Below are 41,360 nucleotides of genomic sequence, written 5' to 3'. Positions count from 1 at the left end.
CGGCACTGGGGTCACTCCTCGAGGTCTCGTGAGGTGTCGAGCCGACCGCGAGCTCTCAGTTCCCGCACGGAGGTACGTATGCACCACGCAGCGATGTCCAAGATCGTCCAACTTCTGGGCAGCTGCTGCTAACCCCCGCCTCACAGTCGTAAGAAAAGGTTTCGGAGTGGAACGAGTTGTTTGACACTGCGTGCATCGCCCCTACTGGCTCATGGTAACGGACAACTTCGGAGAGATCAACAAGAACTTGAATACTCATAGGCGCTCGCCGCCAGATGCTAAGGTTCATATGTCATGACATCCTAGTTCAAGATAGTTTATCTCTTATTCGGGTAGTGATACAGATGGCGCGACTAGTCTGTCCTAAGTGTGGTAAGTCAGTTCCTGTGCCAGTGCACTGTGGGAAGGAAATGCATAAGGAAGGCAGCGAGCTTGTCTGCTGGATGGGACCGGTGTGTGGTCATCAACCAATCCCGAGTCACTGCGGCACAGTGATGGAAGTGAAGTGAGTAGTCGCGGCATCAGCCCATGAGCTGAGCGGGCTTGGGTCTGTCGGGCATCCGAGCGTTTCGCGTCTCCTGTCTTCCCTTAAGTGTGACAAGACTCCTGCGTCCGACTCAGCCGAACCAACAACAACCTTAGGGGTAGATAAGATGGACCGCGTGATGAGAGAGATCAGGGAACGAAGAAGTGGTAGAGCATACTCAGACAGGCCGGTAGGCGATGCTGAACTCGAGTCAATACTTGAGGCCGGTCGGTTGGCACCGTCATGCAGCAACACTCAGGCTTGGAACTTTGTGGTACTGAGGACACCGGAGGCCCTTGCAGCAGGGCACGAGGCTCTCAGTCGTGGTAATGCCTATGGGAAGAAGGCACCGGTGATGATACTGGTTGCTGCGAAAGAAGACGGCGGTTGTCCAGCACATGGCCTTCCGTACTTCATGATGGACGTGGGGCTTGCTGTCGAGAACATGTTGCTTCAAGCAGTGCATCTTGGTCTGATGGGCCACCCGATAGCTGGTTGGGACGAAGCCATGCTCAAGAAGAGCTTTGGGATACCAGATGAATACCGGATTGTCACAGTTGTCTTCTTCGGATATGCCGCAGACCTGTCCACTCTTGATGATGCGACTCGTGAGAAGGAACTGCAGCGGTCGACAAGAAGGCCTCTCTCGGAGGTCGTGCACTGGAACAAGTGGTAAAGCACCTAATGCACCAACCTGCAGATGACCGATGGAGAGCATGTCCGAGTGTCCGTCTGCTGTCACTGCGCAAATTGAACTACTAAAGAACAAGAATCAAAAGGCAGAGCACTCGGGTAAGTCTGACTTCACATGACCGAGACAACAGAGCGAAAGTCCCCGGCCATATCCGCACTAGCGTCAGTGTCACACGATAAGGATGTGGACGGGCTGGCCTCCGCAGCCATAGCCTGCCGCTATGCGAAGAAGAATGGTCTGCCCTATGCTGTCTCGCTGACCGACTATGGGTCCTTTGGGAATGCCTTCTCCACGGTCGCTGGACTGAGAAACACTCTGATAGTCGTCACAGACCTCGGCATCGATATTGAATCTGTCGGCCTGGTAAGTGAGGCTCTAAGACGTGCAGTGGCGCAGGGCTGCAGAGTCGTCTGGCTTGACCATCATCGATGGCCTGAGAAGTGTCTCAAGGTCGTACTGTCATTGGGCAACAAGCCCGTATTGAAGATGCGTCATGACCTCTGTGCAGCTGAGATTGCATTCAGGGTACTGATGCCTGACGACCCGGTCTCAGAGTCACTCGCACGGATAGCACACGACACAGACTTCAACCTCAGACAGATCGATGCCGCGACAGCTCTGACGGATGCTCTCTCTGTGATTCGTTTTTCAGCTATAGAGCGCAAGGAGGACGTGACCCAGGCCCTCCGGTCTCTGCTGGACAAGCTGATTGACGAAGGCATCGCAGGGCTGTGGAATGAACAGGCGGGACGATTCAAGGATGACCTGCTTGAACGGAGAGTGTCGAACTACCGGAAGGAGAAGTTGAAGAAGATGAGGAAGGCACTTGAAGGTCATCGTGATATGGATATACACGGGCGTCTCGTCAGAGTGGTCGAGATACCGCTTGGGGTCACCACTACGGACTTGGGTACTTTTGCCTCCGATGAGAACAATCTCAGGTCTATCTATCAAGGTCTAAGGGCGGCCGACCTATTGGTCACGCTCAGTCCGGGCGGGATGCTGGGATTCCGTAGGACACGGGAGAATGTTAGTTGCAACGAGGCCGCAAAGCTGTTCAAGGGCGGCGGACATCCTTACGCTGCAGGAGGCGAGTACGGCCTCTACGAGGATTTCGAAGCCGCTTCTGCCGACATATTCCATGTCCTGTCCAGTAGTACTGACTGGGTTGTGAAGGAGTCCACGCCGACCGCGGTCGAGGTCACACCATCGCACGAACAGTGACGCAATCCCGCTGTTGCTCGATCAGAGCGCTTGGATTCCTGACGGCGCACCATCCATCAGACGAGACTCCACTATGCCTCCCCGGCGCACATACTGTCGGCATTGTACCAAAGAAGAGGCGAGTCCGGTGCAGCTCTCCTCTCAATCTTGTCCTGTGAGCTGACTCTATTCCCGTGTGGGGCTCGCAGAATTCAGAGTCCACTCACCGCGACACTCTTGAGATAGCCACGTCCAATTCGCGCGACCATCGGCAGAAAGTCTGTGAGCAGTGAGATCAGTGTCGCTGGAGACGCATGCCCTTGAATCATCTCGTTGAGCGTCCTGGCGTCCAGTTGGCCAAGGACTATCTCCGCTGCTTCAATCGGGTCATTGAGCCGGCTATACTTTGACACTGCCCACATGCCCTTGCCTGTGTTCTGAATGTTGTGTGCAAGTCTGGTGCGCCTGTATTCCTTCTCGTACATTCCAACACTCTTCGCTGAGTAGTCCCCGGTATCAACGATTCTCTTTGCGTGTCTTGCTAGGAGCCTGCCTGCGTGCAGACATGTGGTAACTCCTCCTCCCACAATCGATGAGACCTGACCTGCAGCGTTTCCGCATAGCGCCACACCTGCACCGGTGAAACGGGGAATGATTCCCGCGCAGGGCACGACGCCTCCATTTACCGATACTATCTTGGCATTCTGTGTCTCCGGATGAGTCTTCATGTATTTCTTGAGCACGTCCATCATTGGGGGCAGTCTCTGCCAGTTGTCCCTTGATGATGGAACCCGACCAATGCCAAGATTGGTCTCAGTCTCTGAGCGGGGATAGAGCCAGAGATAGCCGAGTCCCACGTCGCGACCAACGAAGAAGTAAGCCGTCCCGGGGTCCAGTCCCCTGCAGCCAGCAAGTTTGTATCTGTAGCCGTAGCTCAGGAGCCACTTCGGATGGGTGAACCCTGCGGTTGCTGAGACCCTGCTGTAGGAACCATCAGCTCCCACTGTGAGGCCTGACATCATCTGCTCGCCATTCGCACAGCTCACACCAATGACAGCATTGTCCTTCTTGATAACCGATGACACTCTCGTGTTGTATCTGAACTCGGCTCCGTTGGATAACGCCCTGTCGCGCATGAGCTCTTGGCATCTGTCCTCGTCCAACAGATACGAGTTGCCCAGCAGACTCCGGTCTACGACGATATTGGCTCCCGTGTCGAGGCTCTCCCCCACTATTGCCGTGAACTTGTTCCCCACGTACTCGCTGTCCGGCCTCACCCCCAGCAGCCGAAGTGCCTTCTCTGTGACAAGCTCGCCCATGAGCGAGTCGGTCACTCTGGCTCGCTTCTCCAATACTAGTGGCTTGAGCCCCAGTGCAGCTGCGTGTTCTGCAGTCTTCAGTCCGGCCGGACCCGTTCCGACAACTATGAGGTCATGCGTCATGGTGTCTTCGCCTTCTCAGGACCCGTGAGATGGCTCTTTATCTGTTTCCATGACATCTCAGACACGACGAGGTTACGGTATTCATTGCTCGTGGCCACTATCCTCTGCTCTGCAGCCCGCATCGGATGACTAATGACAAGGTCAACATCAATCATGGGCGCATATACGTGGCTCAAATCGCTGCAGACTGGTTTGGTGCAATTGCACTACATTAAAAGGGAACTCCTCAAAGAGAGGACTAGACCTTATTGAAGATGAGCAACCAATGAAGCCCAAGGTTGTGTTCTACGCGGTATACATGATCCTCTCCATCCTAGTCAGTATAACCGTGGCAGCAATTCCGGCCGTCATACTCCTGCTCATTGCCTACCAGAGCATCGATGCTGTGTTCACAGCACATGGTGGACCTCTGACAGCCATCCCGGGCTATGTGAGGGGCTTGCTCGGCTCATTGGTTCCCGAGATCTTCTATGACCGCTTCTGGTTCCTGTTGCTTCTCGTGCCTATCTTGTTCTTCTGCTACGCGATATTCCTTGGTCTTCTGCTTGGTATGTTCAAGTTGTCCCGAAGGGGCATTCCTGAACTCAAGGACGGATACTACCCCATGGAGACCGGCGAGTGGCTGATATACGAGTTCAAACAGGTCTACTACGTCATATTCCCATATTTCGCATGGTTCTTCAGTGTCTTCATGGACACGAAGCCACGTCACATGGCATTCGGAGCGCAAATTGGTCCAAACACGGTCGTTGGTAATGGTCGTCTGTTCAACCCTGAACGAACCGTGATAGGCAGCAACTGCTTCTTTGGCTACGACGCCATTCTTAGCGGGCATGTGTACGAGGGTGATCGGCTGTATCTGAAGACCGTGCGCCTAGGCAATGGTGTGACTGTGGGCGCAAACGCGGTAGTGTTGCCCGGTGTCACAGTCGGAGACAATGTCATCATCGGGGCTAACAGCACAGTGCCAAAGGACTGTGTCATCCCGTCAAATAGCATCTGGATACACGGTAAGGTGATTCCCCGTGTGACCGTTGCCCCTCAGATGCCACCAAGCGCGACTCATGACGCGGGGGTGACCGACACCCCTGCGAACGGTGAGCACATCTGAATCACTCATGCAGCAACTCTCCTGCACAATGAAGCGCCTCCGGACGCTGGAGACAGAGCGACGTGTATGTGCGGAGAGCGTCTTGAGTATCGATGCCATCCGTAGGCTTCATAGCGTATGGTGCAACGCACGAGTCTGTGCTTCAAAGGCCTTCACTCACCGAGGTACTCAGGCCTTGAGATGAGTTGAAAACGCATACTTTACTACACATGATGGAGATGTCTGGCACGAGCAAGAGGTACACGCCAAGGGGCTACCAGGAGTACATTCTTCAGAAGACAGTAGAGAATCGGAATTCAAACCTATTGCTTGAGCTGGACTGCGGTCTGGGAAAGCGATTCATCACACATCAGATTGTTGCACAGAGGTTTCCTAATCTCCGCTTCCTGATAGTCGTTCACTCTTCGTCATCACTGGTTGAGACCGTTCAGTATCTGCGTGGCGAGTATGGTGGTCTGGACGATGAGCTGGGCGAGCTCTCATCACGCACTCCGACAGGGCTTCGTGTCAGGTGGCTCAACGAAAAGCGTGTGATTGTAGCCACTCCACAGGTACTCGCTGGAGTACTGGAACGTCATCCCGAGGCTGCGAGCGGTATCGATGCTGTCCTGATAAACGAGGTCGACACTCTTGTCAGACGCTCTGGGGGCCTCACCGCTTTAGTATACCCGTGGCCTACGCTTCTGTCCCAACTGAAGGACAAGTGGATCATTGGGATGTCGGGTACGCTCCGTGACGACCACGCTGTATTCAGTAAAGATCAGGTTGAGATCCGTCAAGAACTCGCAACCCTTCGAGAATACATACCCAACGCAGTGCTCATCTCAATGGAGGACCTCTATGGCACCGATGTGAGTGACTACATAGAACCCACACTGTTGCAGATGGAGCGGGTTACAGACATCAAGGTACGCTCGGTCTCAATTGTTCTTGATGAGCTCATTCGAGACTGCCGTCAGCAGATAGTCAATGAGCTCGAAGAGAGTGACAATCTCGGGCTAATAGAAGGTGACTCTCGGAGAATCTATCTGCTACTGGACACTCTTCCAGTCAGCGACGAACTGAAGTCGCAGTATGGAGGTCTCCTCATGCTCAGGAAGTATGTCTATGGGATGCCTCCACGCAGATTCATACGGATGTTCTACGAGGAGCCAGTCAAGCATCATTTCAATCTCTCACAGCTCAGAAGGTCTCTTCCGGAGGTCTCATCAAAGGCCGTCAGAGTTCTGGCCATTGCGAAGAGATTCGAGAAGGTGCTTGTCCTGACCTCCTATCTTGAGATGGTAAAGGACATCCAGACTCTGCTCGAGCGCTCTGGTCTAAACTCCCTTGCTCTCACAGGGCAGACCACTAACAAGGGTGAGGTGCTCAGGGCCTTCAGAGAGGATGAGGCAGTGCGAGTGCTGGTGATGTCTCCGGTGGGTGAACGCGACCTTGACATTCCTCATGCCCAGGTGATGGTCGTGTGCGACGTTATCAACACAACCAAGACCATGTATCAGAAGGTCAAACGTACTCGGGGGGGTCTGGTCATCCTGCTCACCTATTCTGGCACATCAGAGGAGCGCAAAGTGACTCGTCTCATGAGTTCCATTGTGGAGAAGTACCCGTGGTCATCGGCAATCATGCAGACGGAGTCGGAATCGCTTCGCTGACACACACACTGCATTACGATTATAAGACCTCACGGAGTCAGCTAGGCCAGAGCCCGTTGTCAATGAGAGTGCTGGAATTGGAGTCCATAGCTGGATTCTCGATTGGTACTGACATAGTGAACGTCCAGAGGATTCGCGAGATTGCCCCCGACTCGCGTTTCTTTCGACGTGTGTTCTGTGATGAAGAGCGCTCTTACTGCAGTCAATATGGCGACCCAGCACCTCATCTTGCGGGGCTCTTCGCAGCCAAAGAGGCTGTTCTAAAGGCACTCGGGTCTCCCAAGGGTCTCTCACTACACAACATCGAGATCACACATGAGATGGATGGGGCTCCGGAAGTGCGTCCAAGGCTGCTGGCGGGACGCGAAGTGACAGTCAGCATATCCCACACATGCGATTGGGCTGTTGCTGTCGCCCTTGCCGTGAGACCCGGATATGTCCCGGACCCGTTAGAGTTACGACATGAGCGTGATGTTGCTGCCCACGGTCTCTTGATAGGAGGAGATTGACATTGACGACTTCAGCCAGGACCATCAATGAGATACTTGAGACAGTACGTGCGAGTCCAACATATCTGAATCTCTGGAGCGCATTCAAGAGAATTCAGGGTATGGCTCTTCCTCCTCCCGATGACCCGCAGAGAACAGTCCGAATTGCTGTGATAGGCTCCTCCACGCTTGAACCTCTGGCAGCCTGTCTGGACACACTGCTCCGACTGGAAGGTTTCCACCCAGTCACTCTGGTTGGAGGCTTCAATACGTACCGGCAGGAGGCACTGAGTTCTAACTCGGTGCTGACTGAGCACCGCCCTGATGTGGTCATTCTGAATGTGGACCTGTGGTCAATGCTCGACAGGGCCTTCATATCCGAGTGCGTCAAGATGAGCCCAGATATGCGTCTGGAACTCGTACGAAAGTGTGTTGATGAGCTCACTGTCATAGCAAAGGCTCTTGTGCAGAACTTGTCGGCGACTGTCCTCCTGAGCAACTTCATCGTGCCCGTCTTCACACCCTTTGGGATTGCAGACAACAAACTGCGCAGTGGACTTCGTGAACTCTTCACTGAGGCTAATCGAGCTCTAGCCGAGGCCTTTCTTAACGAGGGCCGAGTGCTTGTCGTCGATCTCGACAGCATAGCCAGTGACTTTGGCAAGTCTCGGGTGGTCAACTGGAATACGTGGTACCGCGGGACAATCCCGTACGGCGAGGACTTCACAGTGCATCTCGCTCGCGAGTACACGCGTTATTTCCGGGCGCTCAAGGGCCGGTCAAAGAAGTGCATTGTGCTGGACCTGGACAACACACTCTGGGGTGGCATAATTGGCGAGGATGGATTCGAGGGGATAAAGCTAGGGAACACCTCCCCCGGTCTGGAGTATGTCGATTTTCAGCGCGCACTGCTGAGTCTGTACAACCGAGGAGTCATACTCGCAGTCGACAGCAAAAACAACCCTGAGGATGCCATGAAGGTCATTCGTGAACATCCATATCAGGTGTTGCGAGAGGAGCACTTTGCAGCACTGAGAATCAACTGGCAGAGCAAGGTACAGAATATTGTGGAGCTCGCCGAAGAGATAGGCATAGGGCTGGACAGCATGGTGTTCATTGATGACAACCCTCACGAACGTGAGCTTGTCCGACAGGGCTGTCCGGATGTTATGGTGGTGGACCTTCCAAAGAACCCTCACCTCTACCGTGCTACGATTGAGCAGCTGAGTGTATTTGACGTGCTGGCCATCACCAAAGAGGACCTTGAACGTGGTTCGATGTATGCAGGTCGGCGCAAGAGGACCGAGTTGGAAAGCCAGTCCGCCTCACTTGAGGAGTTCCTTCGCACGCTGGAACTCAAGGTACACATCAAGAGGGCCGATGCGTTCACGACTCCGCGAATAGTCCAGCTGATTAACAAGACGAACCAGTTCAACGTGACTACAAGGCGCTACACCGAAGTGGAAGTGCGTTCCATGAGCAGTTCAGCTGACAGCATAGTATATGGCATGTCGGTGACTGACCGGTTCGGCGACGAAGGGCTTGTCGGAGTTGGAATTCTCAAGAAGAGGGACAATCGCTGGTGGATAGACTCGTTTCTCATGAGCTGCAGGGTCATCGGTCGGTCTGTGGAGACCGCCCTCCTTGTGAAGATGGTGTCCGATGCTCAGGCACAGGGTGCAACAGAGGTGTATGGCGAGTTCATTCCCACCAAGAAGAACGCTCCGGCCAAGGACTTCTTTGAGCAGCACGGCTTCGAACTGGTGTCAGCAGACGACAAGGGCACTAGAGTATTCGTGCTGCGTCTGACCGAGAAGAAGCTCGCAGTCCCAGAATGGATTCAGTTGATTGAGGAATGAGTATGAGCAGTAATTTGGACCGCCTCGATGAGATAATCTCAAAGGTCCTTCTTGTCAGGAAGGATGAGATCTCCGACAACCTGAGGCGAAAGGAACACGAGGCGTGGGACTCCATGGCCCATGTTGTGCTCGTGAGCGAGATTGAGAGTGAGTTTGGGGTGTTCTTTCAAGACGAAGAGGTTGTCGAGATACTTACGGTCGGCGACCTCAGGAAGACCCTTGCGAAGAAGCTTGATGGCCAGAACGTCTGACCTCAAGCTTTTGAACCGCCCGTGCAGGATTACCTGCCACAAGTGTCATCGGAGGGACATCTCTGCTGACAACGGCCCCTGCGGCCACTATTGCACCTCTTCCGATTCTCACTCCCGGGAGGATGATGGCCCCTGTCGCTATCCATGCTCCATCCTCCACTATGACCTTGGCAGGGGGTTCGCTATAGGACCCTGTCCTCTGGTGAAACGGACTTGCTCCAGAGTGCGCCATTATCTTCACGCCCGGCCCTATTGAGACCCAGTCTCCAATCTCTACGAGTTCGGGATGCTCACTGTCTATGTGCACCATGTACCCCATGAAGACGCCCTTTCCAATCTTGACCCCGCACTTCCTGTGTGCCGACGCCCTGAACTGATAGACAGGGGCCAGCCACGCCAGTATCCTCAACAGTCTTCCGAGTGTCTTTCCCATTTCGGTCTTCTCCTCACGTCTGATTCTGAGATAGGGCCCTCTGCCAAAGGGTCCTCCGTACGTAGTCTGCGAAGGTCCAGTTGTCAATGTCGCCTGTCAACAGCAGACAGAAACTGCTGTCACTCTTCCATCGACGATGCTTGTTCCAGTATTCCACAGCCTCTGCAGGTGTTGGACACCATGCACCAAGATGCATTGCCAGTTCAAGTGTCGCGTCGAGACAACCCACGTACTCTCTCTGCCCAATCCTTATCGGGTGCAGGTCGAACATCAGGACGCCCCCGTGCTCGGCCGCTCTCTGCACCTCTCTGCCCAGCTGCTTGGTCACCTGTCCGGGCCGCCAGCCCAATGTGTCTATCATAAGGTCGTCACTCCAGACACTCAACGGGATGAACGTTGTTCCAGTCTGCCCGCCAGTGATACTCACCTTGAACGGTTCACTCTTGTCCCGGTGTTCTGGCCGATAGCCGAATCCTCCGTCCCATGCTAGTCCACTGACACTGAGCATCTCCGGCATGTCATCGGTGTAGTTGTCATATGGTGCGCGAAACCCCTTCACGGTCGCACCCAGTCTTCTCAACGACTGGAGGCTCAGTGCCAAATCTCTCTTTCTCTTCTCGGGTGACATCTGGGGGTACCTGACATGATTGTAGCCATGACTCGCGACCTCATGACCTGCCTCCAGTATCTCCCTGATCAGCTCAGGTCTCATTCTTGCAACTGCAGCAACCACTGGAAACGCGAACCGTGCATGGTGAGCTTCTAGCACCTCGAACATGTTCCTCAGTATCGTGGTGAATGGTGTCCGGTGAAGACGGACCATCCGATAGACTTGGACGGGGACCTTGGAACCCCACCTGTGGAGGAGCTGGCCTGCGTAATGAGAGCACAACGGACATGCAACTCCGCGGCCCGTGCCAGTGTGGCTCTCCCGATAAGAGTTTTGGGCGGGCGAGGAGAAACCTACCCGCTGTTGACGACGAACACCTTGGCGAGGAATCCCAAGATGGCATCCACAAAGCTGCGGTCCACTCTTGAGTAGACGTACTTGCACATCTCTATGAACTCCTCGGTGCGTGTGTCTGCATCCGCCGTGCTTGCAACTATCTTTCGTGCGGATGCCACTATCGCCTTCACCACATCCTTGCCGGTCTTGTGGTCCGCAACTATCTTGGTGACATCCTGTTCGATCCTCTGAATGTAGCTCTTGACTCTGATGTCTGCGACGTCATCAGACCCAGTTGACTTGACAAGGTCCATGAGCACTTCGAGCACCGAATTGTGTAGCCCTGCGACAAGTGCCTCTATCTCATAAGCAGTGAAGTTGATCTGGTTGCCGTCTATTGACAGACTCCACTTGAGGTCACTAGTCCTGTTGATGCTTATTCTCCTGCCGTCGATGTCCATGTGTTCCTGGAAGAAGCGGCTCTCCATGCTGCTGAGTATCTCTGTCTTTAGAAGAGCAGCCTCTGTCACCTTGACAAGTGCAGACTTGCCTCCGTTCTTCACAACTATGCACAGGTTGCCTTGAGGTTGTGTCTTCTGCACATAGTCTGATGACGGTGCAATCTCGACAGGTGGGAGATTCTTGAGGCTCTCTGCCAGTTGCCTGACCTCTTGTTCTGTCAGGTGGTACTTCTGCTTATCACCTGCGATGGTGATTGTTCCATCTTCGGCGCGCTCGAAATCTATCCTGTTGCCTCCACCCACATCCGTGGTCTTGTGGTAGGTCTGCTTGTAGTTCCTGGCAGTCTGAGCCAGCTTCTCTAGAGCGGCCGCAATCATGTGCGCCTCACCATATCCTATGGTGATCTCTGCAGAGCCCTCCGTGGCGCGTCCTATACCAAGGGCTCCATCATTGCGGATCTTGACGTATATCGCGAATCACCGGTTCCCTCGTACCAGCTCCGGCTCAAAACTGTTGTGCCTCAATGGAGTACAGGAGCACCGAACCGTTGACAAAATCAACAGCGTACTGCATTCCTGTGGTCTAATCGCCTCATCACAAGGAGCACTCGCCAGACGTCTTCCGTCCATGGCCACATTTTCAGTTGTTACACACGGCCACCCCGTTTCACAAACGTGCAGAGTGGCCGCGAGTATCGGTCGCGAGTTCCGGTCCTATACTATCTCATCCTGTACATCGAAGGCAAGCCTGCCTGCTTCCTTTGTCACAAGAGAGATGTCAATCTTGTGGGTTCCCTTGGCAAGAGGAGCTCCACTGACGCTAAGGGTTATCTCCACACCGACCTTGATGGGAAACGCGTTTCCCGCGGATATCTCTTTTGCCTTCACCTCTCCATCTGCAGAGCTGATGGTGAGAGTGTCGATTGGGTACTCGATACCATCGACCTTTATTGGGTCGACACCGACCGCCGTGCCCGGTGAGAGGGAGTTCTTGATCTTGAAGGCGAACCCATCGCCGGTGTTCTGTAGACTTCCCTTTACGAAGAGCTTGCGCAGAAGAAATGCGGGTATCTGCATTGTGATATCTCCTCAACTGAGGTCTTTCTGTTTCTCGCAAGTCCCAGTGGCATTTATAGGTTCCGAACCAACTCGCTGAGTCATAGAGTGGGGCAATATGCAGAGGATGCAACAGCATGATGCAGTCGGGATCAAGTCTAGTCTCATGATGCAAGACAATGGCAACCAGTGGTGCGACTGTTCAGGGTCTCTTCCTGCAGATCATGCTCGAGAACAAAGCAGTCTTCGTTCTTTGCAGTTGACTGCTCTGTGTGGGTCTCAGGTGCAAGGCGAGCTGCAATGGATGGAGCTGCAATGGATGAAGTGGGCAGATTGCCCGCGGTCTGTCCGGAGTGGAACGCAGCTCTGTCAAGTGTGTCTTTTGAGTGGATTAGTCCCATGCGAGCGTGGTGCAGGTACTGCGGCGCTACGGTTAAGGCATTCGTCGAGAGTGTATAGGAGCATATTACGTATGGATTATAACTCTTCATAGCATGAAAGACTCGAACTATGGACTAGGTCGGTGAAGGCAGTTGACGAACGCGCTCGAGGTGTTTGATGACGGGACCACGGAGAAGGTCGATGTTACGAAGGCCAGTCTTGACTCCACCAAGGTCTTCTGCATTGTTGACTCTACTAACAAGTCCATCTATATCTGGCAGGGCCGGAATGCCGATGTGCGCAGGAGATTCGTGGGTGCGCAAGTTGCCACTAACCTCCGGAGTGAGCATGGGCTACACTACCGAGTTCGAGCCGAGATCGAGGGCGAAGAGACCTCAGGATTCCTCAACTCACTATGATGATTCGCGTCCCATCCGCAAGCTTCTATAAGCTCACACCCCGCCGCGCTCTGGAGGATACGGTCACTTGAGAGGTCTAGTCAAAACTGCTCCCGGCAATGGCAATCTGGAGCTGAAGGAGTTCGGCAATCCTCGACCCGGAAGCAGAGAAGTCCTTGTTGAGGTGGCTGCTGCAGGCATCTGCGGCACTGACGTACACATAAAGCATGGCACAACCTTCTGCAGCCCTCCTGTTGTCATGGGCCACGAATATGCTGGCAGAGTCGTCAAAATTGACCCCAGTGTCGATTCTGTTCAGGTCGGCGATGCAGTGACGTCACCTGCAACGGCCTACTGCGGGAAGTGCTATCAGTGTAAGACTGGACATATGAACCGCTGTACCAGTCCTCGCAAACGCATTCTGGGTGCATCAACAGACGGTGCATTTGCAAGACATGTGGTGGTACCCGAGTACATCATCCACAAGGTGCCAAAAGGCCTGTCGCTCGAAGAGGCGGCTCTGGCCGAACCAACCGCGTGTGTAGTGCATACTATCGCGGAGCTCACTCCCATACTGCCCGGTGACACAGTGGTTGTGCTGGGTCCCGGTACTACTGGCCTTGTGGCTCTACAGGTGGCAAAGGCCATGGGCGCCGCAAAGGTGATAGTGACCGGCATGAGCGTTGACAGATGGAAGCTTGACATTGCTGAGCGTCTGGGCGCTGACATCACCATTGACGTTCAGGCCCAAAACACTGCCGACATAGTGAAGAGCGAGACGGACGGTGTTGGAGCGGACGTGGTCATAGAAGCCTCCGGTTCGGGAGCTGCAAGGAAGCAGGCCTTCGATCTGGTAAAGACCACCGGTCACATATCTCTCATAGGCATTCAGGGTCGCTCAACCGAGATTCCCATGGACGACATCGTGACCAAGGAGTTGCACGTACTGGGGACTTGGGGCACACTCCCGTCCACATGGGTGACCACTCTGAGGATGATGGCCTCCGGCAAGATTGACGTTCGCCCCTTGATCACACACAGACTGCCCCTGAGTGACTGGCAGAAGGGATTCGAGCTCATGGAGTCTCAAAAGGCCATCAAGGTGCTGTTCACTGATCTGAACTGATTCACTTCTTGGGCGCCCACACATCAAGGCAGTCCTGGACGACCGATATGTGAGAGGCTGCAGGTCCTCCACCCATCACAATGGCCACGCCACACGCCTCCATTATCTCCTCCCTTGTGGCTCCTGCCTCCAGCGCCTTCTTAGTATGATAGACCATGCATGACTCGCATGGATTCAGTATAGAGGCCACTATGCAGATTATCTCCTTGAACTTGGCAGACAGCGCTCCGTCCACGTGGACTGTCTTGAGCAGTTCTGTGAAGGCGTTCCTTGTCTCCGGAATGTCGCGATGCAGGGCACCAAAGTGTTTCATGAAGCTCTTCAGGGTCTTCTCGACATCCTCACTCATGGTTGACCGTCTCCACTGGGTCCACTGTCCGAGTCTTGGCTCTGGACTCCTAGGTTCCAGTCAGAGCGGCTGTATCGGTCCCGATATAAAGCCTCTGCAGCACTCCTTTCCTCTGCGGTCATCTCTCCTCTCTCAAACTCCCGCCCCGTGAGCCGCATGATGGCCTGAACCACTGCTTCCTTGACTTCTTCGAGCGTGGGTCCCTCGGGATACTGCTCATGTACAGAAGTCACGGTGTCTCTCTTGCTGTCCATGCACCTCACCTTGCCAGTCTGCCGCTCATAGATGGTCTGTCCAGGCGGCACTCGCAGGCTCTCTCTCAGCGCTGTCAGGTCTGAGTCAACCAGTATCGTTCCGTGGACAAAGGACACACCATGCTTGATCCAGCCGGCCGTCCCAGTTATCTTCTTCCCCGCCACTCTTATGCAGGACCTGTCGGGGTCGTAGGTGGCCATCACTCCAATGTCCTGAAGACCGAGCGCAACATACCCGATGTAGTTCCAGTACAGCTCTCTCAGTGTCCTTGGCACACACTGTTCGTTCTGATCCAGACACAAGGCGAAGTTGAGGTTCCCAAGGTCGTGGTATACCGTGCCGCCCCCTGTGAAACGACGGGCCACATCTATTGTGTGAGTCTTGCAGAACTCTATGTTCACCTCGCGATGAAGACACTGGAACTGTCCCATTACAACAGCAGATCTGGCCTGCCAGAAGCGAAGTGTACTTGTCCTGTCCTGCGAGGATGCAGCAACTCTCGCGATGGCCTCTTCTATCGAGAGGTTCCTATAGACGTCGTGCTCGCTCTCTTCCAGTAGTCGCCAGGACAGTTCTGCTCACCTTTCCTCCTCGAAGGATATCTTATGATATACCGTCATACCCGGTGATATAACCGTTTCTCAGCACTCATACCGGAGGTGAACACCTCAGAAGACCAGTAGGAAGTAGATGATGCCGTGGAGGTCGGCTGTCTGAGGTCGTACTGTGGTCTGTTGCGGCTGACTGTGGCTGCTGGTGTTGCCGCTCGTGGCTGGGGTCGGGGGCGGTGGTCATGGCGGCGTTGGCGGGGGCTGTGTGGGTATTGTGGCGGCTGTCTGTGGCGGTGGGGTCGTCGTGGCGGGTCGCTCTGTGCTTCGTCATCTGTTGTATCACCTCCTCTTGTTGTTGTTGTTGCTTGACGTCTACAGAACTGGAGTGTCTGCCGGACGGATGTGTGTTGATGGAGAGAAGTAGTAGTGGCATTCTGATGTGGGTCTGGCAGACATGCACCAGTATGGCATCTGACGACATGAGGCTGTCGTCTGGTCCTTCAGTGCGAATCCCGGTGGCCGGTCGCGTCCTCACTATGACTCGGAATGGCCGGTCGTCGCGTTCAGTATGACCTGCGGTGGCCGTTCTCCCGCACTGGTATGACCCCCCGTGACCGCTCTGTGACGACCATGAATAGCGTCGACACGACTCACTCATGAGTGAAGGGAAGAAGCAGGTCCACCGTCCCTCAGGAACACATGACCGGACTACCAGTGGGACAGAGTCTGTACCCACGCGCACTCGTGTCTCGTGTACACAGGAGTCCTGTATGTCGCTCCCATGAGACGGCACTGCGGAGGAGCACACCTTGACGACTCGTCAACTGTCGAGCAGACCTCGGGAGTCGTGTGACCGCACAGACACACACATTTGCATCACACTGCGTATGTCCAAGACTGTCCAACCTCGCGGCACCAGCTGTCAATCCTGTTACCGGAGTTCACCGATACTGGCTCCCGTGCATCATGAGCACAGCGATTCCCTAGGAGTGCCCTAGGGGAGTCAGTCCAGTCGCAACGACAGACACTCAGGCTCAATCAAGGTAGAATCCCTCTCTCCTCTCTCCAGAACACCACCAAGTCGATCAAGTTGAGGTCATACCACCCTCTGTGTTCGGCCAGTACGATGAGGGCAGGTGACGGGTGTCCCGCAAGTGCGATTACGGACGGCGAATGCGGCGTTATGAAGCCGGTGAACTTGATTTCACCCCCAATCTGACCAGACTGGCTGTTCTCCATCACGAGTACAGTCTGCTGTGTGCAAAGCACGATATCAGTGTCCGTGTCGCTGTCCAAATCCGAAGCAAGCGCTCCTAGCCATGTGTAGTCATAGTATCTCTCAATTATGGGCTGCTCCACATTGATCGAGTCGCCCGAGAGAAACACGAGCACGCCACGTGATGCTCCGATGTTGGACGCCAGACCCACATCTTGGATGCCATCACCATTCATGTCTGCGATGACTAACCAAGCAGACCGCTTGGCTTGAACTGTGTCAAGGTATCGCGAGACGTTACTGAATTGTCGACTGCTGGCAGATTTCGACCACACAGTGAGGTTGCCGTTGTCCTGCACAGTGATAATCTCGTCTTGATTGTCACCATCCAGATCCGCGGCAAGGACGTCCAGTATGTTTCGGGCAGTGAGTGAGAGGTAGACATCGGGAGTCAGGTGACCGCTCCCGTTGTTGTGCAGGAGGACAATGTGATTATGATCCCCTAGCAGGTAGACTCCCACGTCCGGAACATCAGAGCCGTGTGACCGATATGGGAATACGTGACGTATGGGTCCCAGTAAATACTGCGAGGCAACAGCAAAGGCTCCAGTACCACTATTGGATAGCGTGACCAAGTACGTGCCGTCATGCGTGGCGTTAAGGGCACATATGTCAAGGGAACCATCACCGTTGAGGTCTTCAAGAACAAAGCCGTCCCATGACCCACTGGGCAGTATCTGAGTCCGGTTCTCGAACCCACCTGTTCTATTCTGGAAGACCGCTTCCAGCGAGTAGTCACCTGTAACCACAACATCATCCAAGCCGTCACCATTGAGGTCTCCCACTCTGAGTTGCGTATACATATGGCTGCCCTCTGGGATAGTCCAGAGCGGAAACGTGTACTTCGAGTAGTCCGTCCCAAGCGATGTCGAGTAGACCAACCACGCAGATACTGAGAAACCGGCAATCAGAAGAAGGGCTACTGTCGGTATGACCTTGACGTATGTTCTGGACATGTTCTCATTGCCTCCAAGCGCTAGTGGCAAACCACCTGTACGAAGGCAGCTGCAACATTGTCGATAGTCGTGTCATATACAACGAATGGTTCATACATATCCGGGTTGAAGTATGCAATGGTTCTCCAGGATGACCAACCCCACCACCACCATGTCTGGGCAGTATCCCCGTCTGGGTCATGAATGGCACGCACACAGAACTCTGTTCTCGGAAAGGGCCAGTATGCCGCGTCCATAATCGAAACCGGTTCCCATGGCAATCTGCACTCCGTGTCCTGAGGAGGATTGACATCTGGTCCAGTCATATACTCATCGGCAAGATGGAAAAACGCATGGCCCAATTCGTGCGTGATTGCGAGATAGGCAGGCCATTCCGTCCAAGTGGCGGAATCATGAGGCCAGTATTGTGGGAGATTGATCCTTTGCATACCACGATAAGAACCCTTGATTGGATTCCCTTGTGCATCGACACTGTATTGAACAAGAGCATTGGGATTGAAGTTGTTGGCTTGCCAGCAACGGATATGGGCGCTGTCCCAGTTCAGTCCACCCACATAGATGTCTATTCGTGTTACAATGAGCTGCTCCTCGAACGCATCCCATGCGTGGTCAACGAACTCCCGAAGCCCTTGTACGAAATTGTCGAGATACCCACTTGGTGGGTTCCAATCGAATGAAACCACGAGCTGCATTGTCTTCGGAACGTACTTTGCATCGCTTCTTTCGACTGCAAGATATACTAGGGTCCAAGGCATATACGCTCCAGACTTAATCTCAACTACAACATCGTAGAATCCAGTGGATGGCATGAACTCATGCACATCTACTACGGTTTCGTATGATTGGTAGATGACCCGTTCAAAGGCTAGCTGACCGTTTACTCTGATTCTGAGCCACCTTGTATATGGGTCCGCCGACTGATGCTACATGCACTTGTTTGGTGAACCTACTGTCATCACGGAGAAAGACATACCTATGAATCTGAGACTCATATGCCATGCTGTTCCCGTCTGCCGAGGACACATGTCTTTCATAAATGTACACAGGAGTCCTGTCCGCCCAGACGGCACTGGGACTGCACTCCTTGAGGTCAGTCGCGTGTTGGTTGACCTCTGTCCGTCTGTTTCCGTACGTTGGTATGTTAACGCCACAGTGTGTGCGCGGACTGCCCAGTCTCCAATCCACCGCCGCAAATCGCCGCAGCGACCGCACTTGGTGTCGAAACGGAGTGGGCACCACAGCAGATGCAGCCCTGCACGGAGGTGGTTCGCCTAGTCTGACACGGTTCGACCATCAGCCGCCATCTGTAATCGATGTGGAGCAGGGCGTCGGAGGATGAAGTGCGCTGTGAAGGTCATCATCAGTAAGCCAACTGCGGCAGGAATGACCAGCGGCGGTGAAGTCCAGAGCGAGAAACCGGTCCAGAAGGCAAGACTCAGCATCAGACTACTCGCCACCCGGGGGTCAATCATTGGCGCTTCTTGCCAGCTTTCTGCCAGCGTCATGTGCAGTAGAGCAGAACCCAGAGTCGCTGTCATGAACCATCCAGTGTAGTTCGTGAGTGGAATCCCGTAGTAGGGGCCGGGCTCAAGCCAGACCCAGATCTGGAGAACAACAGCTGCTGGATCTAGGATGAGGTCTGCAGCGACAAGCAGCAATGCGCTGAAAGGGATTGCGACCAGTGCACGTCTTGTGAGCTGACTTGCAAGTGCCATGCTGCCAAGTATGAGCGGCGAGAAGGCGAAGGCGACACTCCACGGTACGAGCCCGAAGACTCTAAAGCCCATAAGCTCTGTGTAGTAGAAGCCGCCATATGGTACGCCTGTACTGATACCTATGGCCTCCACAACAAGCGGGAATACACCAAAGATGGCCAGTATCAATGCGGTCCTCTTCGTCCCGGCCCATCTGAGAAGGTAGTAGTAAGAGGGCAGCGCAAGCAGTACGACGAAGAGGGATGACACCCAGTTGACAGCGCCGCCTATGTCAACATTAGCCACAAGCCAGCTGGCAAGAAAAAACGCCACGGAGAACACTGTGAGGAGCAAGTCCTCAATACCGGCCCTTGGGCCATGTGACTTGAGGGCGAGCGAGGTCATGACGGGCTTGCATCTCCTGTGGGCCTTCACATCGCTGCTATCTGCAGTAGCAGACTCAGTGTGATTGTCATTCCGAACACGCCGGTGTAGTATGGGAAGTACCAGTACGTCTTGGTTATGTCAGTCGACGGTCTCAGTAGCAAGTACAGGGGAATTGCAGGATATACCAGTGTGAGAAGGTTAACGGGGTAGTTCCATGGAGTGACAATAGTCAGTACTGCCGCGAAGAGTGCCCAGAACACAAGGCAGAGCAACAGGGAGGCAGTCCGCCCAATTGCGACAGCCGTGGTCCTTACGTTTGCCTTTCTGTCAGCGTCGATGTCTGGGATTGCGGAGAACACCTGCATTGCTGACGTCCAGAAGAAGGCTGCAGAGAGAGGTACAAGCGGTGGGACTGTTGCGGTCACCTGATAGAATGCAAGGATGGCCGGGACGACATAGAGGAAGTTGGAGACGAAATCGAGTACTGGCACTGCCTTCAGCCTGAACGGCTTGGCACTATAGAGGACTGACAGCGTCATCCAAGACAGGATGAGCAGGACTGCGGTGAGGTCGTTGAACTGCAGTAGCATCAGCGTCAGACCGTAGATGAATGACAACACCACAATGCCATATAGCTTGGTCGCATCTCCTATTGTTGCTCTGTACTCCTTGTCGTCCTTCTTGGGGTTGAACACGTCTGTGTCCTTGTCCGAGATGTCGTTGACTCCATAGAGGAAGACGTTTGCGGGAAACATGAAGAACAGCAGGTGAAGGAGAAAGAGCGGTGCGCTCAGGGCTTGTAGAAGGCCATCCACCCCAGTATAGGTGCCGGTGTGGGCCAGACCGGCGATGTAGCCCACGGCATATGTGCCGCCCAAGTAGAGCCAGAAGCGCACCCTAGAGACCTTGAAGGCCAGTGCCAATACTCCGGTCGTCAGGATCACCCCTGTTGTCGTATCACTTCGAGAGTGGATGGTTCTTGGTGACAAGGTCCGCAACTATCTCTGCGGATATGAGGGCCATTGGGACGCCTATTCCCGGGTGAGTGTATTGACCCACGTAGTACAGATTCCTCACCTTCTTGCTGCGGTGTCTAGGTCTGAAGAATGCAGACTGACTGAACGTGTGCGTCAGTCCTACTGCGGTGCCCTTGTAGGCGTTGTAGTCCTCAGCGAAGTCATTGACTGAGAAGACTCTCTTGACTACAAGATGGTCCTTGAGGTCCGTCTTCAGGACGGTCTCCATGTGTGCGAGGACCTTCTGGAAGTACCTCTCTCTTATCTCCGGTGTGTCTTCAATCCCTGGTGATAGGGGTATTGTCACGAATATGTTCTCCTTGCCGGCAGGTGCTACGGTGTCATCCATTCGGGATGGGCAGGAGAGGTAGTAGGCAGGCTCGTCCGGCCATGCCGGCTCCTCGAATATCTGCTCAAAGTGCCGCACCCAGTCATGGTAGAGTATGACATTGTGGTGAGTGAGGACATCTATCTTCTTGTCGAATCCCAGGTATAGCACGAACGCAGATGGCGCAATGGTCTTCTTCTCCCAGTACTGTGTGGGATATGTCTGCCACTTGCGGTCAAGTAGCTGGGTCTCAGTATGTGGATAGTCTGCATTGGACACGAATAAGTCGGCCTCCACATTGCCCTCGCTGGTCGCCACCCAGCGTGCTCGTCCTCTCTCCACATGAATGCCTGTCACCTCGACACTCGTCCTGATCTCCGCCCCGTGTTCTCGTGCGAGCTGCTCTGTCGCATCCACAATCTTGCCGATGCCTCCGTACGGGTACCAGACTCCCAGATTGAAGTCAATGTGCGATATCATCGAGTACAGGGCAGGCGTGTTCTTCGGGTTGCCGCCCAGGAACACTATGGAGTACTGGAGTATCTTTCTGGCCCGTTCGCTCGTGAAGTACTTGCGAGAGATCTTGTCGATGTTGGAGAGGATGCTCAGCTTTCGGCCCGCAGACATCAGCCGCGGACTGAACATGGCCCTGATACCAGCAAGGTCCTCGTACATCAGCCCCTTCATGAGGTACTCGTACTTCTCTCTGGCCTGCTTCAGATATCTTTGCAGCTTCTCTGCGCCGTGTTCTTCCAATCTGTCGAAGAGAGCCATGTTGTCCTCCAGGTTGGCAGAGATGTCTACCGTTTCGTCTGCGAAGAATATCCTGTAGGAGGGGTTGAGTCGGATGAGCTTGTAGAAGTCCTCCGTTCTCCTGCCAAACGCCGAGAAGAAGTGGTCGAATATCTCAGGCATCAGGTACCATGACGGCCCCATGTCGTAGACGAAACCGTCTTTGTTCCATACTCTGGCTCTGCCCCCAAGGTCTTGGTTCTTTTCGAGGACTGTCACGTCATAGCCTCTCTTCGCGAGAAGAGCCGCTGAAGACAGTCCACCTATCCCGGCACCAATGACTATCGCTTTCATTCCATGTGCCTTCAAGAAGAGGATTTACACGCCCACTGACTAAAAAGCGTCGCTGTAGGTGAGCTTTTCGTCATTTGCGAGTCGCTTCTTCGACATGGCCCAAAGGAACACAACTAAGAGCTTAATATTGAGGGGCGTGCAATCTTCTTCAACCCAGAATTACAGAATCCGTGTACCTGTGGTCTAGGGGCCTTTGCCGTATAGACGGTGTGAGCATATGCTAAGCCAAAGAACACATTACCTAAGGATACTCCCATCTGAGGTCAGAGAATCGTCCGCCAGTCGGCCAATCGACTTGCAGGAGAGTTATGACTACTGCATGGGCGTGTTCAAGGAGAATGCTAGATCCTTCCACTTTGCATCAAGGTACTTGAACGAGGACGAGCGACTTGCCTTTGCAGCACTCTACGGCTTCTGTCGCATGGCAGACGACTTCGCAGACGAGATGAATCTCAGTCTAGAGGAACGCGAGCGTGAGCTATCGGTGCTTGATGACATCGCTGACCGCCTCGCAGAAGGAGAGGTATTCAATCATCCGCTCTTCCGAGCTTTCGGCGACACGATGGTCCGCTACAAGATTCCAGTGAAGTACTTGCATGAGCTCATAGAGGGCGTCCGTCTCGACCTGACCTTGAAGAGTGTAAAGACCAACGAGGAGCTTGACAGATACTGCTACTTGGTGGCTTCGACGGTCGGTCTGATGATGTGTCACATCTGGGGTGCTACCAGCCCTGAGACTCTGGATAGGGCTGCCGATCTTGGGATTGCATTGCAGCTGACCAACATCCTACGAGATGTGGAAGAGGACTATGGCAACGGACGCATATACATACCCGAGGAGACTCGCAGGAAGTTCCGTGTTCGTGACGAGGACTTCGGTCGCAAAGAGGTGAGTCCGAACTTCAGACGCATGATACAGCATGAGATCTCTCGTACGAGGGCCATCTGCAGATTGGCTGAGGTTGGTATCGAGGACCTCCCTCCTGCGGGTGCCTTCACCGTCAAGGTGGCAGCCAGGGTCTACGGTGCTATCCTGGATGAGATTGAGAAGATGGATTATGACGTGTTCAGGAAGCGCGCTGTGGTACCCAAGTGGAAGAAGCTCGTGATAGCGCTTCGAGCCAGAAGAGAGTACAGGAGAGAGGTCAGGGAACAGGAGCGTATCAGGCGCCTGTCCGGATGACTTCTCAAGACACGAAAGGAGCAGACCTGAAATGACTACGCACTCGTCCATGGACAACTCCGGCAGGCGCACCATTGTAATTGGAGGTGGCATTGGGGGTCTTGCAGCTGCACTCAGAATGCAGGCATCAGGCTTCCCGACGCTTCTCCTCGAAAAGCGACACCAGCTGGGGGGTCGAGCCGGGGTCTTCACCAAGAATGGCTACACGTTCGACACCGGGCCAACGATACTCACCCCACCTACTCTGGTTGATGACCTTTTCAGCTTCGCCGGACGAAAGGCAGGCGACTATGTTCAGCTCAAGGAGATCAAGCCCAAGTACAGGCTCTACTTCAGCGATGGAACACAGATGGAATATGGCGGCATGGAAGACAACCTGCCTCAGATTGAGAGGTTCAACCCACATGATGTCAGGGGCTATCAGAAGTTCCTGAAACGGGTCAAGCCTATCTATGAGCTTGGCTTCGAGAAGTTTGGCTCCATGCCCTTCGAGACGATTTGGAGCATGGCAAAGATGGGCCCCGCCGGAGTGTGGCACAAGGCGTACAAGAGCGTCTATGGATTTGTAGCAAGCTACCTGAAGGACGAGCGGTTGAGGATGGCGATGTCCTTCAATCCGCTGTTCATAGGCGGCGACCCGTTCGAGGCGACCGCAATATACACGCTCATCACATACATTGAGGAGAAACATGGCGTGTGGTGGGTAAAGGGCGGGACCCACAAGTTGGTGGACGGCATGGAGCGACTCTTCAGAGAGCTGGGCGGAGAGGTTCGACTGAACTCCGAGGTCAAGCAGATAGAGGTCTCCGAGAGGAGACGGGTCAAGGGTGTCACGACCGCAGATGGCACCTTTCACGATGCGGACCTGGTAATATCCAATGCTGATGTCGCCCGCTCCTATACGACCATGATTGACAGACGATTCAGGAGACGAGAGAGCGACAAGCGCTTCAGGAAGGCCAAGTACTCCATGAGCCTCTTCATGGTCTACTTTGGAGTGAGGAAGCAGTACCCCGACATGGCGCACCACAGTATTGTGTTCGGGCCAAGGTACAAGGGTCTCATCAAGGACATCTTCAAGAACCGCCCACTACCTGACGACTTCTCCACCTACCTCCACATTCCCACACGCACAGACCCGGAGCTGGCACCACCCGGCTGTGAGACCATGTATGCATGCACTCCTGTGAGCAATCTTGACAATGGTATCGACTGGGAAGAGCGTAAGGAGTCGTTCAAGGAGCATATCCTCTCAACACTCGATCGGAGAGTACTACCCGGACTATTAGACAACCTTGATGTTGTGAGTGTGTTTACACCCAAGGACTACGATGTCGAACTCAACTCGTACAAGGGAGCGGCATTCAGTCTGAGACCAACCCTTCTACAGTCAGGCTTCTTCAGGCCTCACAACCGGTCGCAGGACGTCAAGGGGCTCTATCTGGTGGGCGCAGGAACCCATCCCGGGGCTGGAGTGCCCAGTGTCTTGATGAGTGCTGCCCTCACTACCAAGATGATCATGCGCGACATCCAGCGGGGAAAGGTCTAAGACAATGGGCAACTGACCTGTAGCAGACACTGTTCCCGCATCAGCGGGAGTACACCTCTTCCACTCGGGTGTTACTGGTAGAAACGAATGGTGTCTCCCGTCGGAGCAGGAGTACGAGGCGCACTCTCTTCGCCCGTTCCATGTGTCGTTTTGTCAGACCTGTACAGACAGCCTTCGCAGTACCGGCATGCAGAGACTCTCGTATGAGCGTTCCGCCAAGACGCGACATCGATACTCACGCGTGGACCGATACGCCCTGCATGCTGAACTCTGACTGTTGCACTGCTGGCATCTCAGGGAAAGCGAATGCTGCAGAGTTGCCAACTACAATCAGGAGCGTCCTGCCAGTCACGAAACTCAGATGCTCATGAAGAAGGGACGCTCCAGAGTTGACTTGAGTGCAGCGAGGAACTGACCGGCGGGTGCTCCGTCGAGTATCCTGTGGTCCACCGCGCAGCTGGCCATCATCATACTGCGGATCACTATCTTGTCGTCCACAACGACGGGTTTCTTCTTTATCTGCCCAAGTGCTAGGATTGCTGCTTCTGGAGGATTGATGACAGGGATAAAAAGGTCCACCTCAAATGGGCCAAGATTGGAGACTGTGAAGGTGGTGCCCGTCATCTCATCTGCTGAGAGCGTACCCTCCCTCGCTTTCTTGGCCATCATCTTGGTTTCCTGAGCTATCTGAGTGATGGACTTCTTGTTTGCTCTCCTCACATTCACTACGATGAGTCCCTCGGGAGTGGCCATGGCAACGCCTATGTTAATGTCCTCGTAGCAGTGGAGTTCGTTGCCTACAAGTGTTGCATTGAATCTTGGGAATCTCTCAAGGACGTCAGCCACCGCCTTTACTATTATATCGTTGAATGAGACCCTCACACCGTTCTGTCTCTCAGGGCTGGCGTTTATCATCTCCCGCAACGTCACGACCTCGGTCATGTCAATCTCCGTTATCATCGTTATGTGCGGGTTCTGAGCGCTCTGTGTCATCCTCCTTGCGATGGTGCGGCGAAGCGGACTCATTGGTTCGACGGTCCGAATCCTTCTGTCATCGGCCGGTGGTGTTGTTTCAGACGGGGCTGCAGCAGGAGGTTGGAATGACAGAACATCTCTCTCTACGACTCTCCCCTCTGGACCTGTACCGGTCACCTTGGTCAGGTCGATACCGGCAGCCTTGGCTCTCATTCTCGCTCTAGGTGACGCCCTGACTCTGCCGTCGGGGAGCAGTGCGCTTGACGATGGAGTCGGTGCGCTCGTAACAGACTTGGGAGTAGACACACTCACAGCCGCCTGAGGCACGGGCACGTTCATCTTCTTTGGTCTGGCGTCCGGGATGGTGTCCCCCTTCTTCCCTATGTATGCAATGGGCTCCGATATTGGAATCTCATCGTTGACATCGCAGAGTATCTTGAGGAGTATCCCGTCTTCTGGCGCCTCGAGCTCAAACTCGTTCTTTTCCCCGAAGATCTCGACCACGGGTTCTCCCTTCTTCACCGGGTCACCCTCCTTCTTGAGCCACTTTAGAATCACGCCATATTCCATGGCCACACTCATCCGTTGCATAATCATCGTGGCGACCATTGTGACTTTCCTCATCGACAAGCTGAGAATCGGGGGTTAGGAGGCAGTATTACCTCTGGCTGACCTAACATTGTGTATATAACGCTGATGATGCATTGTACTATGTGCTGCGGCCATCTGTGCGGAGGAAAGGGCACTTGCCAACAAGACCGAAACTGCGTTCTCTACTACGACCGACCGTATTGCTCCAAGTGTTCATGGCTACCATCATCTTCCTTCTGCTCTATGTCGTCAGTCGGTCCAACTATCTCCTTTTTCATGGCATCGCCGAGGTGTCAAGCATTGTTGTCGGTTTTGCCGTGTTCGCTGTGGGCTGGAACTCACACAGGTTCTCCGCCAGCAGCTTTCTGCTGACGCTGGGGATAGCGCATCTGTTCGTAGGTTTCATAGACCTGCTCCATACCTTTGCGTACAAGGGCATGGGGGTCTTTGTGGGCTTTGATGCAGACCTACCAACCCAACTGTGGATTGTCGCGCGGTACCTCCAGAGTATCTCCCTGTTGATTGCTTCCATCACAGTGAAGAGGGTCGTGAATAGATGGGCGGTCTTCGGAGTATACACCACAGTCACTGTCCTTGTACTACCTACGATCTTCCTCAGGCTGTTCCCTCAATGCTATGTGGAGGGATATGGGCTGACTCCTTTCAAGATTGTCAGCGAGTACATCATCATAGTCATCCTGATTGCGGCCGCATTACTCTACCGTTTCCAGAGAGAACACCTTGACCAACGTCTGTACCAGTTGCTGATGCTCTCGATGCTGATGACAGTGTTCGCGGAGTTCTCATTTACGCTCTACACGGATGTCTACGGCGTCTTCAACGTAGTCGGTCACTACTTCAAGGTGGTCTCCTTTGTCTGCATCTATCTTGCCGTCGTCCGTGGAAGCCTCACCCGACCGTATGAGATTCTCTTCAGGGACCTTGAAGCCAGTCGACAACGAGAGGCGGAACGTGCGCAGACACTGGAGAGGACAAACCGAGAGCTCGAGGCCTTTGCAGCTGCGGTGTCACATGACATCAAGAGCCCTCTACATTCTATCAAGATGCTGACCGGGCTCCTGACTCTTCAGCTCGATGGAAGTGAGGCGCTTCAGCAGATAAGGGAAATCGAGTCTAGTGCTGACAGGATTCAAGACCTTGTCAAAGACCTTCTCGACCTGTCGCGGGTCGGTTTCAAGACAGTTGAGCTCACACCAGTGAGTCTCACCGTTGTCTTTCAAGAGGCGGCTGAAGTCTTGCGAAAACAATACCCGGACCGAGATGTCCAGATGACCATTGCTCCTGATATGCAGGTCAATGCAGATGTCGGCCTCATAAGACTCGCAGTCCAGAATCTTCTCGACAACGCCTGGAAGTTCACTGCTCACAGTCCGAGTCCGTCTGTAGTTGTCGGTTGGGAGATGCAGGCGGGAACCCGTGTCTTCTACGTGCGAGACAATGGTATCGGCTTTGACATGAGTCAGGTTGACCGACTGTTCCGACCATTCGAGCGTCTGCACTCGGCTAAGGAATACAGCGGAACCGGGATTGGTCTCTCCATAGTCGAACGAGTGATTCGGGCACATCACGGACGGGTCTGGGCACAGTCCACTCCCGGCGTCGGTACAGTCTTCTACTTCACGCTACACAGTGAAAGGCCACAGGGACTGCCATGACTACTTGAGAACCTCTCTTATTGCCTCAGTGATTCTCTTCTCATCTGGAATGAAGCGGTTCTCTAGGCTGGGTGCGAATGGGACAGGTGTGTCGGGCGCATTCACTCTCTTGATCGGTGCATCGAGCCAGTCAAAGGCTTCCTCCTGAACTACCGCAGCCACTTCAGCAGTCGTGGCTCCAGTCTTGGTCTCCTCGGTGACCAGTACCAGACGACCTGTCTTCTTGACGGAGTCGATGAGAGTCTTCTTGTCCAGTGGCACCAGCGTTCTGGGGTCAATGACCTCTACACTTATGCCCTCCTTGGCCAGCTCCTGAGCCACAGCAAGGGCCTTGTGTACCATCATGAACGTACCCCACACAGTGACATCCGTGCCCTCTCTCCTGACCTTTGCCTCGCCCAGAGGTATCACGTAGTCACCATCGGGGACCTCCTCCTTCTTGTCGTAGACCAGCTTGTGTTCGAAGAACATGACTGGATTCGGGTCGCGAATGGCTGCCTTGATTAGTCCTTTCACATCGGAGGCGAATGCCGGGACCGCAACCTTGAGTCCTGGAGTGTGCATAAACCATGCTTCCAGTGACTGGCTGTGATGGGATGCGATGTTCTTTCCGCCACCGAAGACAGTTCTTACTACCAGTGGCACAGATGTCTGACCACCAAACATGTATCTCATCTTGGCGGCTTGGTTGCACACTTGGTCCATCGCCAAGGCAATCAGGTCGCCAAACATTATCTCTGCCACCGGAAGCAGGCCGGTTATCGCCGCTCCCACTGCAGCTCCGACAATAGTGTTCTCGGATATGGGTGTGTCTCTCACCCTGTCGTCGCCGAACTCTTCAGCCAGACCCTTGGTGACTGAGAATGCTCCGCCCCAGTTCCTTCCGATGTCCTCGCCAAGTAGAAACACCCTGTTGTCTCTCAGCATCTCCTCTCTGAGTCCTGCCCTGAGTGCATCTCTGTACGTCATCTCGGTCATCTAGGACACCTCCGCATAGACGTCGTCGAACACCTCGTCGGGCTGTGGCTGTTCTGACTTGATGGCAAACTCGGCTGCAGCATCCACCTCTTTCTGCAGCGTCTTCCGTATCTTGTCTGCTTCCTTTTCAGAGAGGGCTGCCTGCTCGACTGCAATCTTCTTTATCGTCTCAACAGCGTCCTTGCTCAACCAGTAGTCCGCCTCCTCCTTGGGGCGATACTTTGCGGCATCGAATCGTGAGTGTCCCTTCATCCTGTAGGTCTGGCACTCGATGAGTGTGGGTCCCTCTCCCCTTCTTGCCCGATCAACTGCAACCACAGCCGCCTCGTACACAGCAAGAGCGTTCATCCCGTCCACCACGACGTTCGGTATGCAGTACCCATCTGCTCTCTGAGCAATCGTCAGGCTCGGGCACATCAGCTTGATTGGCGTGCCCATTGCATAGAGGTTGTTCTCCACCACCCAGATCACGGGCAGTCTCCATATGGCTGACATGTTCAGTGACTCGCCAAACGTGCCATTGTTCGAGGCCCCATCACCGAAGAAGCACGCCACCACTTGGTTGGTCTTTCGCATCTGACAGGACAGAGCCGCTCCGACCGCAATGGGCAGTCCTGATGCCACTACTCCTGTCGCGCCAAGCACGCCCACATCAAACTGGGTGATGTGCATTGAGCCGCCCTTGCCTTTACACGAACCCGTCCTCTTGCCGAGGAGCTCTGCAAGTGCCGCACTCATGTCTGCACCCTTGGCAATGACGTGTCCGTGACCTCGATGAGTGCTCTGAATCAGGTCTGACTGACTCAGTGCTGCAGTAACTCCGGCCGCCACTGCCTCCTGACCAAGATATAGGTGAAGTGTGCCGGGGACCAGGTTCTGGCCAAACAGCTCCCACACCTTCTCTTCAAAGAGTCTTATCTTTAAGGTCCGTGTGTAGAGGTCAACAAGGATGCTCTTGTCAGTCATATAACTCACATCGGCAGGCTGTTTCGGGGTTCTTCTGACTCGCCGCGGAGTCACTCCACTCATAAAGTCATCGAAGCGACTTCTGGCTCCCATCCGCAATCATCCTGTATCGGTCTACCCTCCTCTGCGGTCACTCGGTAGTTGTCCCTGCGCCTCACACAGACATAAATGCAAGAGCGTTTGGTCTCACCGTGCGGACCTCATGCATACTGAGGTGAATGAACATGACGATGGCTGAGATTGCGGTAGTCCTCACCACTGGTCGTACTCTTGCGCAAGGACGAGCGCTGGAGACCGGAAAGCAGTCAGTAGAGTATATCGAGTCAACAGCTGTGTGCGAGATGGACGCCTCCTCTATCTCAGCCCTCGGTATATCCCCCGGCGAACCAGTACTTGTCCGGACTGATGCGGGTTCGGCTGTTCTCAGATCAGCTGTCGACCGACGGGCACGTCCCGGAGTCATCTTCGTACCTACTGGACCCTACGCCAACCTACTCATCGGTGGACTGACCGGCTGCAGTGGTATGCCCACCTTCAAGGGGGTCGCAGCGAGAGTCAGTGCCGCACCCGGTCAGTCGGTCATGGGAGTGAGTGAACTGCTGGGCAAATTGCTTGGGGAGTAGTCCGTGTTGACCGACGACGTGCCTGTTGTGAACGTACCCTGTCCCTTCTGCGGCTGCCTGTGCGATGACATCGAGCTCATGGTCCACGATGGGAGAATCAAGTCCAATCGGAATGGGTGTGCTATCAGCAAGACCAAGTTCCTCAGGCATGCCGACGACCGTCTGGTCGGACCTTCTTTGAGACATTCGAGCGGCCACGAGCTCGTGTCGCTTGCAACTGCGGTGGACCATGCTGCACGGATACTCTCCGCCTCAAAGAGGCCTCTAGTGTATGGTCTCAGCTCAACTGAGAATGATGCACACAGGGAAGCCTATCGCATAGCCGAACTGGTGAGAGGGGTGGTAGACAACACCTCCTCGGTCTGTCACGGGCCATCCATACTTGGCACTCAGGATGCTGGCGAACCAATAGGCTCGTTGGGAGAGGTTCGGCTCCGCGCGGACCTTGTAGTCTATTGGGGTTCGAATCCGCAGGTCTCCCATCCTCGACATCTGAACAGGTACACACGCCCGATTGGGGAGTTTGCCTCGAAACGGACCATCTGGGTCGTTGATGTGAGGAGGACGGTCTCTGCTGAGGCCGCAGACGCATTCTACCAGATACAACCCGGCCATGACCTTGAGGTGATGTCGGTCCTCAGAGCTCTGCTTCGAGGGCACAAGCTGGACTGCACTGAAGTTGGAGGACTCTCCATCGGACAGCTCCAGCAGATGGCAGAGTCGATGAGAGCGGCAGAATATGGAGTGCTCTTCTATGGCCTGGGTCTGACACAGAGTTGGGGCAGACATCACAACGTGGACGCGGCCATCCGACTTGTTCAGGAGCTGAACGAGTATGCAAAGTGGAGCATGGTGCCAATGCGTGGTCACTTCAATGTTGCAGGAGCCAACAGGACCCTGACATGGACCACCGGTTACCCCTTTGCAGTGGACTTCTCCAGAGGCTACCCACGATACCAGCCCGGGGAGTATACTGCAGTCGACCTACTACAACGGGGCGAAGTTGACGCGCTGCTGAACGTGGCCGCTGATCCTCTTGCCAGTCTCCCTGCAGCTGCGGTCCGACATCTCAGACGCATCCCTGTGATCAATTTGGATCCAAAGAGGAACCTGACCTCTCTCATTGCTGAAGTGAACATACCCACTGCGATGGCCGGAATAGAATGTGACGGGGTCGCAGTGAGAATGGACGGCCTTCCTCTATACCTCCGGAAGGTAGTGGAGCCGCCAGCTGGAGTGCTTCCAGACCGAGAAGTCCTCCGCATGATATACGACAGGATGGTGAGCATGAGATAGTGTCACGCTCTCTACTGCTCCAGAACTGCAGGGTGTATGACCCACTGCACCACATCGATGGTGAGATAATGGACATCCCCATCAGGGATGGCAAGATAGTGGACTCCGTGCCCGAGAGTGCCTCAAGGATTGACCTCTCCGGGCTCACTGTCATGGCTGGCGGTGTCGACATTCACACTCACATTCTCGGGAGCAAACTGAATACCGCTCGTGCAATGTGTCCCGAGGATCATCGAGCTGACCCGGTAGCGGCAACAAAGAAGACACGCTCCGGTGTGGGTTTCACATTGCCGAGTTCATTCGTAACCGGCTATCGCTACTCCACAATGGGATACACCACTGTGACTGAACCGGCTGTGCCTCCCGTGAAGGCTCTCGACTGTTGGGAGGAGTTGCACGACCTGACGAACGTGGACATCGCCATGTTGCCTATGTTGGGCAACAACATGATAACATTCGACTTCGTCCAACAGGAGGACCTGCCCGGTCTTGCAGCCTACGTCAGCTGGATACTTCATAGCACCGGTGGCCTCGGCGTCAAGGTGGTTAATCCCGGCGGGACCTATGCATGGGCTCACGGGAAGAACGTGCGGGAGCTTGACACCGAGATACCCGACTGGAGAATCACTCCTCGCATGATTCTCACATCGCTTTGTCAGGCGGTCGAGATGTTGGGCCTGCCACATCCTCTGCACTTCCACCCGAATAACCTGGGAAAGGTGGGTAACGTCGAAACAACCATTGCCCAGCTGGAGTCGCTTAAGCACATCCGAGGTCACAACGGACGGAAACACATTGTGCACCTTGCCCACATCTCGTTCGACGCTCTTGGAATGGTTGAAGGCGGGAGGCCTGAGTGGAAGGATGTACACTCCGGAGGCCTCCAGCTTGCCGAGTACGCCAATGCAAACGACCACTTCACAGTCGACCTGGGGCAAATCACCTTCGGGCCTGCTACAACCATGACAGGTGATGGTCCCTTCCAGTTCTCTCTGTACGAGCTCACGCATTCAAAGTGGGCGAACATGACCGTGGATGTAGAGCTTCCCGGTGGCGCAGGCATCGTGCCGTATACCTACGACCCAAAGTCCCCAACGAACGCTGTACAGTGGGCGGTCTCAATGGAGTATGCCCTCAACATCAGGGACATCTGGCGATGCGCTCTGAGCACAGACCATCCCAATGCCGGGCCTTTCACAAAGTACCCTCTGGTCCTATCCTGGCTGATGAGCAAGCGGCAGAGGGACCGATGGCTGACCGAGATGCACCCGAGCGTCGGTCAACGCTCCACCGTTGCAGAGTCTGACAGAGAGTGGTCTCTGTACGAGGTGGCGATAGCAACCAGGGCTGCACCAGCGGTGATCCTAGGGCTGCAGGCGACGAAGGGTCATCTCGGTGTGGGCGCGGATGCGGACATCGCCGTCTACGACCTGCGTCCTGACGACATTCAGCGTGACCCCGACCGGATTGTCCGTGCATTCAGCTCAGCCCACCTCACAGTGTTGGGCGGGCGCGTTGTGGTGAAGAGAGGTGAGGTGGCGAGTACTCCACATGGTCGCGTATGGTCGTCAAGTCCTCAAGTGGAGGAGAGTCTACATCGTAGGGTCGTCGGCGAGGTGAGAGAACGATTCAGTCGATGGTATGCTCACTCGTTCGACAACTATGCTGTGCCTGTACGATACCGTGCTGCTTTCGAGACGCCCATGGCTACTCCGTCAGTTGCTGAATCTTGATATGGCGGCTTTGCACCAGCAGGAGTAGTATTCCGAGGACCATGACCCAGAATGAGGTTGCAGCATCAGTGACGGACATTGCAATCATCGTCCCACATACACATTGGGACCGCGAGTGGTATCGTCCCTTCCAGAGGTTCAGATACAACCTCGTCAGGTTGATCGACGAGCTGCTCGACTGCCTGAAGGACAAGGACTACAGGTTCATGCTCGACGGCCAGACAGTCGTGCTTGAGGACTACTTCGAGATACGACCTGAGCGTCAGGAGGAGTTACTCACGCACATAAGGGCTGGTCGAGTGTCTGTCGGACCGTGGTATCTCCTGCCTGACGAGTGGCTAGTGGGTGGAGAGAGCCTCATTCGGAATCTTGAGTACAGCCACGACCTCGCCGCGCGGCTCGGCATTCCGCTCATGCAGATTGCATACCTCCCTGACCAGTTCGGTCACACCAGTGCAATACCGCAGCTGGTTCGCAATCTCACTGGTCTTCGTGCAGCAGTCCTATGGCGAGGCGTGCCGTGGAGTCTGAAGACAACCCTGTTCCAATGGAGGTCTCATGCCAACTCGCCCGACTCGCTCCTGACTGTCTATATGCCTGGCGGGTACGGCAATGCGTCGAGGTTTCCCGAGGACTATGACGGTTTCGTGGACCTCGCTCGGGGTCTCATACAGGACTTGAGACCGTTCTCGGCAGTCCCTGTCTACCTGCTGATGAACGGGTCTGACCATCTCTTTCCTCAGCCCTTTGTGACGGCGTATGCCAAGCGTCTGTCAAGCCCAGAGCTTGACGTGAGCGTGGATGGTCTGGAACGCTACTTGGACCTCGCCGAGAACGCAGTGCAAAGCCAGGGTGTGGAACTGCCCGTCTACGTTGGGGAGCTGAGGTCTCCGGCAAGGGCCCCGATGCTCCAAGACACATATTCCGCGAGGATGTGGATTAAGGTCTGGAGTCAGAGGGTCGAGGACCTTCTGGTCCTCAAGGCCGAGCCAATCGGAGCTCACTTGCATGAGCTGCTGAACTTGGAGTACCCCTCCGGGTTTCTGACGACCGCATGGAAATGGTTCCTGCAGAATCAACCTCACGACTCAATCTGCGGATGTTCTGTGGACCAGACTCACGAGGAGATGAAGGCTCGGTTCTCGTGGGCTCAGAGCATCGCAGAAGCCGTCATCGAGGGCTATTCAGAGTCCATCCAGAAGTCTATTGTCCCCAGCGATGAGTCACAGGTCCTGGTATTCCATTCCGGACCCACATCGAGGACACCCACGTACTTTGAGTTCTCATTTCCGAGAGGGGCTGACATCCGCAGCCTGAGGTCTCCTGACGGAAAGGCGTATGCCGTGCAGCGGGTCCGGGCACATGATGACATCTTTCTCGACATGACGCTCGGCATCACAGCTGCCAAGATGGGCATGAAGCTGCTCCCCGGGAGAAAGCTGATGGACTTCTATATCAATGGAGTGGAGTACCACGAAGGTGCGGAGCCCGGTCTGCTGGAACTGAGATTCGACGCAGACTACCAGCCGCTCGGTGACTTTGACATGGAGGCCTTCAAGAGAGAGGCTCGCGAGATTCTGGCCAGCAAGGCCTACAAGAAGATACACATTGTCGCTGCTCGTCCGACACAGACAGTCTACGCATCTGTGGTGCCACTCAACTCATGGTCATTTGCATGTCTGAGTGCGAGTCCCGATCAACCGGAGCCGGAGCCGAAGCCGGAGGTGGTGCCTCTGACTGCTACCACTGAGAGGGTGGCCAATCGCTTCTACCAAGTCGTCTTCAGCAAGGATGGCACATTGAGCCTGACAAACAAGGTCACAGGTTGCGTCTATCGTCGGTTGCACGTCTTCGAAGACTTTGGCGACCGCGGCGACGAGTACACTTTTGGCATGGTGCCACCGGACTATGTGTCTGTCACAGACGTGAAGCGATCATTGCGGACAAGTGGTCCCCTGTTTGCTGAGGTGGAGCAGAGCATGGTGCTGACCCTGCGCGACCGGCTTGATGACACAAGGACTGCGAGAGTTGGAAAGACCGAGGTCCCAGTTGAGTCGGTATTCCGCTTCTACCGCGACACGCCCCGAGTTGAGATTGTCACACGTATTGTCAATCGGACGCGCGACCATCGTCTGCGCATATGCTTTGACCTCCCGTTCAAGTCCGAACACACGACAACGTCCACGCACTTCGGCTGTATCAGACGTCTGGCCGCACCGGAGCCAATGCCAACACCCGACCAGCTGCGGGAGTCGGTCTCAACATATCCCGAGATGCCATCTGGGATTCAGGCACAGAAACGCTTCATCCGAGTCGATGACGCAAACGGCCCAGATGCAATCACAGTCTTCAACAGGGGTCTTCCAGAAGTTGAACTTGCCAACGGTTATCGTATTGCGCTTACACTTGTGAGAAGCGTTGGTTGGTTGTCACGGTCGGACTTTCCAGAGCGACCCATGCATGCAGGTCCCGCGGAGCCCACTCCCGGGGCTCAGGAGATGGGTACGGAGTACGAGTTCTTCTATGGTTTCATGGTCCATTCGTCATCAGACCCGCTGCATATCAGTGCTGAGGAGTCTGAAGCGGCAGGTGCGACCCCCTTGGCCTTCACGGCGTACAAGGCTGTGTTCCCAGAGAAGCTCTCCAGCCCTCTGCTAGAGCTTGACAATCCGTCGATCAGAGTGTCGTCGCTTAGGATTCGTGGCAATTCCCTTCTCGTCACTCTGTACAACATGTCGGATGTGCAGGAGACGGTGACTCTGACTCTTGCGGGTCTGCAAAAGATGGCGGACGAGGTCAAGATGGACGGGACTGTCATCAGAAGCCATACGGAGCGAGGTCGCATACCAGTCACCTTTGCACCCCGCGAGATTCGAATGCTGGCTCTCAGACAGTGAACCCGTGAGATGCGCGCATGACTACCATTCTTGACTTGGCCGTCCTTGCGGTTCCGAGGACTGCCCCGCTACTACGAGCACTGTGTGCAAGGGCCGTCATCTGACCTCCTTCGCAGCTCCGAGGACTGGCCCGCTACCTCTTCAGGCGGTGGTAGCTGGTCGACTTTGCGGGGTTCTTCCTTGAACCTCACTCCATCTTCGGTCTCAAGATCGTCAGTGTACATGACAGTGCCTTCAATTACGACCTCTCGCTCCAGGTATATGTCTCGGGCATAGAGATGCCTGACTCTGGCTCGCTCCTCAACGCGTATCTGCTCTCCATAGAGCGCCTCTGTGCGAGCCCGCTCTCGCACCACTATGTCTCTTGACTCAACAAAGCCACGCACCTCGCCCCTGCGTCCAATCCTGAACCCATCAGTCGCACGAATGTACTTTGCCTCTGCTCGCCCGCCAACCGCCAGACGGTAAGTGTCGATTCTTCCGCCAACGAAAATGGTGCCGCCAATCTTGATAGTGCCATTGCATCGGAGGTCTTTCTCTATCTCAATCTTGCCGCCAACATCAAGGTCCTCCTTGATATGCAGACTGCCATCAACGGAGAGCGCGCCTCCGACGTCTATGGTGCTTCCTTCCGAGTCTCCTCCCAGCCTGACCGACCCGCCAACATCAATGACTCCAAAACTGAGATTCCCATCAGACTTGAACGAGCCCCCTATGTCCACCGAATGGACAGTGGAGCCCGGTCCTACTACACCTGAGCCTCCGACGTCAATCTCATCCACTTCAACGGCTCCCAGGGCCTTGAAGCTGCCTCCGACATCGACCTTTCCAATCCTGCCGGTGTTGCACTTCACTGAACCACCCGCAGAGACCTCCGATACAGTGGCACGACCGTCGATTGCCACAGAACCTCCCGCACTGACCCTGTCCGCCTCTGCATCGCCTTCTATGTGAACACTCCCGCCTGCACTCATGCGGTGCGCCTTGGCGTTTCGCCTCACCTTGATCGAGCCTCCGGCCTTGGCACCGGAACAGGTGAGGTTGCCCTCTACTCGCAGTGCTGAAGCGGCTCCAATCTCCTTCGCGGATGCCGAGCCGTGGACCTCAAGGTCACCTCTGTCAACAAAGGCTGTGGTCTCAATGTCAAGGTCTCCCTCAACGGTCACAATCGACTTTGCCTTTGCGTGTAGTGCCTTGGCCTTGAGAGCGCCACCGAAGATGACATCACCCTCCACTCTGACATTTCCATTGATCAGTATCTGCGTTCCCTCTCTTGGAACCACAAAGTCACAGTCGGAGATCTCGATGTCTCCTTCGATTGCGCCCAGTTCTAGTCTGGGTTGTCCTTTGAACTTGACTCTCTCGGTCATGCGTTGGTCTCCTTGATGACATTCATCCAATCATAACGAGTCATGCCCCGAATATAAAGCGAAACCACAAGAAAGGGTCACAATATGTTACTACACAAGATGGTGTGGATATGCACACACTACATCCCGATTATGGGCTCCGGCATGGGTATGCCGACCAGCCCCGCCAGTCTCTTGTAGAGCTCAAGATATTGATGTCCTCTCACAGTGACCTTATAGACGCGATGACCGTCCTCCTCGTCCTCCTCCAACAGACCTCTCTCGACCATGTACTCTATGGTCTCCTTTGCCCTGTCCACGGGCAAGTTAGTGGAACGGGCGGCCTTGGTAAGTGGGCAGTACCCGTAGATGTGGACTATCCGGACTATCTCCGCGTAAATGTCGTAGCGGCTCCGTTTCAGTGGCTCACCCTTTTCCTTTGGCATGACACTTGACCTGACTGGTGATGTGATTCACACATTAAAAGGCCTCCGAAGTCACTGTATCATGGCACGATGATTCGCCACGTTATCCCAATGAATGCGGACTCGCTTGGCATTCATGGCTTCTGAGCACATATGGTCACAGGAGACGAACTACTGAGCGGGCTGTCCGAATCAGTCCCTCCTTCACCTGAAGACCATGCCTCTGTATTGGTACAAGCGCCGCCAGCGGGGGCATTGTCCCCTCTTTCGACACCGCTCCATACTCTAAACAGGCTGAAGACTGGCAATGCGAACGGAGAAGACTTATCTCTGAAGCGAGTCCTTCAGGCCGAGGAGACCACTCGCGTGATACGGGCTGCGTACGTCGTCAAGAACAACGGAGATCCACTGTACGTGCGAAGATACCACTCAGGTACTGATGAGTCATCCGGACACTCACCTATTCCCCATCACGTCCGCACCTGTGTCATGTTGTATAGTTCTTCAAGCAGTACCAACCCGGACCAGCCGTACATTATGGAGCATAGCGGCAACATGTGGGTATACTCCTTTCTGGAGAACTTCTCGCTAGTCATCGAGGCCACATCCGACGAGTCTCCTGCTGCACTCAAGAAGAAGGCCATGTCCTTGGGCAGGGCGATGGCTAGAGGATATGGACCAATTGTGGCTTCGTGGTCAGGCCAGTTGCAGGACGTCACAGGGCTTGAAGAGCTCGTTGATGATTACGTTCAGATGGACCTTCAGTTACCGTTGGACAAGTCCGTTCCTGCAATCGAAGAGGCCATAACAGAGATACTTCAGAAACACGATGTCGCGTATGTCGCTGTGCTAGATGCTCAGGGTCAGATGATTGGCGGCAATGTGCCTGACGCGCACCTCCGAATGATCCGTGAGTGGCTGACCACGGGTACACTCAGGACTTCAATGGACCTGGTACCGTCGGCACTAGAGATCAGCGGGTATTCCGTGCAGACACTCCGCGTACGAGGACTGACTGCTGTCGCTGCATCATATAGGGGCAGCAGCCGCATGGCCGCTACGAGAGCAGTCAGTGAGTTAGGTCAGGCAATCATGGTCTCGCTCTAGCATCTGCCCGAGAATCCGCTCGATGGGAGGACGTGAAGCCTGTCCACTAGGCGGACCCCAGAGTGGAGGCGCAAGACAGGAACTTCCGAAACGTAGAAGTATCCGTCCACTTGGACGTGCCTGTGAGGTGGCATCCGGATTGCTCATTGTGGGTGTGTCTGGCTCCCCGAAGAAGGCAAAGTCGAGTACTAGGTTTCTGTTGCAGAAGGCACTTGAAGCGGCTTCTGAAGTGTTGAACACGGGCCCTGGTGGAGAGTCTTCGACACTCATACTGGACCTGAGCGAGTACACCATACGCAGGTGCACAGGCTGCGACCTGTGTGTCAGGAAGAAGCCATGTCCTGAGAGCGAGATGGACGACTTTCCGAAGCTGGAGGAGAAGCTCAGGATGGCCGACGCAATCATCATCGCTGCACCGTCATACTTCACATCGGTCCCGGGAGTCCTGAAGGACTTCATGGACAGGTCACGGTCCATGAAGATGCAAGACCATCAGCTGCGTGACAAGGTGTTCGGTGCCATCACATTCGCGGGACTACGCTATGGTGGTCAGGAGGCTGTGATTGATCTGCTTAATCGCTATGCTCTCGCTCACGGCATGATTGTCGTGGGTGGCGTAGGAAGTCCTGTGAGGCAGGGTCCGTTTGGTTCCGGCAGCCTGCAGACAGACGAGGGGAAGTGGCGTACCGCTGAGACCGACACACTGGCCGTGGAGAGCAGTCAGCAACTGGGAAGACGTGTGGCCGAGATTGTAAGGCGCCTGAAGGCATGAGGTGCGAGTCTTTGAAGAAGCCGGAACTCTCGGGTCTGGTCCAAGTCTATACAGGTAACGGCAAGGGAAAGACAACATGCGCGCTGGGAGCCGGTCTGAGGGCTGCAGGACACGGACTTGAAGTGTTGATGATTGCCTTCATGAAAGCGAAGGTTGCCCACAGGGGCGACGGTGTCGAGGTCAATTATGGCGAGTTTCGAAGCCTTGAAGGCGTGACCGGTTTCAAACTCGTCCCTGTTGGCAGGGAGTGTTTCGTCGACAGGCACAACCCCGACCCAATCGACATTGAGAAGGCGCAGGAAGGGCTCAGAATGGCTCAGAGAGCCCTGAGAGAGCGGCTATGCGATGTACTTATCCTGGACGAGATCAACGTTGCAGTCGAGTGGGGACTCATCTCTCTGGAAGACCAGCTCGAGTTGATCGCATCCCGACCACCAGGCGTTGAGATCATCATGACGGGTCGCTATGCTCGACCTGAGGTCATCGAGGCCGCAGACCTTGTCACAGAGATGAGAGAGGTCAAGCACTACTACAAGGAGAAGGCGCTCCAAGCCCGAAGAGGATTCGAGTACTAGTGGCGGACGTAATCGGGTCTGTTGCACAACTGATGTGATACACAACTAGAAAGAGGTGTAAAGTCCGCCTTCGCCGCAATGTTCCAACTGGCAGTATTGTCGACTGCGTGGCATGTGCTCCTCTTCGGTCTTGCAGCGCTAGTGCCCTGCGAAACCTCTCAGACTCTTGTTCCACCTCCCGTCCAGAATGCCAGAATCCCGGCCTATGCACAGGCATATGACCTCTTCAGTCTTCTTGCGGTTCTGATGGGAGGGCTACTCCTTAAGGTCCGAATGCAGAGGAGGAAGCCGACGACATAGGGATTAAGTTCTGACTTCTGCAACAGACTCCCAAGAATGAAAAGCGCACCGCTACCTCGGACCTCGCTCGACGCCACGAATGTATGCGTATGCGGAGTCCGCGGCAATTGCACCTGTACCTGTGGCCACCACAATCTGTTTCATGGACTCTATCACATCACCAGCAGCGAAGATGCCCGGCACACTGGTCCTCTGCCTGGCATCGACAATGATCTCTCCCCTCTCGTTCGTCGCGACACCAATGTCTACGGCGAGCTTGCTCTCAGGGTTGGATCCAAGTGCTACAAACACACCATCCACCTTCAGACTCTTGGTGGCTCCGGTCCGAGTGTCCTCGAGGACAACATAGTCGAGCAGGTCGCCACCCACAAACTCGCGCACACGCGTATTCCAGAGAATCTCAACAGGGGACTTGAACAGGACGTCCTGGATGGCCT

At 54.7% G+C, this 41,360-nt stretch carries 40 protein-coding genes; 21 read left to right on the top strand and 19 right to left on the bottom strand.

What is annotated here, in order from left to right; all coding sequences use genetic code 11:
* Positions 1-653: 653 nt before the first annotated feature.
* A complete protein-coding gene (locus HXY34_07995) occupies positions 654-1,202 on the top strand; it encodes a nitroreductase family protein (GenBank protein ID NWF96073.1) in 549 nt (182 codons plus the stop codon).
* Positions 1,203-1,334: 132 nt separating this feature from the next.
* Positions 1,335-2,444 carry a hypothetical protein gene (locus HXY34_07990; GenBank protein NWF96072.1) on the top strand — a complete coding sequence of 370 codons (1,110 nt, stop codon included), beginning with the start codon at positions 1,335-1,337 and terminating at the stop codon, positions 2,442-2,444.
* A gap of 191 nt (positions 2,445-2,635) precedes the next feature.
* Here the strand turns inward: HXY34_07990 and HXY34_07985 are convergent, their stop codons facing one another.
* Together HXY34_07985 and HXY34_07980 are read right to left on the bottom strand one after the other, a co-directional pair.
* Positions 2,636-3,865 carry an NAD(P)/FAD-dependent oxidoreductase gene (locus HXY34_07985; protein NWF96071.1) on the bottom strand — a complete coding sequence of 410 codons (1,230 nt, stop codon included), beginning with the start codon at positions 3,863-3,865 and terminating at the stop codon, positions 2,636-2,638.
* Positions 3,862-4,041 carry a hypothetical protein gene (locus HXY34_07980; GenBank protein ID NWF96070.1) on the bottom strand — a complete coding sequence of 60 codons (180 nt, stop codon included), beginning with the start codon at positions 4,039-4,041 and terminating at the stop codon, positions 3,862-3,864. The genes HXY34_07985 and HXY34_07980 overlap by 4 nt, the downstream gene beginning before the upstream one ends.
* Before the next feature lie 89 nt (positions 4,042-4,130).
* Between HXY34_07980 and HXY34_07975 the strand changes: the two genes are divergently transcribed.
* From HXY34_07975 to HXY34_07955, 5 genes are all read left to right on the top strand, one after another.
* A complete protein-coding gene (locus HXY34_07975) occupies positions 4,131-4,976 on the top strand; it encodes a hypothetical protein (GenBank protein NWF96069.1) in 846 nt (281 codons plus the stop codon).
* A gap of 185 nt (positions 4,977-5,161) precedes the next feature.
* Complete coding sequence (locus tag HXY34_07970) at positions 5,162-6,631, top strand: DEAD/DEAH box helicase family protein (protein ID NWF96068.1); 1,470 nt, start codon at positions 5,162-5,164, stop codon at positions 6,629-6,631.
* Positions 6,632-6,693: 62 nt separating this feature from the next.
* Positions 6,694-7,140: a holo-ACP synthase gene (gene acpS / locus HXY34_07965; protein ID NWF96067.1), complete on the top strand. Its 447-nt coding sequence runs from the start codon at positions 6,694-6,696 to the stop codon at positions 7,138-7,140.
* Positions 7,141-7,142: 2 nt separating this feature from the next.
* Positions 7,143-8,978, top strand: a complete 1,836-nt coding sequence (locus HXY34_07960) for an HAD-IIIC family phosphatase (GenBank protein NWF96066.1) — start codon at positions 7,143-7,145, stop codon at positions 8,976-8,978.
* 2 nt (positions 8,979-8,980) lie between these two features.
* Positions 8,981-9,229 (top strand): acyl carrier protein, encoded by a 249-nt coding sequence (locus HXY34_07955; protein NWF96065.1) that lies wholly within the window; start codon positions 8,981-8,983, stop codon positions 9,227-9,229.
* Here HXY34_07955 and HXY34_07950 read toward each other — a convergent pair.
* The 4 genes from HXY34_07950 to HXY34_07935 form a co-directional block, all read right to left on the bottom strand.
* Positions 9,186-9,662: an acyltransferase gene (locus HXY34_07950; GenBank protein NWF96064.1), complete on the bottom strand. Its 477-nt coding sequence runs from the start codon at positions 9,660-9,662 to the stop codon at positions 9,186-9,188. The genes HXY34_07955 and HXY34_07950 overlap by 44 nt on opposite strands.
* A 13-nt stretch (positions 9,663-9,675) precedes the next feature.
* Entirely contained in the window at positions 9,676-10,485 is an 810-nt protein-coding gene (locus tag HXY34_07945) for a polysaccharide deacetylase family protein (GenBank protein ID NWF96063.1), read from the bottom strand.
* 140 nt (positions 10,486-10,625) lie between these two features.
* Positions 10,626-11,447 carry a hypothetical protein gene (locus tag HXY34_07940; protein ID NWF96062.1) on the bottom strand — a complete coding sequence of 274 codons (822 nt, stop codon included), beginning with the start codon at positions 11,445-11,447 and terminating at the stop codon, positions 10,626-10,628.
* 336 nt (positions 11,448-11,783) lie between these two features.
* The gene (locus tag HXY34_07935; protein NWF96061.1) at positions 11,784-12,146 is read right to left on the bottom strand and encodes a hydroxymethylglutaryl-CoA reductase; all 363 of its coding nucleotides are present in this window, start codon (positions 12,144-12,146) and stop codon (positions 11,784-11,786) included.
* Between the two features lie 512 nt (positions 12,147-12,658).
* Here HXY34_07935 and HXY34_07930 point away from each other — a divergent pair.
* Positions 12,659-12,925, top strand: coding sequence for a hypothetical protein (locus HXY34_07930; GenBank protein ID NWF96060.1), 267 nt, complete (start codon positions 12,659-12,661; stop codon positions 12,923-12,925).
* A 67-nt stretch (positions 12,926-12,992) separates the two neighbouring features.
* Positions 12,993-14,030, top strand: a complete 1,038-nt coding sequence (locus tag HXY34_07925) for an alcohol dehydrogenase catalytic domain-containing protein (protein ID NWF96059.1) — start codon at positions 12,993-12,995, stop codon at positions 14,028-14,030.
* A 1-nt stretch (position 14,031) separates the two neighbouring features.
* Here the strand turns inward: HXY34_07925 and HXY34_07920 are convergent, their stop codons facing one another.
* A complete protein-coding gene (locus tag HXY34_07920; GenBank protein ID NWF96058.1) occupies positions 14,032-14,379 on the bottom strand; it encodes a carboxymuconolactone decarboxylase family protein in 348 nt (115 codons plus the stop codon).
* A complete protein-coding gene (locus HXY34_07915; GenBank protein ID NWF96057.1) occupies positions 14,376-15,065 on the bottom strand; it encodes a lipoate--protein ligase family protein in 690 nt (229 codons plus the stop codon). The genes HXY34_07920 and HXY34_07915 overlap by 4 nt, the downstream gene beginning before the upstream one ends.
* 328 nt (positions 15,066-15,393) lie before the next feature.
* Between HXY34_07915 and HXY34_07910 the strand changes: the two genes are divergently transcribed.
* Positions 15,394-15,609 (top strand): hypothetical protein, encoded by a 216-nt coding sequence (locus tag HXY34_07910; GenBank protein NWF96056.1) that lies wholly within the window; start codon positions 15,394-15,396, stop codon positions 15,607-15,609.
* Positions 15,610-16,223: 614 nt separating this feature from the next.
* Here HXY34_07910 and HXY34_07905 read toward each other — a convergent pair.
* From HXY34_07905 to crtI (HXY34_07885), 5 genes are all read right to left on the bottom strand, one after another.
* On the bottom strand, positions 16,224-17,417 hold the full coding sequence (locus HXY34_07905) for a VCBS repeat-containing protein (GenBank protein NWF96055.1): 1,194 nt from the start codon (positions 17,415-17,417) through the stop codon (positions 16,224-16,226).
* A 20-nt stretch (positions 17,418-17,437) separates the two neighbouring features.
* Positions 17,438-18,226, bottom strand: a complete 789-nt coding sequence (locus HXY34_07900) for a hypothetical protein (protein ID NWF96054.1) — start codon at positions 18,224-18,226, stop codon at positions 17,438-17,440.
* Between the two features lie 462 nt (positions 18,227-18,688).
* Positions 18,689-19,516: a carotenoid biosynthesis protein gene (locus tag HXY34_07895; protein NWF96053.1), complete on the bottom strand. Its 828-nt coding sequence runs from the start codon at positions 19,514-19,516 to the stop codon at positions 18,689-18,691.
* Between the two features lie 26 nt (positions 19,517-19,542).
* Positions 19,543-20,436 (bottom strand): prenyltransferase, encoded by an 894-nt coding sequence (locus HXY34_07890; protein NWF96052.1) that lies wholly within the window; start codon positions 20,434-20,436, stop codon positions 19,543-19,545.
* Positions 20,437-20,455: 19 nt separating this feature from the next.
* Positions 20,456-21,928: a phytoene desaturase gene (crtI, locus tag HXY34_07885; GenBank protein NWF96051.1), complete on the bottom strand. Its 1,473-nt coding sequence runs from the start codon at positions 21,926-21,928 to the stop codon at positions 20,456-20,458.
* A gap of 217 nt (positions 21,929-22,145) precedes the next feature.
* On the opposite strand from crtI (HXY34_07885), the gene HXY34_07880 reads away from it, so the two are divergent.
* The gene (locus tag HXY34_07880) at positions 22,146-23,111 is read left to right on the top strand and encodes a phytoene/squalene synthase family protein (GenBank protein NWF96050.1); all 966 of its coding nucleotides are present in this window, start codon (positions 22,146-22,148) and stop codon (positions 23,109-23,111) included.
* A gap of 31 nt (positions 23,112-23,142) precedes the next feature.
* Positions 23,143-24,660, top strand: a complete 1,518-nt coding sequence (gene crtI / locus HXY34_07875; protein ID NWF96049.1) for a phytoene desaturase — start codon at positions 23,143-23,145, stop codon at positions 24,658-24,660.
* A 357-nt stretch (positions 24,661-25,017) separates the two neighbouring features.
* Here crtI (HXY34_07875) and HXY34_07870 read toward each other — a convergent pair whose 3' ends face one another.
* The gene (locus tag HXY34_07870) at positions 25,018-26,244 is read right to left on the bottom strand and encodes a 2-oxo acid dehydrogenase subunit E2 (GenBank protein NWF96048.1); all 1,227 of its coding nucleotides are present in this window, start codon (positions 26,242-26,244) and stop codon (positions 25,018-25,020) included.
* Between the two features lie 137 nt (positions 26,245-26,381).
* On the opposite strand from HXY34_07870, the gene HXY34_07865 reads away from it, so the two are divergent.
* Positions 26,382-27,902, top strand: coding sequence for a hypothetical protein (locus tag HXY34_07865; protein NWF96047.1), 1,521 nt, complete (start codon positions 26,382-26,384; stop codon positions 27,900-27,902).
* Here HXY34_07865 and HXY34_07860 read toward each other — a convergent pair whose 3' ends face one another.
* Positions 27,903-28,880 carry an alpha-ketoacid dehydrogenase subunit beta gene (locus HXY34_07860; GenBank protein NWF96046.1) on the bottom strand — a complete coding sequence of 326 codons (978 nt, stop codon included), beginning with the start codon at positions 28,878-28,880 and terminating at the stop codon, positions 27,903-27,905.
* Positions 28,881-29,846, bottom strand: coding sequence for a thiamine pyrophosphate-dependent dehydrogenase E1 component subunit alpha (locus HXY34_07855; protein ID NWF96045.1), 966 nt, complete (start codon positions 29,844-29,846; stop codon positions 28,881-28,883).
* A 224-nt stretch (positions 29,847-30,070) separates the two neighbouring features.
* Here HXY34_07855 and HXY34_07850 point away from each other — a divergent pair, with 224 nt between their 5' ends.
* The 4 genes from HXY34_07850 to HXY34_07835 are packed head-to-tail and all read left to right on the top strand — an operon-like array spanning position 30,071 to position 36,395.
* Positions 30,071-30,469, top strand: a complete 399-nt coding sequence (locus tag HXY34_07850; GenBank protein ID NWF96044.1) for a molybdopterin dinucleotide-binding protein — start codon at positions 30,071-30,073, stop codon at positions 30,467-30,469.
* A gap of 18 nt (positions 30,470-30,487) precedes the next feature.
* Entirely contained in the window at positions 30,488-31,765 is a 1,278-nt protein-coding gene (locus HXY34_07845; GenBank protein NWF96043.1) for a formylmethanofuran dehydrogenase subunit B, read from the top strand.
* A complete protein-coding gene (locus HXY34_07840; protein NWF96042.1) occupies positions 31,765-33,498 on the top strand; it encodes a formylmethanofuran dehydrogenase subunit A in 1,734 nt (577 codons plus the stop codon). The genes HXY34_07845 and HXY34_07840 overlap by 1 nt, the downstream gene beginning before the upstream one ends.
* Positions 33,499-33,539: 41 nt before the next feature.
* Positions 33,540-36,395, top strand: coding sequence for a hypothetical protein (locus HXY34_07835; protein ID NWF96041.1), 2,856 nt, complete (start codon positions 33,540-33,542; stop codon positions 36,393-36,395).
* Between the two features lie 71 nt (positions 36,396-36,466).
* Here the strand turns inward: HXY34_07835 and HXY34_07830 are convergent, their stop codons facing one another.
* Positions 36,467-37,765 carry a polymer-forming cytoskeletal protein gene (locus HXY34_07830; protein NWF96040.1) on the bottom strand — a complete coding sequence of 433 codons (1,299 nt, stop codon included), beginning with the start codon at positions 37,763-37,765 and terminating at the stop codon, positions 36,467-36,469.
* Between the two features lie 119 nt (positions 37,766-37,884).
* Positions 37,885-38,190, bottom strand: coding sequence for a hypothetical protein (locus HXY34_07825; protein ID NWF96039.1), 306 nt, complete (start codon positions 38,188-38,190; stop codon positions 37,885-37,887).
* Between the two features lie 345 nt (positions 38,191-38,535).
* Between HXY34_07825 and HXY34_07820 the strand changes: the two genes are divergently transcribed.
* From HXY34_07820 to HXY34_07805, 4 genes are all read left to right on the top strand, one after another.
* Positions 38,536-39,276: a hypothetical protein gene (locus HXY34_07820; protein ID NWF96038.1), complete on the top strand. Its 741-nt coding sequence runs from the start codon at positions 38,536-38,538 to the stop codon at positions 39,274-39,276.
* Positions 39,277-39,298: 22 nt separating this feature from the next.
* Positions 39,299-40,048, top strand: a complete 750-nt coding sequence (locus tag HXY34_07815; GenBank protein ID NWF96037.1) for a flavodoxin family protein — start codon at positions 39,299-39,301, stop codon at positions 40,046-40,048.
* Positions 40,045-40,623: a cob(I)yrinic acid a,c-diamide adenosyltransferase gene (locus tag HXY34_07810; protein ID NWF96036.1), complete on the top strand. Its 579-nt coding sequence runs from the start codon at positions 40,045-40,047 to the stop codon at positions 40,621-40,623. The genes HXY34_07815 and HXY34_07810 overlap by 4 nt, the downstream gene beginning before the upstream one ends.
* 96 nt (positions 40,624-40,719) lie before the next feature.
* Positions 40,720-40,923: a hypothetical protein gene (locus HXY34_07805; GenBank protein ID NWF96035.1), complete on the top strand. Its 204-nt coding sequence runs from the start codon at positions 40,720-40,722 to the stop codon at positions 40,921-40,923.
* 51 nt (positions 40,924-40,974) lie between these two features.
* On the opposite strand, the gene HXY34_07800 is transcribed toward HXY34_07805, so the two are convergent.
* Positions 40,975-41,360 (bottom strand): FAD-dependent oxidoreductase (locus HXY34_07800; protein NWF96034.1); only part of this gene is annotated, 386 nt, incomplete at its 5' end.

It is taken from the genome of Candidatus Thorarchaeota archaeon, from assembly GCA_013388835.1.
Lineage (GTDB): Archaea > Asgardarchaeota > Thorarchaeia > Thorarchaeales > Thorarchaeaceae > JACAEL01.
Note: the sequence above shows the minus strand (reverse complement) of the source record. Positions and strands in the feature narration are given on the sequence as shown.

What these genes read in the sequence shown, in the direction of transcription:
- HXY34_07995 (NWF96073.1), top strand. Translation starts at nt 654, where the DNA reads ATGGACCGCGTGATGAGAGAGATCAGGGAACGAAGAAGTGGTAGAGCA.
- HXY34_07990 (NWF96072.1), top strand. Translation starts at nt 1,335, where the DNA reads ATGACCGAGACAACAGAGCGAAAGTCCCCGGCCATATCCGCACTAGCG.
- HXY34_07985 (NWF96071.1), bottom strand. Translation starts at nt 3,865, where the DNA reads ATGACGCATGACCTCATAGTTGTCGGAACGGGTCCGGCCGGACTGAAG.
- HXY34_07975 (NWF96069.1), top strand. Translation starts at nt 4,131, where the DNA reads ATGAAGCCCAAGGTTGTGTTCTACGCGGTATACATGATCCTCTCCATC.
- acpS (NWF96067.1), top strand. Translation starts at nt 6,694, where the DNA reads ATGAGAGTGCTGGAATTGGAGTCCATAGCTGGATTCTCGATTGGTACT.
- HXY34_07955 (NWF96065.1), top strand. Translation starts at nt 8,981, where the DNA reads ATGAGCAGTAATTTGGACCGCCTCGATGAGATAATCTCAAAGGTCCTT.
- HXY34_07950 (NWF96064.1), bottom strand. Translation starts at nt 9,662, where the DNA reads ATGGGAAAGACACTCGGAAGACTGTTGAGGATACTGGCGTGGCTGGCC.
- HXY34_07945 (NWF96063.1), bottom strand. Translation starts at nt 10,485, where the DNA reads ATGGTCCGTCTTCACCGGACACCATTCACCACGATACTGAGGAACATG.
- HXY34_07940 (NWF96062.1), bottom strand. Translation starts at nt 11,447, where the DNA reads ATGATTGCGGCCGCTCTAGAGAAGCTGGCTCAGACTGCCAGGAACTAC.
- HXY34_07935 (NWF96061.1), bottom strand. Translation starts at nt 12,146, where the DNA reads ATGCAGATACCCGCATTTCTTCTGCGCAAGCTCTTCGTAAAGGGAAGT.
- HXY34_07920 (NWF96058.1), bottom strand. Translation starts at nt 14,379, where the DNA reads ATGAGTGAGGATGTCGAGAAGACCCTGAAGAGCTTCATGAAACACTTT.
- HXY34_07915 (NWF96057.1), bottom strand. Translation starts at nt 15,065, where the DNA reads ATGGGACAGTTCCAGTGTCTTCATCGCGAGGTGAACATAGAGTTCTGC.
- HXY34_07905 (NWF96055.1), bottom strand. Translation starts at nt 17,417, where the DNA reads ATGTCCAGAACATACGTCAAGGTCATACCGACAGTAGCCCTTCTTCTG.
- HXY34_07900 (NWF96054.1), bottom strand. Translation starts at nt 18,226, where the DNA reads ATGCCATCCACTGGATTCTACGATGTTGTAGTTGAGATTAAGTCTGGA.
- HXY34_07895 (NWF96053.1), bottom strand. Translation starts at nt 19,516, where the DNA reads ATGACCTCGCTCGCCCTCAAGTCACATGGCCCAAGGGCCGGTATTGAG.
- crtI (NWF96051.1), bottom strand. Translation starts at nt 21,928, where the DNA reads ATGAAAGCGATAGTCATTGGTGCCGGGATAGGTGGACTGTCTTCAGCG.
- HXY34_07880 (NWF96050.1), top strand. Translation starts at nt 22,146, where the DNA reads ATGCTAAGCCAAAGAACACATTACCTAAGGATACTCCCATCTGAGGTC.
- crtI (NWF96049.1), top strand. Translation starts at nt 23,143, where the DNA reads ATGACTACGCACTCGTCCATGGACAACTCCGGCAGGCGCACCATTGTA.
- HXY34_07870 (NWF96048.1), bottom strand. Translation starts at nt 26,244, where the DNA reads ATGGTCGCCACGATGATTATGCAACGGATGAGTGTGGCCATGGAATAT.
- HXY34_07860 (NWF96046.1), bottom strand. Translation starts at nt 28,880, where the DNA reads ATGACCGAGATGACGTACAGAGATGCACTCAGGGCAGGACTCAGAGAG.
- HXY34_07855 (NWF96045.1), bottom strand. Translation starts at nt 29,846, where the DNA reads ATGACTGACAAGAGCATCCTTGTTGACCTCTACACACGGACCTTAAAG.
- HXY34_07850 (NWF96044.1), top strand. Translation starts at nt 30,071, where the DNA reads ATGACGATGGCTGAGATTGCGGTAGTCCTCACCACTGGTCGTACTCTT.
- HXY34_07835 (NWF96041.1), top strand. Translation starts at nt 33,540, where the DNA reads ATGACCCAGAATGAGGTTGCAGCATCAGTGACGGACATTGCAATCATC.
- HXY34_07830 (NWF96040.1), bottom strand. Translation starts at nt 37,765, where the DNA reads ATGACCGAGAGAGTCAAGTTCAAAGGACAACCCAGACTAGAACTGGGC.
- HXY34_07825 (NWF96039.1), bottom strand. Translation starts at nt 38,190, where the DNA reads ATGCCAAAGGAAAAGGGTGAGCCACTGAAACGGAGCCGCTACGACATT.
- HXY34_07815 (NWF96037.1), top strand. Translation starts at nt 39,299, where the DNA reads ATGGGAGGACGTGAAGCCTGTCCACTAGGCGGACCCCAGAGTGGAGGC.
- HXY34_07810 (NWF96036.1), top strand. Translation starts at nt 40,045, where the DNA reads ATGAGGTGCGAGTCTTTGAAGAAGCCGGAACTCTCGGGTCTGGTCCAA.